Origin of the sequence: Pseudomonas edaphica, assembly GCF_005863185.1 — a bacterium.
Classification (GTDB): Bacteria; Pseudomonadota; Gammaproteobacteria; order Pseudomonadales; family Pseudomonadaceae; genus Aquipseudomonas; species Aquipseudomonas edaphica.
In genome coordinates, this window is record NZ_VBVZ01000002.1 from 1 (window position 1) to 42195 (window position 42195).

The window sequence follows — 42195 nt, forward strand, 5'->3', positions numbered from 1 at the left end:
TTTTCACCCAGCTCGATGCGGAAACCGCGAATCTTCACTTGATGGTCGATACGGCCCAGGTACTCCACCAACCCATCGGCGCGTTGGCGCACCAGGTCGCCGGTGCGGTACAAACGGCCGCCATCGGCAGCAAACGGATCAGCGACAAACCGCTCGGCCGTCATGCCAGGACGTTCGTGATAACCCTGGGCCAGACCGGCCCCGCCGACATACAGCTCACCGGTCGCGCCTTGGGGCACCAGCGCCAGATCGGCGTCGAGAATATAGGCCACGCGAGCGCCGATGATGCTGCCGATCGGCACGCTGGCGGCGCCTTCTTCCAACACGTGCGGCGCCAGGCTGGCCAGCGGCATCACCACGGTTTCGGTCGGGCCATAGGCGTTGAAAAATAGCTCGGGCTGGAACACCGCACGAATCCGCTGCAAGTGTTCGCCGGTCAGCGCCTCGCCGCCGGTGATGCACATGCGCACCGGCAAAGTCTGTTGCCGGGTCGCCAGCCATTGCGCCAATTGGCTGCCGTAGCTTGGCGTGAAGCCGAGGATAGTGATGCCATGGGCACGGATCAGTGCGCAGATTTCTTCGGCATCCCATTGGCCTTGGGCGCGCAACACCACCTGCGCACCGCTGAGCAGCGGCACCAGTAGACGCTCGGTGGCGGCGTCGAAGTTGATGGAGTAGAAGTGCAGCTCGCAATCATCCGCGCGCATGCCAAAGCGCTCGATCACCGCCTGGCAATGCATGGCGATTTCACCGTGGGACACCACCACGCCCTTCGGCTTGCCCGTGGAGCCGGAGGTGTAGATCAGGTACGCCTGATGTTGCGGCAGGCTGATAAAGGGCGGCTCGGCGGCAGGGTAATTGGCCAACACCGGCAAGTCATCTTCCAGGCACCAGCACGCGACCGTCGCCGGCAATTCGCCAAGGGCTTCGAACATCGCCGCATCACTGAGCAGCAGGCCGATGCCACTGTCTTCGATCATGTAGTGCAGGCGGTCGAGCGGGTATTCCGGGTCCAGCGGCACATAAGCGCCGCCAGCCTTGAGGATCGCCAGCAGGCCGATGACCATTTCCAGCGAGCGCGGCAGCGCCAGGCCGACCCGCACCTGCGGGCCAACGCCGCGCTCACGCAGCATCCAGGCCAGGCGGTTGGCGCGCTCATCCAGTTCGCGATAACTGAGCGTGACCCCGGCAAAGGTCAACGCCGCTGCATCGGGGCGGGCCAATGCTTGTTGGCTGAACAGCGGGTGAATGCACTGATCCAGGCGGTGTTCACCCGCCTCGATACCCAGGCTGCTCTGCAAGGCGCGCTGCTCAGTGGCCGTCAGCAAGGGCAACTCGCTCAGACGCTGTTGCGGGTTGGCGATCAACGCTTCCAACAGGTTTTGCCAATGTGCGGCCATCCGCGCAATACGCGGCTCGTCGAACAGATCGGTGCTGTAGGTCAGGCAGCAACCCAGCCGATGGTCGAGGTCGGTGACTTCCAGGTTGAGATCGAACTTGGTCGCCCGCGCATCGTTGACCAGGTATTCGACGGTCATGCCCGCCAGTTGGCGGCTCTGCTGGAATTCCCAGCGCTGCACGTTGCACATCACCTGGAACAGCGGGTTATATGCCGCGCTGCGCGATGGTTGCAGGGCTTCCACCAGATGATCGAATGGCAGGTCCTGGTGAGACTGGCCTTCGATCACGGTATGGCGCACCTGCTCGAACAACTCGGCCACATTCATCTGCCCATTGAGCTGGCAACGCAGCACCTGGGTGTTGAGGAATGCGCCGATCAGCCCTTCGCTTTCCGGGCGAATGCGGTTGGCCACTGGCGCGCCGATGCGCAGGTCGGTCTGGCCGCTGTAGCGGTAGAGCAGAACCGCCAGGGTGGCGGTCATGGTCATGAACAACGTCAGGCCACGTTCGGCGTTAAAGGCGCGCACGCGAGCGGCCAAGTCATCGCTCAGGTCAAAGCGGTACAGCTCGCCCTGATGGCTTTGCACCGGCGGCCGTGGGCGGTCGGCGGGCAGTTCGAGCAAAGGATGCTCATGGCCCAGTTGCGCAGTCCAGTAGTCCAGTTGGCGTTGGCGCTCGCCAGCCTCCAGCCACTGGCGCTGCCACACGCTGTAGTCGAGGTATTGCACCGCCAGCGGCGCCAGCGGCGAGTCGCGTTCGTCGATAAACGCCTCGTACAGCGCGCCGAGCTCACGGGCGAAGATGTCCATGGCCCAGCCTTCGGTGACGATATGGTGCAGGGTCAGCACGAAGTAGTGCTCTTGCTCGCCGGCCTTGACCACGCAGGCCCGCAACAGCGGCCCGGTTTCCAGGTTGAACGGCGTGTGAGCTTCCTGATCGGCGAAATCTTGCAGGCGCTGCTGACGCTCGGTTTCATTGAGCGCGGAGAAATCCTGCCAGCCCATGCGCATACCGGTTTGCGGTGAGACCTTTTGGTACGCCACGCCATCGACGCTCGGGAAGGTGGTGCGCAGGGTTTCGTGACGCATGATCAAGGCTTGCAACGCCGCCTCAAAACGCCCCACATCCAGCACGCCGCGCAGACGCGCCATGCCGCCGACGTTGTAGGCCGGGCTGTCGGGCTCCATCTGCCAGAGGAACCACATGCGCTGCTGGGAATAGGACAGCGGCACCCGCGCGCTGCGGTCGACCCGGGCGATAGCGGTTTGCTGATTGCGTTGGCCCGAAGCCTGGATCGCGCCCACTTGCTCGGCAAACGCACCCAGCTCGCTGGCTTCGAACAAGCTGCGCAACGGCAACTCGACGTCGCAGGCCTGGCGGGTGCGGGAGATGATTTGCGTGGCCAGCAACGAGTGGCCGCCGAGGGCAAAAAAGTCGTCGCGCAGGCCGATACGTGGCAAGCCCAGCACTTCGCGCCAGATCGCGGCAATCTGCTGCTGCAACGGCGTTGCAGGCTCGATGTGCTCGCGGGTTTGCCACACAGGCTCTGGTAATGCGCGGCGGTCGAGTTTGCCGCTGGGGCTCAGGGGCATGGCGTCCAGACGCATCAGCAAGGCGGGCACCATGTACTCCGGCAACTCGGCGGCCAAGGCGGTTTTTACCTCCTGCTCGGTAAGCTTCGCAGGCGCGGTGTAGTAACCGATCAACTGCGCATCACGCACCAGCACCACGGCTTGGGCGATGCCGTCCAGCGCCAGCATCCGGGCTTCGATTTCTTCCGGCTCCACACGGAACCCACGCAGTTTGACCTGTTGATCAAGGCGGCCGAGGTATTCGAGTACACCCTCGGCGCCCCAACGCACACGGTCACCGGTGCGATACAGGCGTGTGCCGGGTGCGCCCAACGGGTCAGCCACAAATCGCTCGGCGGTCAGCCCGGCGCGGCCAAGATAACCGCGCGCCAGGCCGATGCCGCCGATGCACAGTTCGCCCGGCACACCGGCCGGTAATGGGTTGAGTTGCTCATCCAGCACGCGGCAGATCACATTGCCCAGCGGCCGGCCGATGGGCGAGCGTTCGCCATCCGCAACCTGGCAATGCCAGTGGGTCACGTTGATCGCGGTTTCAGTCGGGCCGTACCGGTTGTGCAGTTGCACCGCCGGCAGCTGCGCCAATACGCGGTTACGCAGCTCGGCAGGCAAGGCTTCACCGCCGGAGAACAGACGCCGCAGGCTGGTGCACTCAGTCACCAACGGCTCATCGATAAACAGCTGCAGCAGCGGCGGCACAAAGTGCAGCGTGGTCACGCCGTGTTCCTGTACCAGTTGCGCAATGCGGTGCGGATCGCGATGTTCGCCAGGGCCGGCCAGCACCAGGCGGCAGCCGCTGATCAGTGGCCAGAAGCACTCCCACACCGATACGTCAAAGCTGATCGGCGCCTTTTGCATCAGCACATCGGTGTCGTTGAGTTGATAGGTGGCCTGCATCCACTGCAAGCGCTCGGCCAGGGCCGCATGGGTATTGCCCACGCCTTTGGGCTGGCCGGTGGAGCCGGAGGTGTAGATGACGTAGGCGAGGTTGTCGCCATTCAAGTGCAGGCCCGGCGCCTGGGTCGGCCAGCTGTCCAAGTGCAAGCTGTCCATGGCGATCACGCACACGCCTTCGGTGGCCGGCAGCAGTTCAAGCAGTGAGGTTTGGCTCAGCAGCAGGTGCACGCCGCTGTCCTTGAGCATGTAGGCCAGGCGGTCGGCGGGGTAATCCGGATCGAGCGGCACATAGGCGCCACCGGCCTTGATGATTGCCAGCAGACCGATCAGCAGCTGCGGCGAACGCTCGGCGGCGATGGCCACGCACACATCCGGGCCGACGCCCTTGTCACGCAGGTAGTGGGCCAGGCGGTTGGCCTGGGTGTGCAGTTGGGCGAAGGTCAGGCTGCCGCCTTGCCAGACCAGTGCGGTGTTGTCAGAGATCTGTTGGCTGAGCAGCTCGGGCAGCCACTGCCGGGCCGGGGCACACGGGGCTTCGCTCCATGGCTGCTGCTCGTCTGTGTGCATCAGCTTGAGGTCGCCGATGGCGTGCTCCGGCTGCTCGCACACCGCGTGCAGCAGGTTGATGAAGTGCTCGGCGAGGCGCTGGATGGTCGCGCTGTCGAACAGCTCATCGGCGTAGTCGAACGCCAGGCTCAAACGCCCGTTGCGGTCTTCTTCAGTGTGCAGTTGCAGGTCGAACTTGGCTTCGCGACTGTGCCATGGCAGCTCATCGGCAAGCATGCCCGGCAAACGTCGCAAGGCGCTCAAGTCACGCTGCTGGTGGTTGAACATGACCTGGAACAGGCCTTGCTCGCGGGCCTGGGGGAAGGCTTCCAGCAATTGTTCGAAGGGCAGGTCCTGGTGAGCCTGGGCGCCCAGCGCAGCCTGGCGCGTGGCAGCCAACAGCTGATTGAATGGCAGGCGCCCGTCCAGCTCAACGCGCAGCACCAAGGTATTGATGAAGAAGCCAATCAAGCCTTGGGTTTCCTGGCGCGGACGGTTGGCATTGGGCACGCCGATACGGATATCGCGCTGGCCGCTGTAGCGGTAGAGCAGGCTCTGGAACGCCGCCAGCAACAGCATGAACGGTGTGGACTCATGGGCTTGAGCGGCCTGGCGAATGGCTTCGCTGAGCGCTGCGTTCAAGCGCACGCTATGGCGCGAGGCACTGTGGGTGTGCTGCGCAGAGCGTGGATGGTCGGTGGCCAGGCTCAGGGCCGGGTGCTCATCACCCAATTGCGCCTGCCAATAGGCCAATTGCCGCTGGCCTTCGCCTTCGGCCAGCCATTGACGCTGCCAACTGCCGTAGTCGGCGTATTGCAGGGCCAGTGGCGGCAGTTCCAGGGTTCGGCCTTGAGTTGCGGCGGCATACAAACGCGAGAATTCGTCGATCAGAATGTTCAGCGACCAACCGTCGGCGATGATGTGATGCAAGGTCACCAGCAGTTGGTGATCTTCATCGTCCAGGCGCACCAGCGTCACCCACAGCAACGGGCCTTTTTCCAGGTCGAACTGGGTGCGCGCTTCGTCTTCACGGATCTGCTGCGCGCGGGCTTCGCGTTCGGCGCTTGGCAGGTCGCTGAGGTCGATCACTTGCAGCTCGAAACCGGTGTTTGCCTCGACGCGCTGGAAGGCTTGGCCATCGCGTTCATAGAAGCGCGTGCGCAGGGCTTCGTGGCGCTGGATCAACTGCTGGAAGCTCGTGCGCACCGCATCTTCGTCCAGCTCGCCGCGCAACCGCAGGGCGCCGGGGATGGTGTAGGCGCTGCTGTGCGGGTCCAGTTGCCAGGTGATCCACAGGCGGTTCTGTGCCAGGGATTGCGGCAAGTCTGCCTGGCGTGACAAGGCCTGGATCGCGCCTTGGGCAATGCCGCCGTCTTGCTGCAATTGCGCCACATTGGCGGCGAACGCCGAAAGCGTCGGCGCCTCGAACAGCAGGCGCAGGTTCAGCTCCAGGCCCAGGCTTTCACGCAGGCGCGCGACCACCTGGGTGGCGGTGATGGAGTTGCCGCCGAGCAGGAAGAAGTGGTCATCGGCCGCCACGGTTGCGACCTGCAACTGCTCGCACCAGATCGCTGCAATCTGTTTTTGCAGCTCGGATTCAAGCAGCGCATCACTGGCCTGGGCTTGCAGACTCGGGAACTGCGCATAGCTGTCGAGGCTGCCATCGGCATAACGAAGCGCGCACGCCGAACGCTGCACCTTGCCGCTGGAGGTCTTGGGCAAGCCACCGGGGTTGAGCAACACCACCACGCTCGGGGCTTCTTGATAGGCCTCGGCCACCGCCTGGCGAATCGCCTTGATCAAGGCCTCCGGCGGCAGGATTTTCTGCACGCTGCGGCTGACTTCTGCGGCAATGCCGATGCCTTCCAGGCCTTGGTGATTCACGGCAAACGCCGCGACCCGGCCTTTGCGCACCACTTCGACTTCGCGCTCGACGGTCTGCTCGATGTCCTGCGGATACAGGTTGTGGCCGCGCACGATCAGCAGGTCTTTGAGGCGACCGGTGATGTACACCTCGCCGTCGCGGATAAAGCCCAGGTCGCCGGTGCGCAGCCAGGTGCGACCTGCGTGTTGTACAAAGGTCTTGGCGCTGGCCTCGGGGTTGCGCCAGTAGCCGTGGGCGATGCTGGGGCCGGCGGCCCAGAGTTCGCCGACACGGTTGTCGGGCAATTCGGTGAGTGCGTGCGGATCGGCGATCAGCACCGCGTGTTCCGGCTGGCTCGTGCCGCAACTCATGATCGCGCTGCCCTGCCCCGGTTCAGCGCGGTTGGCGGCCAGCGCCTGTTCATCCACACGCAACGCGGGGATGCCTTGACCACGGGTGCCACCGGCGACAAACAACGTCGCCTCGGCCAGCCCGTAGGAGGCGAAGAAATTATTCGAGGTGAAACCACAAACGGCAAACTTCTCGGCGAAACGTTCCAGGGTGTCGAGGCGGATCGGCTCGGAGCCCGAATACGCCACGCGCCACTTGCTCAAGTCCAGGCGTTCCAGCGCGGTTTCACTGACCCGCTCGCTGCACAGGCGATAGGCGAAATCCGGCCCGCCGCTGATGGTGCCGCCGTATTCGCTGATCGCTTCCAGCCAGCGCAATGGGCGGCCGAGGAAGTACGCCGGCGACATCAACACACAGGGCACGCCACTGAAGATCGGTTGCAGCAAGCCGCCGATCAGGCCCATGTCGTGGTACAGCGGCAGCCAGCTGACGATCACATCATCCGGGTGCAGATCAATGCCGAAGCCGCGACGGATCAGCACTTCGTTGGCCACCAGGTTGCCGTGGCTCACTTGCACGCCCTTGGGTAGCGCGGTGGAGCCGGAGGTGTATTGCAGGAAGGCGATGTCGTCCGCTTGCAGTTCGGGCTCGACCCAATTGCCAGCGGCCTGCAGGGTATCGACGCTCAACACCGGCGGCGCGTTCTCGATCTGCGCCAGGCCGTCGGCGAGGCTGGCGATGGTCAGCAGCAGGCGCGGCTCGGCATCGCTGATGATCGACAGCAGCCGCTCCTGATGACGGCGCTTGGTCGACTCCGGCGGATAGGCCGGCACGGCGATGACCCCGGCGTACAGGCAACCAAAGAACGCCGCGACGTAATCCGGGCCGCTGGGGAACAACAGCACCGCACGGTCGCCCAATGCCGCATTGGCCTGCAAGGCGGCGGCGATGGTGCGGGCGCGTTGGTCGAGGTCGCGGTAACTGAGCACAACGCTGTCGGCGGCGGATTCGGCCAGGAAGCGCAGGGCCACCTGGTCCGGGGTCTGCGCGGCGCGGTGTTGAAGGGACTGGACCAGGGTGCGGGGAAGTTCGAAGGCGTCCATCATGGGGTTCCTGCCTGAAATCGGCTTACGGGAAAATCGGGAATTAGGGCCGTGCTAAACGGCAGCCAGTTGGCGCGCCGCATCATTGCGCCAGCGGGCCAGGTGCTCGTCGGCATAGCGGCGCAGGCAGCGCAGCACCGCGCTTTCGTGCTGCACGAGGAAGAAGTGGTGGCCGTCGAACATATCCAGGGAGAAGCCACTGGCGGCATCCAGTTGCCAGTCGAGCAACTGGTCGGCGCGGACACTGTCCTGCTTGCCGCCAAACACATGGATCGGCATGCCCAGTGGCGCGCGCTCGCCATAGCTGAAGCTGCCGCACAGCACGAAGTCGGCACGTAGAATCGGCAGCATCAACTGCATCAATTCCGGGCTGCACAGCGCCTCTTCGGCGGTGCCCTGCAGTTCGCGCAGGCGGGCGATCAGTTGTTCATCGGTCTTTTCGATGGCGTATTCGCTCACATCGCGGCGCGCCGGGCCGGCGGTACCGGAAGCAAATAACGCCAGCGGCGCAGGCAGATTGCGTGCTTTCAATGCATGCGCCAGTTCAAATGCCAGCAGGCCGCCCAGGCTGTGGCCGAACAAGGCATAGGGGCTGCCCAGGTCACGACCGATCTCGTCGGCAAGCTGCGCGGCCAAGGTTTTGATATCGCGCTGCAACGGCTCATCCATGCGCATGCCGCGGCCCGGCAATTCCAGCGGGCACACCTGCAACCAGTCAGGCAGAGCCCGGCGCCAGCGTGCATAGACCATCGCGCTGGCCCCCGAATAGGGCAGGCAGAACAGGCGCAATCGCGTGGAAACGCTCATTGATCGCGGTCTCCAAACTGAAAAACGCTGCCTGCACGATAAAAACCCATTTCGCCCTCCTGCGGGTGCTGATCCTTGGCCGTTGGCTAACGGGCCTGTCACCCAGAAGAACGGACGGCCCGGGCAAATAATTAGTCGCCGGGAGCGAGGGAGGCGTAGTTCACATCGAACAAGAAAGCATAAGATTAGTTCGTCTTCTCATTTGACAATCATTATCATTAAGCATAATTTGTTGCCCGATGTGTAGGAGGCCTCAGCAAGGACGCCCTCCCCTAACTCTTTCGCGACAAGGTGATTTCCATGACGGAACAAGTATCCACAGGCAGGTGCGACTCACCCCTTTTGCAGGCATTCGTCGACAATCGACTTATTTTGGTGAAGATCGCCGCCCGGATTACCGGTTGCCGCTCGCGCGCCGAAGACGTCGTGCAGGACGCCTACTTTCGGCTGCAATCAGCGCCGACCATCACCTCGTCGTTCAAGGCTCAATTGAGTTATCTGTTCCAGATCGTGCGCAACCTGGCGATCGACCACTACCGCAAGCAGGCCCTGGAACTCAAATATTCGGGGACGGAAGAGGAAGGCTTGAATGTGGTCATTCACGGCGCTTCACCGGAAACTTCGCATATCAACTTCAACACCCTGGAAAACATCGCTGACGCCCTGACGGAGTTGCCCCAGCGCACCCGCTATGCGTTCGAGATGTACCGCCTGCACGGCGTGCCGCAAAAGGACATCGCCAAGGAGCTGGGCGTTTCCCCAACCCTGGTGAACTTCATGATTCGCGATGCGCTGGTGCATTGCCGCAAGGTGTCGGGCAGCCATAGCGATACGTTTGCACGCAGGGTGTGAAGCTGTAGAGATATGTGGCGAGCAGGCTTGCCCCAACAAGCCAGGTGGCCACAACAGGCCTGCTCAACGCAGATAATCAGGGCACCGGCCTCACATCAATGCGATACGGCTCGAAGATCTTCAACATCTCCCCGCTCTCACGCAGGTGCTTGAGCAACTCGGCGAACGCCGCGCCGGTGATCGGCGCTTTGGGCCGTACCAGCGCGTAGTGGTGATACACCTGGTCAATCCGCTCCGAGACCAGGAACTGCCCGGCCATGTCCGCATTACGCACCATGAAGTCGCTCAGGTACGAACGCGTGACCAGCGCAATATCGGCACGCCCGCGCGCCACCATCAGCAGGTTGCTGTCATGGGAGTAGGTCAATGTGGCGTTGAAGTGTTCGGCCATGTTCTTGGGGTCGGGGTTGAAACCGGCAAAGGCGTAGTGATAACCGCTGAACACTGCAAGGCGCTTACCGGCGAGGTCGGTGAAATAGCTTTGGTCGCGGCCGGGCTTACGTTGGGTGACGAAGATTTCTGCATCTTCCAACCCCATGTCGACACTGGTGTGGGGAATATCCTGCCAACCCCAGTCGGGGTTTTCGAAGATGGCCATGTCGACCCGACCTTGCTCGAAATCACGAAAGCGCCGTGGAATCGAAGTCGGCACCAACACAAACTGGTAGTCGGTTTGCGCAGCGTTCAGGGCTTCGACCAGTTGCGGCAACAAACCGGTATCAGCGCCCTGCTCGGGCCGAACGGTGTAGGGCTGGAAGTGCGCGGCGCCGATCCTGACCAATTGCGCGGCCGACGCCGGCAGCCACCACGCAGTGCCCAGTGCCCATATAGTCAGTCCTGCAGCCAGCCGCCATGGCGAAAACATTGAGGCACACACCGTTTAACACTCTGATGGCAATAAGCTAGGCGTTTTTGTCAGGGGAGACAACTTTCCGTCGGCAAATTAATAGCTTGCGCCTCAATCAGCTTTAAGCACCATCAACAGCGCCTCCTCGGCCAACTGCTCGAGGGTCAGGCTGCCTTCGGCGCGAAACCAGGTGGTGGTCCAGGACAAGGCGCCGGTCAGGAAGCGTCGAGTGATAAACACATCGCCCCGGATGTAACCCGCCGCCTTGGCCTCGCCCAGCACCTGCAGCCAGATATCCTCATACACATCGCGCAACGCCAGCACCTGGGCCTGGCCCTCGGCTGACAGCGAACGCCACTCGTAGACCAACACCGCCATCGCCTCACCACTGCCGCCCATGATCGACTGCAACTCGCAGCGGATCAGCGCCAGCACGCGCTCACGCACGTTGCTGGCCTCTTCAAGTGATGCGCGCATCATCGCGGTGTTGTAGTGGATGGTTTCCTCCATCACGGCACGCAGGATCTCGTCCTTGCTCTTGAAGTGATGAAAGATACTGCCGGACTGAATACCCACGGCACTCGCTAGGTCACGCACGGTCGTGCGCTCGAAACCCTTGTTGCGAAACAGGTGAGCCGCGGTTTGCAGCAACTTGCCCCGGGCACTGTCGGGGTCGGTCAACTGGCCGCCGTCGACCATGGTGCGCATCACCCGCAGGGCTTTTTGCTCATCCATGCTGCTCTCCTTCATCTCTACTGACGTCTTGGGCGGCAATTTAGGCCGTGGCCGCCAGCCAAGCAAGCGCTTGGGCAAAACTTATATCAACCGTTTACAAACCAAGCGCTTGCTTGGTAGTCTCGACACCAGCCATCAGAGGAAGGATTTCTCATGAGCAAGACGGTTCGTATCGGCTGCGCCAGCGCCTTCTGGGGCGACACCTGCACGGCTGCCGCCCAATTGGTGCACGGCGGCGCCCTGGATTACCTGGTGTTCGACTACCTGGCGGAAGTCACCATGTCGATCCTTGCCGGTGCGCGGATGAAAGATCCCCAGGCCGGTTACGCCACCGATTTTGTCGAGGTGCTCACGCCGTTGCTGGGGGAGATCCAGCGCCAGGGCATCCGCGTGGTCAGCAACGCCGGCGGCATCCACCCGCACGCCTGCGCCGCCGCCCTGCAAGCGGCCTGCGACAAGGCCAGTGTGCCGCTGAAAATCGCCGTACTGCTGGGCGACGACCTGCAACCTCAACTCAAGCAATTGCACAACATTACCGATATGTTCAACGGCGCGCCCCTGCCGCCGATGTGCGTTTCGGCCAACGCCTACCTCGGCGCACCCGGCATTGCTCAGGCACTGGCGCTGGGCGCCGATATTGTGATTACCGGGCGCGTGGTCGACAGCGCCGTGGTCAGCGCCGCCTTGGTGCATGAATTCAACTGGTCGTGGCAGGACTACGACCGCCTCGCTCAAGCTGCGCTCGCCGGGCATATCATCGAATGCGGCGCGCAGTGCAGCGGCGGTAACTTCACTGATTGGCGTGATGTACCGGACTACGAGCACATCGGTTTTCCCATCGTCGAAGTCAGCGCCGACGGCCAATTTACCGTGAATAAAGTCGCCGGCACCGGTGGGCTGATCAGCGAACTCAGCGTGGCCGAACAGTTGCTGTATGAAATCGGCGACCCGCGCGCGTATTTACTGCCCGATGTGATCTGCGATTTCAGCCAGGTCAAGCTGCAGCAACAAGGCCAAAACTGCGTGCGCCTGCACGGCGCCAAGGGTTTACCGCCCACCGACCAGTACAAGGTCAGCGCCACTTACCCCGACGGTTTCCGTTGCACCGCCAGTTGCCTGATTGCCGGGATCGACGCGGTGGCCAAGGCCGAGCGAGTCAGCCAGGCGATCATCAACAAGACCTCGGAACTGTTCAGCCAACGCGGCTGGGCGCCTTACACCGAGGTAAACATTGAACTGCTCGGCAGCGAAGCCACCTACGGTGCCCACGCCCAGCGCCAGGATTGCCGCGAGGTGGTGGTGAAATTGGCGGTACGCCACCCCAGCAAGCAGGCCTTGGTGCTGTTCGCCCGCGAGATCGCCCAGGCGGCGACCGGCATGGCACCCGGCTTGACCGGCATTGTCGGCGGGCGACCGACCGTGTACCCGCTGATCCGGCTGTTTTCATTCCTGGTCGACAAATCATCCTGCGCACCGCAGGTCGACTTCCAAGGCGCGCGGCACACCGTTGCGTTGCCTTCATCAGCGCCGATGCGCACACCCGCCGCGCCGATTGATCCACCCAAACCCGAAGGCCGCGCGGACGCCAGTGTGCCCCTGGTGAAACTGGCCGTGGCGCGCTCCGGCGACAAGGGCAACCACAGCAATATCGGCGTAATCGCCCGCCACCCCGACTACCTGCCTTGGATCGCCGAAGCGCTGACCCCGGAGGTGATCGTCGACTGGATGAGCCACGTGCTCGACCCACTTCACGGCCGTGTCGAGCGCTGGTACTTGCCCGGCAGCCACAGCTTGAATTTCCTGCTGGAAAACGCCTTGGGCGGCGGCGGCATCGCCAGCCTGCGCATCGACCCGCAAGGCAAGGCCTTCGCCCAACAATTGCTGGAAATCCCCATCGCCGTGCCGCAACACATAGCCGATCAACTCTCCTAAAGGACCGTCGCCGTGGCCTTCGACTCGATCTTCAAAGCCGACCTGTTCCAGGGGCAAACCGTGATAGTCACTGGCGGCGGCAGTGGCATTGGCCGCTGCACTGCCCATGAACTGGCGGCCCTTGGTGCCAGTGTGATACTGGTGGGGCGCAAGCCGCAAAAGCTGCAACAGGTGGCCGCCGAAATCGCCGAAGACGGCGGCACCGCGCACTGGCTGGCCTGCGATATTCGCGATGAAGAAGCAGTGACAGCGCTGGTCACGCAGATCATCCGCGAGCATGGGCCGATCCATGGGTTGGTGAACAACGCCGGCGGTCAATACCCGTCGCCACTGGCTTCGATCAATCAAAAAGGCTTTGAAACCGTACTGCGCACCAACCTGGTGGGCGGTTTCCTGATGGCCCGTGAAGTGTTCAACCAGTCGATGAACAAGCACGGCGGCGCCATCGTCAACATGCTCGCCGACATGTGGGGCGGCATGCCCGGCATGGGCCACTCGGGTGCTGCACGCTCAGGCATGGACAACTTTACCAAGACCGCCGCTTTCGAATGGGGTTACGCCGGTGTACGCGTCAACGCCGTGGCGCCGGGCTGGATTGCGTCCAGCGGCATGGACACCTACGAAGGCGCGTTCAAGGCAGTGATCCCCACCCTGCGTGAGCACGTGCCGCTCAAGCGCATCGGCACCGAATCGGAAGTCAGCGCGGCCATCGTGTTTTTGCTCAGCCCCGCCGCCGCGTTTATCAGCGGTAGCACCTTGCGCATCGACGGCGCTGCCAGCCTGGGCAGCCGCGCCTGGCCGCTGCACAAGGCGCAGCCGCCGAGCGAGCCGTTCAACGGTTTCCACCGCGCCTATTTACCCGATGTGCTGAAGACGGAGCACTGAACCATGCCGGTGATTGAAAGCCTGATCGACGCCCACAGCCCACAGTTCGCGCACAACCGTGAAGCCATGCTGGCAAGCATCCAACAGTTGCGCCAACTGGAGCACAACCTGCTCGCCAAAGCACAGGAAGCCAAACCCAAGTTCGACAAACGCGGCCAGTTGTTGCCCCGCGAGCGCCTCAACCTGCTGCTGGACCCCGGCGCGCCGTTTCTGGAATTGGCCAGCCTGGCCGGCTACAAACTCCACGATGACAAAGACGGCAGCGCGGCCGGAGGCGGCTTGATCGCCGGTATCGGCTACGTCAGCGGCGTACGCATGCTGGTGGTGGCCAACAACAGCGCGATCAAGGGCGGCACCATTTCGCCGTCCGGCCTGAAAAAATCCCTGCGTCTGCAACAGATCGCCATGGAAAACAAACTGCCGGTGGTGACCCTGGCGGAAAGCGGCGGTGCCAACCTCAATTACGCCGCCGAGATTTTCGTCGAAGGCGCACGCAGCTTCGCCAACCAGGCGCGCATGTCGGCCATGGGCTTGCCGCAGATCACCGTGGTACACGGCTCGGCCACGGCGGGCGGCGCGTATCAACCGGGGCTGTCGGATTACGTGGTGGTGGTGCGCGGCAAGGCCAAGCTGTTTTTGGCCGGGCCGCCGCTGCTCAAGGCCGCCACCGGCGAAGTCGCGACTGATGAAGAGCTGGGCGGCGCCGAGATGCACGCGCAAACCGCCGGCACGGCCGAGTACCTGGCGGAAAACGATGCCGATGGCGTGCGCATCGTGCGCGAAATCGTCAGCCTGCTGCCGTGGGATGATCGCCTGCCACCCGCTCCACAACGGGCTTACAAGGAGCCGCTGTATCCTATCGACGAGTTGCTGGGGTTGATCCCCGATGACCCGAAAAAGCCCTACGACGTGCGCGAAATCCTCGCACGCCTGGCCGACGGCTCGCACTTTCTGGAGTTCAAAGGCGAGTTCGACGCCCACACCGTCTGCGGCCACTTGCATATCCAGGGCCGCGCCGTCGGTGTGATCGGCAACAACGGCCCCATCACCCCCAAGGGTGCGAGCAAGGCGGCGCAATTTATCCAACTGTGCGACCAGAGCCGCACGCCGCTGCTGTTCCTGCACAACACCACCGGCTTTATGGTAGGCACCGAGTCGGAGCAACAAGGCGTGATCAAGCACGGCGCGAAGATGATTCAGGCGGTGGCCAATGCGCGGGTGCCTAAACTCACGGTGGTGGTCGGCGGCTCTTATGGCGCGGGCAACTATGCAATGTGCGGCCGTGGCCTGGACCCGCGTTTTATCTTCGCCTGGCCCAACAGCCGCACGGCGGTGATGGGCGGCGCGCAAGCGGGCAAGGTGCTGCGCATCGTGACTGAGGCCAAGCAATTGAAGGACGGTCTGGTGCCCGACCCCAAGGTGCTGGACATGCTCGAACAGGTCACCGCGCAGAAACTCGACAGCCAGTCCACCGCCCTCTATGGCAGCGCCAACCTGTGGGACGACGGGCTGATAGATCCACGCGATACCCGCACGCTATTGGGGTTCTTGCTGGATATCTGCCACGAGGCCGAGGTGCGCCAACTGCAGCCCAACAGCTTTGGTGTAGCGCGCTGATCGTGCCCACGCTCCGCGTGGTAACGCAGCCAAGGACGCTCCGCGTCCCAACAAGGAGAACAACAACAATGATCTTCACCCAGGAACACCAGGAACTGCGCCGCACCGTGCGTGCCTTCGTCGACCGCGAGATCAACCCGCACGTGGACGAGTGGGAAAAAGCCGGGCGCTTCCCCATTCACGAAATCTTCCGCAAGGCCGGCGACCTCGGCCTGCTGGGCATTTCCAAGCCGGAACAATTCGGCGGCATGGGCCTGGACTACAGCTACTCCATTGTCGCCGCCGAAGAATTCGGCACCATCCGCTGCGGCGGCATCCCCATGTCCATCGGCGTGCAAACCGATATGTGCACGCCCGCCCTCGCCCGCTTCGGCTCCGATGAACTGCGCGACGAATTCCTGCGCCCGGCCATCAGCGGCGAGCAAGTGGGTTGCATCGGCGTCTCGGAAACCGGCGCCGGCTCCGACGTGGCGGGGCTTAAAACCCACGCGCGCAAGGACGGCGGCGACTACGTGATCAACGGCAGCAAAATGTGGATCACCAACTCGCCCAGCGCCGACTTTATCTGCCTGCTGGCCAACACCTCCGACGACAAGCCGCATATCAACAAATCACTGATCATGGTGCCAATGACCACCCCAGGCATCAGCGTCAGCCCGCCGCTGGAAAAGCTCGGCATGCACAGCTCCGAGACCGCCCAGGTGTTTTTCGACGGTGTGCGCGTGCCGCAACGCAACCGCATCGGCCACGAAGGCGCGGGGTTCATGATGCAAATGCTGCAGTTCCAGGAAGAACGCCTGTTCGGCGCAGCCAATATGATCAAGGGCCTGGAGCATTGCATCGACAGCACCATCGAATACTGCAAAGAGCGCCAGACCTTCGGCAAGGCGCTGATCGACAACCAGGTCATCCACTTTCGCCTGGCCGAGCTGTCCACCGAAATCGAATGCCTGCGCGCGCTGGTCTACCAGGCCACCGAGCAATACATCAAAGGCCAGGATGTGACGCGACTGGCCTCCATGGCCAAACTCAAGGCCGGGCGCCTGGGCCGTGAGGTCAGCGACAGCTGCCTGCAATACTGGGGCGGCATGGGCTTTATGTGGGACAACCCGGTGGCCCGCGCCTACCGTGATGTGCGGCTGGTGTCGATTGGCGGCGGCGCCGACGAAATCATGCTGGGCATCATCTGCAAATTGATGGGCACCCTGCCCGGGAAAAAATCATGAACACCCTGCTGCTCGAGCCGCACAACGGCGTGCTGCACATCACCCTTAACCGCCCCGCCAGCCGCAATGCGATGAGCCTGGAGATGGTCAACGAACTGCGGTCGGTATTGGCACAATTGGACAGCCAGGTGCGCGCCGTGGTGATCAGCGGCGCCGGTGGGCACTTCTGTGCCGGGGCGGATGTGAAAGACATGGTCATGGCGGGCGGGCAGTTGCCGGCGCTGAACCGCGCCTTCGGCACCCTGCTGCAAGCCGTCGAAGCCGTGCCGCAAGTGGTGATCGTGGTGCTGCAAGGCGCGGTGCTGGGCGGCGGCTTTGGGCTGGCGTGCGTGAGTGATATCGCGATTGCCGACCACCAGGCGCAGTTCGGGCTACCTGAGACCAGCCTGGGCTTGTTGCCGGCGCAGATTGCGCCGTTTGTGGTCAAGCGCATTGGCTTGACCCAGGCACGCCGACTGGCGCTGACGGCGGCGCGGTTTGATGGGGTTGAGGCTGAGCGGTTGGGCGTGGTGCATTACGTCGAGCGCGATGCACAAGCATTGGCGGAACGATTGGATGAGGTGCTGGGGCAGGTGTTGCGCTGTGCGCCGGGGGCGAATGCGCGGACTAAAGCGCTGTTGCTCGCCAGTGTGGAACAACCGGTGGGCCCGCTGTTGGATCAGGCCGCAGAATGGTTTGCCGAGGCGGTGACGAGTGAAGAAGGGATTGAGGGGACGCAGGCGTTTGTGCAGAAGCGTAAGCCTGGGTGGTCTCGATGACGCCATCGCAGGCAAGCCAGCTCCCACAAGGGGAATGCATTTCAAACTGTGGGAGCTGGCTTGTCGGGTCGCCGCATCGCTGCGATAGGGGCCGAACATTCACCCAATGTGCCAAGGGATAAACCCATGCCTGCATTCACCAAAATCCTGATCGCCAACCGCGGCGAAATCGCCTGCCGCATCCAACGCACCGCCCAAGCCCTGGGCTACCGCACCGTCGCCGTCTACAGCGACGCCGACGCCCAGGCCCTGCACGTGCAAATGGCCGACGAAGCCGTCCACATCGGCCCCGCGCCGGTTAACCAGTCGTACCTCAACATCCCGGCCATCCTCGACGCCGCCAGACGCACAGGCGCCGACGCCATCCACCCCGGCTACGGCTTCCTCTCCGAAAACGCTGGATTCGCCCAAGCCTGCCTGGACGCCCGCCTCACCTTCATCGGCCCCAGCGTTGCCGCCATCGAGCTGATGGGCAGCAAACGCCAGTCCAAACTCGCCATGCTCGACGCGGGTGTGCCGTGCATCGCCGGTTACCAAGGCAATGCCCAGGATGACGCGACCTTGCAGCAAGAAGCCAACCGTATCGGCTACCCGCTGATGATCAAAGCCAGTGCCGGCGGTGGCGGGCGTGGCATGCGCCTGGTCCACGACGGCAGCCAACTGCTCGATCAACTGCGTACCGCACGCTCCGAAGCCCTCAACGCGTTTGGCAGCGACGAACTGATCCTCGAACAAGCTTTGATCGACCCGCGCCACGTTGAAATCCAACTGTTCGGCGACAGCCACAACAACCTCATTTACCTGGGCGAACGCGACTGCTCGATCCAGCGCCGCCACCAGAAAGTCATCGAAGAAGCGCCCTGCCCGGTGATGACACCTGCGCTGCGCCAAGCCATGGGCGAAGCTGCGCTGAAGGCTGGGCGTGCGGTCAATTACGTCGGCGCCGGCACCGTCGAATTTCTGCTCGACCGCAACGGCCACTTCTACTTCCTGGAGATGAACACCCGCCTGCAAGTGGAGCACCCGGTCACCGAACTGATCACGGGGTTGGACTTGGTTGAGTTGCAACTGAACATCGCCGCTGGCGAACCGCTGCCCTTGCAACAGGCCGACGTGACCCTGACCGGCCACGCCATGGAAGTGCGCCTGTACGCCGAAGACCCGGCCCAGGGCTTTTTGCCGCAAACCGGCGACGTGCTGCGCTGGGAGCCGGCTGCCCGGGTACGCATCGACCACGGCGTGCTTGAGGGCCAGCGCATCAGCCCGTTCTATGACGCCATGCTGGGCAAAATCATCGCCCACGGCGCCACCCGCGAAGAGGCCCGGCGCAAATTGCTGCGCGCAGTGCAAGACACCGTGTTACTGGGCGTCACCACCAACCAGGGTTTGCTGGTGGACCTGCTCGGGCAAGCGGACTTTATCGCAGGCGAGTTCAGTACCGGGTTTATCGCCAAACACTTCAATGACATCCCACGTCACGCCGCGACAAAGGAGCAGGTCGCGCTGGCCGCCGCACTGTTTTACCAACACAGCGCCAACACCCACCGCCAAGGCTTGTCGGGATGGCGCAACAAGGCCGCCTGGCGCTATCGCCTGGCGGTGAACGACGAGGTGCAGGACCTCGACGTCAACGTATTGGACGGCAACCATCTGCAAGCCAACGGCATCGAGATCCATGACCTGACCACCGACGGCCGCTGGGCCACACTGGTGATCGACGGCATTCGCCGTCGCCTGCCCTACCATCTGGACGACACTCAGCTCTGGCTGCCGGGCGTGAAGATCATCAACCGCACCCAACACGTCGCCAGCCGCCAGGCCGACGCCAGCACCGGCATCGTCAAGGCACCGATGGACGGCGCGATTGTCGATATCCGCGTGAGCACCGGTGAAAGCGTCAGCAAAGGCCAACTGCTGCTGGTGCTCGAAGCCATGAAAATGGAACATCCTCTGACGGCCGGCATCGACGGTGTGATCAAGGGTGTGCAGGTCGTCGCAGGTGATCAAGTGCGCAATCGCCAGGTTTTGCTGGAGATCGAATAACACCCTAGGCGGAACTACACGGCCCAGCTACGCTCTATCCCCATCAGGAAAGGACGAGTACGGGAACCTGCACGATGCCCCATTGGCTGATTATTGACCTTGAAGCCACAACGGATGAAGGCGGCTGGCCCGTGACGGAGATGGAAGTCATCGAGATCGGCGCCAGCCTCGTGAACCGCCAGGGCCGCGAATTGGATCACTTCCAGCGCTTTGTGCGGCCGCTGCGTCGCCCCTTGCTGACGCCGTTCTGTCGCCAACTCACGCATATCACCCAGGCCAACATCGACGCGGCGGCGCCGATCACCGAGGTGTGGCCCTTGTTTGAGCGTTGGCTGGGCCAACATCAAGCGCGCCTGGAAGGCTGGGCCAGCTGGGGCGACTACGACCGCGCGCAGCTTGAACTTGAATGGCAACGCCATGGCCTGACCAGCGCGCTCGCCCAGACCGCGCATGTGAACCTCAAGCAGCGTTTCGCCAAGGCCCGGCGGCTGGACAAGCCCTTGGGGCTCAACGGTGCGCTGCAATTGGCGGGGATGCAGTTCCATGGCCAGCAACATCGGGCACTCGAAGACGCGCGCAACACCGCACGCCTGCTGCCGTTGATTTTGCCGGTCTAGGCAGCACCCCCGGCCTTGGGCATACTGGCCGACCTTTCCAGACCCTTTTCCGAGGATTCACCCATGTTCAAAGTCAACGAGTACTTCGACGGCACCGTCAAGTCGATCGCTTTCGGCACCGCAGAGGGCCCTGCGACCATCGGCGTGATGGCACCGGGTGAATACGAATTCGGCACCGCCCAGCGTGAAATCATGCACGTGGTGTCCGGCGCCCTGTCCGTCAAGCTGCCAGACGCCAACGCCTGGGAAACCTTCGCCGCCGGCAGCCAGTTCAACGTGCCGGCCAACAGCAAGTTCCAACTGAAGGTTGCCGTAGACACCGCTTACCTGTGCGAATACCGCGGCTAAGGGTTACAGCGCAAAAAAAATGCCCGTCTCGCAGGAGACGGGCATTTTTTATTCCAGGATCGTCACGGGCATTCCGACGGCTAATTCGCCGCTGCCATCGTTGACCAGGTTCTGGCCGAACATCACGTCACCGCCCTGCTCACGGTAGGTCTTGAGTGTCGCCAGCGGCTCACGGTCGGCGCTGCGCTCGCCGCTGGCCGGGTCGATGGTGGTGAGGATGCAGCGCGAGCACGACTTGACCACGCGAAACTCCACGTCGCCGATACGCACGCGTTTCCAACCGTCTTCGGCGAAGGCCTCGCTGCCTTCAATCACTAGATTGGGACGGAAACGCAGCATTTCCATCGGCCGGCCGATGCGCTGGGACAAGTCGTCCAACGAGGCCTGGCCGATCAGCAGCAAGGGGAAACCATCGGCAAAACCGACCTGATCGTCGTCCTTGCCATAACCGGCCTCGGTAGTACGTGCACGTGCCAGCGGCACCTGCACCAGCCGCGTGGGCTTGCCGATAAAGTCGCTGACCCAGGCCGCCGCCGCATCGCCGGCATCCGGCACACGCAAGGTGTCGCGCCAAATAGTTACACCGCGCAACTCGGCATCGCTGCCCGGCAGCGCCACGTCCAGCGTGGCAAAGCCAGGCGAATTGAGGGTCAGGCCACCGGCGCTGTTCCACAACGCCGACAACTGGCTCATCTTCGCCACCGCCCGCTGGGTCAGGAATCGGCCACTGGCTTCGTCCACCAGCATCCAGCGTCGATCCCCATCCAGCCCGAGTTTATCCAGGCCGATGTGCTGCAAGGCTTCGGCCTTGCCGGACTTCAAGGGGTAACGGTACAGCGCGCTGAGACGAAGCATGGGCCTGCATTCCTGAGGGGGACAAAGCGCCACCCTATAGGACGGGACTTCCAGAATCAAAGGTCGCTGGAGCTCTTGTGACCGGTAAGCTTACTGTGGCGAGCCTGCTCGCCACAACAAGCCTGCCTGCCATCACGAGACTGCCTGCCACAAAAGGCCGCCTGCTCAGGCGGGCACTTCGTCCAACATCAAGCGTTGGCGCACCACATCCACCAGCTTGTCGGGCTGGAATTTGGACAGGAAGTTGTCGCAACCGACCTTCTTGACCATTGAGTCATTGAAGCTGCCCGACAGCGAGGTGTGCAGCACCACATAAAGGCCACGCAGGCGCGGGTCGTTGCGGATTTCGGTGGTCAGGCGGTAGCCGTCCATCTCGGGCATTTCGGCGTCGGTGAAGATCATCAGCAATTTGTCGGTCATGACCTGGCCGCTGTCGGCCCAGGCCTTGAGCATGTTCAGCGCCTTGAGGCCGTCGCTGGCAATGTGCATCTTCACGCCGAGTTGCCCCAGGGTGTCGCGCAGTTGCGAGAGGGCCACGTTGGAATCGTCCACCAGCAGCACTTCGCGGCCACGGGCACGTTCCAGCACCGGGTCTTCAAGTTTTTCCCGCGAGACTTTGGCGTTGTACGGCACGATTTCGGCGAGGACTTTTTCCACGTCGATGATTTCCACCAACTGGTCATCGACCTTGCTGATGGCCGTGAGGTAATGCTGGCGCCCGGCGCTGGCCGGTGGCGGCAGGATGGCTTCCCAGTTCATGTTGACGATGCGATCCACACCGCCCACCAGGAAGGCCTGCACCGAACGGTTGTACTCGGTGACGATAATCGTGCTGTTCGGCCCCGGCACCAGCGGGCGCATGCCGATGGCCTGTGACAGGTCGATGACCGGAAGGGTCTGGCCACGCAGGTTGACCACGCCGCATACAAACGGGTGACGCTGGGGCATCAGGGTCAACTTGGGCAGTTGCAGGACTTCCTGAACCTTGAACACGTTGATCGCAAACAATTGCCGCCCGGCCAGGCGAAACATGAGGATCTCCAGGCGATTCTCACCCACCAGTTGCGTGCGTTGATCTACCGTGTCGAGAATGCCGGCCATTAAAAGCTCCTGATGTGGGATTGTGCAGCTCACTTAAGGGTGGTTATCGGCGGCAAGCGCCAGACCTTGACCCCGGTAAAATGCCATGTAAATACATTGATGTCACACTGACATCATGGTTTACTGCAATCCGCTCTCCAGACGGCAGTACAGCGACCTTGCGCGACATTCAAATCGACGTAGGGTTCCGCTGTGTAAGGGATTCCCCTATGCACAATCAGGCCCGACCTGATATTCGCGATATCTAATAGCCATTAATGTGACGCCATTCTCATTGCATGAATGGAGTCAGGCTTTTGTTTGCCATCCCAAGCCCTCGGCCCACGGGTCTTCCAGACTTATACGTGGCGGCAACCAAAGTTGTGCAAATGACCCGAATGACCAGGGCCTTCCACGGCTACTCTGATCATTCAAGTAACGGTCCTACTGAAATTTCAGAAGCAGGCTACAGATCTCAGTCATATTTCAGCGGTAGTTTTACGCCATTCACCCGGTGCGACATCTCATCACCCGACCTTATGTTGCGGAGACTTGCATGATGAATAGCGCAAACGAATGGCAGACTGCACTTCCCGAGTTTCTGCTGGAAGCCGAAAAGCTTTTGGCCAAGTCAGAAGAGTGCCTGCACCATTTACATCTGATTCGCAACGACAGCGATGCCATCGACTGCATGAAAACCAGCCTGGCCAAGCTGGCGGAAAAAGCCGAAGGCCTGGCCCTGCAGGCGATCAGCGAGTTTTCCCGGCATATCCAATACCTGATCGCCAATGCCGCAAGCCCCATGGAGCTGCACGACCAGGCGCTGAGTGCCCTGCATGACTGCCTGACGCTGCTGGCCTGGCAATTGGAGCTGATCGACATCCGCACCGGCGAACTGACGCTGGATGACAGCGAACAAACCACACTGATCGCGACCGTCACTTTGCAGATCCCGCAGAAAGACTTCACGCATAAACCACAACAGCGCGTACATCACGCGTCCTGAGTACTGACAGGTCGTATTTGATCGTCGAGTTATCTAAAAACGACCGTACATTAAACGGTCGACAATGATGCGTGGGCGATATATATCAATTAGCCATCAACGCAATATCGATACAAACAAACCAAATTAATATAACTATGCTGAGTAAACCGCTGGCTCTTTGAACTACGGAGTCAGGTTCCTCGGCGTTTGGCGCAGATTAGGCGGCACCGGGTAAGGCGCCAGGCGACCGACGGTAATAGTGGTGGTACTATGCCCCGTTCGAAGTGACTCAACTTCATCATGTATAAAAAAACGTTCCAGCACCGTATTCCACACAGAGCCCTGTCAGCCGCAGTGACCGGTCTTCCCGCAGCGAACCTTCATTGGCTCCATCCGCTATGTACGCCAGCCTAAAGTCACTCATCGCAAGGTCCGTGTCCCGCAGCAATGCTCGCCGCCTGGCCCTCGCCCTGTGCCTTTGCTCGCTGTTCGTCAGTCTGTGGGCCTACACACGCTCAGCTCCCCTGCCTTTGTTGATAGTGCTGCTCAACCTGGCCACCCTGATGGTGGTGGGGCTGCAGCAGTGGCGCTCGCGCAAGTCGATAAAATTCCAGCCGCAGGAACTGGCCGACCGCCTGCTACAGGTCCAGGAAAACGAACGCCACCGCCTCAGCCGCGAACTGCATGACGATATCGGCCAACTGCTGACCGCCGCCAAACTGCAAAGCGAATGGCTCAAGCGTCGCCTGCCCGACGACCTGCAAAGCCAATGCACGGTGTTATGCAATACCTTGAACGAAACCCTGGCCAAAGTGCGCGACGTGTCCGCCATCCTCAACCCCCGCCAGTTGGCCAGCCTGGGCCTTGAGGCGAGCCTGCGCGCGCACTTGCTCAAGACCCTGGAAAACACCTCGGTGCACTGGAGCCTGGAATGCCAGCAGCGCCTGACCGGCATCCCGGAAGAAATGGCCGTGGCCGCCTTTCGCATCACCCAGGAAGCGGTGACCAATATGTTGCGCCATGCCCAGGCGCAGAATTTGCTGGTACGCCTGCAACGCCTGCCCGAAGGCCTGTCGCTGATGATCTGCGATGACGGCCTGGGCTTTTCACCGGCGACCAACCCAGGCCTTGAAGGCCAACGAGGCATGGCCGGCATGACCGAGCGCATCGACCAACTGGGCGGTGCATTGTCTGTCAGCAGCCAGCCAGGCAAAGGCACACGCATCGACGCGCTTTTTCCCTGGGCGCCCCGCGCCCTCGAACGGGCCAATTCCCCTAAGGTTCTCGAGTGACTTGCAACTTACTCCTGGTGGATGACCACGCACTAATCCGGGCCGGCGTACGCGCGCTGATCCAGGATATCCAAGGCTACAGCGTGATCGGCGAGGCCAGCGATGGCGCGCAATTGCTGGAGACATTCAGCGCGCTGCAGCCAGATATCGTGCTGCTCGACCTGTCGATGAAATACACCGGCGGCCTCGACGCCCTTCAGCAACTCAAGGCGGCCTACCCCAAAAGCAAGGTGCTGATCCTGTCGATGCACACCGACCCGGAGCTGATCATGCGCGCGCTGGAGTCCGGCGCCCATGGCTACCTGCTCAAGGACACCACCGCCAGCGAGCTGGAACATGCCCTGCTGGCCTTGCGTAACAACGAGCGCTACCTGAGCCCTGCGATTGCCCACACGGTGATCAACCAGGCGCTGATCCGCAGCCAGGGGCCTGTCTCCTCCGCCGCCGACAGCCATAACCTTACGGCGCGCCAGCTGGAGATCCTGCGTTTGATCGTGCGCGGCAAGTCCACCCGGGAAATCGCCCATGGCCTGGGCTTGAGTATCAAGACAGTGGAAGCGCATCGCTCGCAGATCATGAAACGCCTGCAGATCTTCGACGTGGCGGGCCTGGTGTTATTCGCCGTTCGCGAGCAGATCATCAGCCTGGACGACTAACGGCGAGCCCAGCGGCAAGTGCACGCGCAGGGCCTTGGGCAGCGCGGAAAAACGCAGGTCATCGCCTTTCAATGGCTCGCCATCAAGGTTGATATACAGCCCTTCGGCCACTTTGATCTCGACCCATGGCAGGCGCGCGCGGACAAACATATTGTCCAGGCCCCAGCCGTCACTCATCAGGGTCATCAGCGTGCCGACCACTTCCTGGGGCGCCGGCAAAATACTGATATCAAGCAAGCCATCATCGGCCAGCGCGCCAGGGCACAGCACATGCCCACCGCCCGCCTGGCGGCCGTTGCCGATGCCCAGTGCAAGCAAATCGCCCTTCCAGTGAAAGCCCGGCCCTTCCAGCTCGCCATACGCCGCCTTCAACTCGCTGAAACGCGACAGCCCGGTGAACAGATACGCCGCGCCGCCCAGCACTTTTTTCAGGTCTTCAGAGGTATTGGCGGTGACCTGGCTGCCAAAGCCGCCGGTGGCCATATTGAGGAACATCTGCCCACCGGCCTGACCGAGGTCGATGGCCCTGGGCGGCACATCCAGCAGCGCCAGCGCGCGTTCAGGCTCCAGCGGCACACCGGCGGCGCGGGCAAAGTCGTTGGCGGTGCCCAACGGCATCAACACCAGGCTGGCGTCGGTCTTGGCCAAGGCCATGGCCTCGGCTACATCACGCAACGTGCCGTCGCCACCACCGGCGATCAAGTGGGTATAACCGTCGGCCAAGGCTTCATTGACCAGGCGCTGGGCATCGCCGCCCTCCCACGTCACCCGTACCGCCAGCTCCCAACCCTGCTCGCGCCGGGCCTGCACGGCAGCGCGCACGTCCTCATTGAGGGCTTGCTTGCCGTGCAGGATCAACAGTGCTTTGGGGGTGGTCATGGGGGCATTCTCCTGGGTTCAAGGGTTCCTGAAGGATGTGGACCTTTGAGGAGAAGAAAAAAGCCATCCGCTTGAAAATTAATTCGTCGCCGGGTTACATCAATTTCAAAGCCTGCGATTAAAAACCGACTACATTAAAACCAATGGTGCAGCGTTAACCGCTGGCGAGTCGCCAAAATTTTTGCTCAGGAGAGCCAGAATGAAAGACGACTCAACAGACGATAAACCCGCAATCGCCGCGCCCCTGGCTCGCCGGGACTTCCTCGGCAAAACCAGCCTGCTGGTTGGCAGCGCCGCGCTCGGGGTTGCTTTTGGCCCGTTGGCGCGCGCGGCACAATCTCCCGGATCAGCCGATGAACAACTGGAAGTGCCGGCCTGGACAAAAACCTTGGGCGGTCCCACCGGTGTGCCCTACGGTAAACCGTCCAGCTTTGAGACGGATGCGGTGCGCAATCTCTACCCCGGGCTTACCGAGCGCATGTCGGCTTACAGTACTTCGCCCCTGCAGGAACTGGACGGCATCATTACGCCCAACGGGCTGTTTTTTGAACGCCATCACGCCGGCGTGCCAGCGATTGATCCGGCCAGGCACTTCCTGGTGATTCATGGGCTGACCGACACAGCCTTGCTGTTCACCCTCGATGAGCTACGCCAGTTTCCCGCCGTCTCGCGCATCCACTTCATCGAATGCTCGGGCAACCCTTCATTCCTGCCGCCCTGGGGCAAAACCGCCGCTGAAGTCGCGGGCCTGGTCAGCTGTGCCGAGTGGATCGGCGTGCCGCTGAAAACCTTGCTGCACGCGTCTGGCCTTAAGCCAGGGGCGAAATGGGTTGTGGCTGAAGGCGCCGATGGCGCTGCCATGACCCGCAGCCTGCCGCTCGAAAAATGCCTGGATGACGTGTTGGTCGCCTACAGCCAAAACGGCGAAAGGCTGCGCCCCGAGCAAGGTTACCCCCTGCGTCTTATCGTTCCGGGTTATGAAGGCAATACCCACATCAAGTGGCTGCGCCGCCTGCATGTCACCGATGCCCCGGCGTACAGCCGTGAAGAAACGGCCAAATACACCGACTTGATGCCAGATGGGCGAGCCAGGAAGTTCTCCTTCGTGATGGAGTGCAAGTCACTCATCACGGCCCCGTCCGGCACCCAGACACTCACCCGCAAAGGCCCGCATGAAATACGCGGGATCGCCTGGAGCGGCAACGGAAAAATCACCCGCGTGGACGTGTCCGTCGACGGCGGGAACAACTGGTATGCGGCCACGCTGCAGGAGCCGGTGCTGAACAAATGCCTGACGGTGTTTCGCGCGCCCTTCCAATGGCTGGGCAAAGAAATGCTCATCATGAGCCGCGCCATCGACGAGACCGGCTACGTGCAACCCAGCCTGGAACAATTGAAAGCCGTGCGCGGGGACTTCTCGTTCTACCACAACAATGCAATCCAGCCCTGGCGCATCAACGCCAATGGGGAGGTGAGCAATGGCCGTGCATAACCTTACCGCCATGGCATTGGGGCTACTGAGCATGGGCGTGGTCGCATGCGCATCGACGGCTGCGCAATCCGGCTTGGGGCAGCCGGTGACAGAGCACTACATCGCCCGCTGGAACATCGACGTCGCTCCCGATGGCAAGAGCCTGCCCGCCGGACAAGGCACGGTCATGGAAGGCGAAAAGGTCTATCAAACCAGCTGCCTTGGCTGCCACGGCGCCAACCTGGAGGGCGGCACTGGCCCGGCACTAATGGGCGGCGCAGGCTCGCTCCCCACATCCAAACCGGTCAAAACTGTCGGCAGTTATTGGCCCTACGCAACCACCCTGTTCGACTATGTCAGGCGCACCATGCCCTTCCAGCAACCACAGTCGTTGAGCAATGATCAGGTGTACGCAGTGGTGGGTTATATCCTGAACAAAAACGAGATAGTGGAAGCGAACGCCACGGTGGATGCTGCCACCCTCACTCATCTGAAGATGCCCAATCGCGACGGCTTCTACGTCGACGACAGGCCGGATGTGCGTGTGGAGCCTTGCTATAAGGATTGTATCGGTAGCCCGAAAGCACATTGATGCGCTTTTGATCCAACCACTCCGGTCGGCTTTCGATCTCAAGCGCAGATCAAAAGACCGCTGATTTCGCCATCGAAAAGGATGTAATGGCCAGAGCAACAGAACAATACTCGGCCAGCTCCCACATTTCGACCGCGGTGTCTCAGAGGATCGCCGCAATCAGCTCTTGTGCAACTTGCTCATCAACTGCGCCTCAGCCTGGGTCAACCCACACGACTGCGTCAGCTCATCCACCGTCGCCCCCATGCCGACCAATTTGGCCGCCTGGGCAAACGACAGGCTTGAAGGATCACGCTGCTCAATCTGCGCCAACTTATCCGGCAACGGCCCAAGAATCGCGCGCAGTTCATGCACTTCATCCCCGACCTTCACCGCACTCTGCTGGAAGTGATCCACACGCTTGACCAAATCCAGAATCCGTCGGTCACGCACAGCATCGCGCTCGGCCTGCTGCACGGCCAGTTCCCGTTGCTGGCGCATATAGCGCAGCAGGAATGCCAACGTCCCGGCCCACAACAGGGCCAGGACAATCACCGCCGCATCAAGGAACAATCAGATGCTCTCCAGTTCCGACCATTCTTCTTCGCTCATCATCTTGTCCAGCTCAACCAGAATCAACAGCTCGTTGTTCTTGTTGCACACGCCCTGGATGAACTTGGCCGACTCTTCGTTACCGACGTTCGGCGCGGTTTCCACTTCCGATTGGCGCAGGTAAACCACTTCAGCCACGCTGTCGACCATGATACCGACCACTTGCTTGTCGGCTTCGATGATCACGATACGCGTGTTGTCGTTGACTTCAGTAGGCATCAGGCCAAAACGCTGGCGGGTGTCGATCACCGTCACCACGTTGCCACGCAGGTTGATGATGCCCAGCACGTAGCTCGGCGCGCCTGGAACCGGGGCGATTTCGGTGTAGCGCAGCACTTCCTGCACGCGCATCACGTTAATGCCGTAGGTTTCATTGTCCAGTTTGAAGGTAACCCATTGCAGGATCGGATCATCCAAACCTTGTGCGGATGCTGACTTGTTCATACCCCTGACCCCTTCAGTGTGTGCTTCTTCGACCGCGCAACCGCACGGCCCTTATTGTTCAATCAACTGCGTTTGTTCTGTGGCATCGTCTTGACCGCCCCACTGGCGATCAACTCGGCCAGTTCGGCGACGTCGAGCAACGCGCACATATGTTCAATCACGGTGCCCGCCAGCCAAGGCCGCTGGCCCCGGTGGCTGCGCCACTTGATTTCATTCGGGTCCAGGCGCAACGAGCGGCTGACTTGATGCACCGCCAGCCCCCACTCGTAGCCCTGCACCGAGATCACGTATTGCAAGCCCTGGCGAAAATCATCGCGGTAGCGGTCGGGCATCACCCAGCGCGCCGTATCCAGCACCTTGAGGTTGCCGGCCTGGCTGGGCAGGATGCCGAGGAACCACTCCGGTTGCCCGAACAGCGGCGTCAGCTCCTGGCCTTCCAGCGAGTAGATCGACCCCAGGCACACCAGCGGCACCGCCAGGGTCAACCCGGCGACGTCGAACAGCAGGCACTCGAACGGCTCGGCCGCCCACGATGGGCGACCGTCACCCGTGACCGGCGGCGGCGTGATGCTCGGCGGCAGGTGCACATCGACCACCGGTTCAACCACCACGGGCGTGACCACCACGGGCGCAGGCACAATCGGCACCACCACGTGGGCATCACGAGCCTGTTCTTCCAGCACCGCTAACTGAAATTCATCCAGGGTGCTTTCGGGTTCGACTACGGCCGGTTCAAGGACCAGAATCGGCTCGGGCAATTCTTCTGCCGTCGCATCCTGCAACAAGGCATCCAGGTAGGATTCCAGTGCCAGTTGCGGCCGGGTCTTAAGCTCAACGGGACGGTTCATCACGCCACCTGCGCCACAAGTTGCTGGGACAGCAGATGTTTAAGCAACGCACGGTAAGCCAGTACGCCACGGCTCTTGCCGTCGAACTGCGACGGCGTGAGCCCGGCGCGGCTGGCGTCACGCAAGCGCGTGTCCACCGGAATGTAGCCGTTCCAGATCGTTTCCGGGTAAGCATCGCGCAACACCCGCAAGGTGCCCAGCGACGCTTGGGTACGACGGTCGAACAGTGTAGGCACGATGCTGAACGGCAGCGCCTGTTTGCGCGAACGGTTGATCATCGCCAAGGTGCTGACCATACGCTCCAGGCCTTTGACCGCCAGGTGTTCGGTCTGTACCGGGATCACCAACTGCTGGCTGGCCGCCAAGGCATTGACCATCAGCACGCCCAGCAACGGTGGGCTGTCGATGATCGCGTAGTCGAAGTCCTGCCACAGTTGCGCCAGGGTCTTGGCGATCACCAGGCCCAGGCCGCTCTGCCCCGGCGACTGGCGCTCAAGGGTCGCCAGCGCGGTACTCGACGGCAACAGCGAAATGCTCTCGTTGCTGGTGGGCAGCAGCAATTGCCCGGGCAAATCTGCCGGTACGCTGCCCTTGTGCAGGAACAGGTCGTAACAGCTGTGCTCCAGCGCATCCGGGTCATAGCCGAAATAACTGGTCATCGAGCCGTGCGGGTCCAGGTCGACCACGACCACACGCTTGCCCGCCTCGGCCAGCAAGCCGGCCAAGGCGATGGACGTGGTGGTCTTGCCGACTCCACCCTTTTGATTGGCAACTGCCCAGACTCTCATTCAGTTGGTTCCTCCCGGTAGGCTAAGGCGCGACCGAGACATTACATAACATTATTGAGCCGGTGACGGAGAATTGACGGCGCTCTGACGAACCGGCGGCTTAACGGTTGGCGGTGCAGTTTGTGTGCCAGCCCGCTTCAAGGCTGCATCCGGTGTTGCGTTGGCAGTACCGGTGCCGGTCAGGCTGCGGCGCACATCCAGGTTACGTGACACCACCAGCACCACACGGCGGTTGCGCGCGCGGCCTTCGGCAGTGGCGTTATTGGCCACCGGTTGGAACTCACCGTAACCCACCGACGCCAGGCGCCCAGGGTTCACGCCCTGCATCGCGAGCATGCGCACGATGCTTGAGGCCCGTGCCGATGACAGCTCCCAATTGGTCGGGTATTGCGCGGTGCTGATCGGGAAATTATCGGTAAAGCCTTCGACGTGGATCGGGTTCTCAAACGGTTTGAGAATCGCCGCCACCTTGTCGATGATGGTAAACGCCTGATCGCTCGGCAACGCATCGGCGCTTGCGAACAGCAGGCTCGAATTAAGCTCGATCTCCACCCACAACTCATTACCGCGCACGGTCATCTGGTTGGATTTGATCAAGTCGCCAAACGCGGCACTGATGTCATCGGCGATGCTTTTGAGCGGGTCGCTGGTGCCACCGATGCCGGCGGCGGTTTCGTCACTGTCATTGACCAGCGGCTTGGCCGGCGTCACGGTCTTGGGCCGCTCCTCGCCAATCGGGATCGGCTTGAGCGAGCGGTCGGTGTCGTTGAACACGCCCACCAGCGCCTGGGAAATAATCTTGTACTTGCCTTCGTTGATCGACGAAATGGAGTACATCACCACAAAAAACGCGAACAGCAAGGTGATGAAGTCGGCGTAGGACACCAGCCAGCGTTCATGGTTGACGTGCTCTTCAGGCTCGCGGCGACGACGGCTCACAGGCAGATACCTCCCTGACCCCTATTGAGCGCTTCACTGTGGGCCACTTCACGGGTGCCCGCTTCACTGTGGCGAGCGAGCTTGCTCGCGCTGGGGCGCGAAGCGGCCTCACTCCAGGCAATGCGTTTGTTCAGGCAGGTTGCGGTGTATGGTTTTGGGGCTGCTTCGCAGCCCAGCGTGAGCAAGCTCACTCGCCACAACAAGTTCGCTCGCCACATAACGCTCACTGGCCACAGGTCGATGTGCATGGGCATTAATCCATGAAGCCCTGGAGCTTCAATTCGATGGAGCGCGGGTTCTCGCCCTCGGCAATCGACAAGATGCCTTCCAGCAGCATTTCGCGGTAACGCGATTGGCGCATGGCGATCGACTTGAGTTTGCTTGCCACCGGCAACAACACCAGGTTGGCACTCGCCACGCCGTAAATGGTGGCGACAAACGCCACGGCAATGCCGCTGCCCAGCTGCGACGGGTCGGCCAGGTTGCCCATCACGTGGATCAGGCCCATCACGGCACCGATGATGCCGATGGTCGGCGCGTAGCCGCCCATGCTTTCAAAGACTTTGGCGGCGTTGATGTCGCGGCTTTCCTGGGTGTAGAAATCCACCTCAAGGATGCTGCGAATCGCCTCGGGTTCGGCGCCATCGACCAGCAATTGCAGGCCTTTGCGTGCATAGCTGTCGGGCTCGGCATCGGCCACGCCTTCCAGGCCCAGCAGGCCTTCCTTGCGCGCGGTGAGGCTCCAGTTGACCACACGGTCGATGCCGCCGGGCAGGTCCACGCGCGGCGGGAAGATAATCCACACCAGAATCTGCATGGCGCGCTTGAACGAACTCAGCGGCGACTGCAACAGCGCCGCGCCCACAGTACCGCCAATCACGATCAGCGCCGCCGGGCCATTGGCCAAGGCGCCGAGGTGGCCGCCTTCCAGGTAGTTGCCGCCGATAATCGCGACAAACGCCATGGTGATGCCAATCAGGCTCAAGACATCCATCAGAGGCAGGCCTCCACCAGATGTTTGCCAATGTCGTCCAGGCTATAAACCGCGTCAGCCAGGTCCGCCTTGACGATGGCCATGGGCATGCCATAAATCACGCAGCTGGCTTCGTCCTGGGCCCAGATCGCGCTGCCGCCCTGCTTGAGCAGGCGTGCGCCTTCACGGCCATCGGCGCCCATGCCGGTGAGTACCACCGCCAGAACTTTGTCGCCGTAGGACTTGGCCGCCGAGCCGAAGGTGATATCCACGCACGGCTTGTAGTTCAAGCGCTCGTCGCCCGGCAGGATTTTGATCGCGCCACGGCCGTCGACCATCATCTGCTTGCCGCCCGGTGCCAGCAGCGCCAGGCCAGGTCGCAGGATGTCACCATCCTCGGCCTCCTTGACGCTGATGCGGCACAGCTTGTCCAGGCGCTCGGCAAAGGCCTTGGTGAAGGCGGCGGGCATGTGCTGGATCAACACGATCGGCGCAGGGAAGTTGGCCGGCAGTTGAGTCAACACGCGTTGCAAGGCCACCGGGCCGCCAGTGGATGTACCAATGGCGACCAGCTTGTAGGCTTTGCGCTTGGGCGCAGGCGAATGCGCGCTCGGTGCCGGGGCCCGCACCGGCGCCACTGCAGGCCGGGCGATCGGTGCCGGTGCCGGGCGCGCAAACGTCGAGGTGGTCGGCGTCGGCGCGGCTACCGGCGCGGGCGCAGGCGCACTGAACAGGCTGCGACGATTACTGCGCGAAATGCTGTGCACCTTCTCGCACAGCATCTGCTTGACCTTGTCGGGGTTGCGCGAGATGTCTTCGAAATTCTTCGGCAGGAAGTCCACCGCACCCGCGTCCAACGCATCCAGGGTCACCCGGGCGCCTTCGTGGGTCAGCGAGGAGAACATCAACACCGGGGTCGGGCAGCGCTGCATGATGTGCCGGACTGCGGTGATGCCATCCATCATCGGCATCTCGTAGTCCATGGTGATCACGTCCGGTTTCAACGCAATGGCTTGATCAATCGCCTCTTTACCGTTGGTGGCCGTGCCGACCACCTGGATGGTTGGATCGGCGGAAAGAATTTCCGAGACGCGGCGGCGGAAGAAACCCGAATCGTCCACCACCAGGACCTTGACTGCCATAAACACTCCGTTAGGCGGGGCGGGCACTACCGCCCTGCCCCACCAGAATCAAATACGCCGAGCGGCGTAACGCTTGAGCATGCTCGGAACATCAAGAATCAGCGCGATCCGACCGTCACCGGTGATGGTCGCACCCGACATGCCTGGGGTTCCCTGCAGCATTTTGCCCAAAGGCTTGATGACCACTTCTTCCTGGCCCACCAGTTGATCGACCACAAAGCCAATGCGCTGGGTGCCCACGGACAGAATCACCACATGGCCCTCGCGCTGCTCTTCATGCTTGGCCGAAGCCACCAGCCAGCGCTTGAGGTAGAACAGTGGCAACGCCTTGTCGCGCACGATCACCACTTCCTGGCCGTCCACCACGTTGGTGCGTGACAGGTCGAGGTGGAAGATCTCGTTGACGTTGACCAGCGGGAAGGCGAACGCCTGGTTGCCCAGCATCACCATCAGGGTCGGCATGATCGCCAAGGTCAACGGCACCTTGATCACGATCTTGGAGCCCTGGCCCTTGGTCGAGTAGATGTTGATCGAGCCGTTGAGCTGGCTGATCTTGGTCTTCACCACGTCCATGCCCACGCCACGGCCGGACACATCGGAAATCTCGGTCTTGGTCGAGAAGCCCGGCGCGAAGATCAGGTTGTAGCATTCGGTGTCGGTCAGGCGGTCGGCGGCGTCCTTGTCCATCACGCCGCGCTTGACCGCGATATTACGCAGAATCGCCGGGTCCATGCCTTTGCCGTCATCGGTGATCGACAGCAGGATATGGTCGCCTTCCTGCTCGGCCGCCAGAATCACCTTGCCGTTACGCGACTTGCCCGAGGCTTCGCGTTCTTCCGGGGTTTCGACGCCATGGTCGACGGCGTTGCGCACCAAGTGGACCAGCGGGTCGGCCAGGGCCTCGACAAGGTTTTTGTCGAGGTCGGTTTCTTCACCCACCAGTTCCAGGTTGATTTCTTTCTTGAGCTGGCGCGCGAGGTCGCGAACCAGGCGCGGGAAACGGCCGAAGACTTTCTTGATCGGCTGCATGCGCGTTTTCATTACGGCGGTCTGCAAGTCTGCGGTGACCACGTCGAGGTTCGACACGGCCTTTTGCATGGCTTCGTCGCCGCTGTTCAGGCCCAGGCGCACCAGGCGGTTACGCACCAGCACCAGTTCGCCGACCATGTTCATGATGTCGTCCAGGCGCGCGGTATCAACCCGCACGGTGGTTTCGGCTTCACTGGCAGGCTTTTCGGCTACCGGCGCCGCTGCGGCACGCGCAGGTGCGGCAGCCGGTGCCGGTGCGGGCTTGGCAGCCACAGGCGCGGCGGCTTTGGCTGGCGCAGGTTTGGCAGCCACAGGCGTTGCAGTCGCTGCTGCGGCCGGGGCCACTTCAGAGAACTTGCCTTTGCCATGCAACTCGTCGAGCAGCGCTTCGAATTCGTGATCGGAGATCAGGCCGTCAGCGGCAGGCTCAACGCTGGCAGGCGCAGCGCTGGCGGCAGGTGCGGCCGCGATGGCGGCGACTTCCGGCAAGGCTTCGGCAGCAAACGTGCCCTTGCCATGCAGTTGGTCGAGCAGTGCTTCGAATTCGTCGTCGGTAATGTCGGTGGCGCTTGTAGATGTGGCAGACGCAGCAGGCGCTGCCGACTCAGCAGCAGGTGCCACGGCGTCCGGCGCAAACTGGCCTTTACCGTGCAACTGGTCGAGCAGGGATTCGAATTCTGCGTCGGTAATGTCTTCGCTGGTCGGCACGGCAGGCGTAGCCACCGCTTGCGGTGCTTCAGCTTCGGCTTTCACCGCGCTCAGGGAGTTGAGCAGCTGTTCGAACTCGCTGTCGGTCACATCCGGCTCGGCTTCAACTTCAGGCTCAGGCGCGGCGACCGGCGCAACCGAGGTATCGGCAGGTTCGGCCAGGCGTGCCAGCGCAGCCAGCAGCTCCGGCGTGGCAGCAGTGATCGGCGCACGCTCGCGCACCTCGCTGAACATGCCGTTGACCGCATCCAATGCTTCGAGAATCACGTCCATCAGTTCCGAGTCGACGTGACGCTCACCCTTGCGCAGGATGTCGAACACGTTCTCGGCGATGTGACAGCACTCCACCAGCTCATGGAGCTGGAGGAAGCCGGCGCCCCCTTTTACAGTGTGAAAACCGCGAAAAATTGCATTGAGCAGGTTCGCATCATCCGGTCGGCTTTCCAGCTCGACCAGTTGTTCGGACAGTTGCTCTAAAATTTCGCCGGCCTCTACAAGGAAATCCTGAAGGATTTCTTCATCGGCGCCGAAGCTCATGTGGGTGCTCCTTAGAAGCCTAAACTGGATAACAGGTCATCTACGTCATCCTGACCTGACACAACGTCTTCACGTTTATCGGCATGAATCTGCGGACCTTCACCCTTGGCGAGATGTTTTTGTGGATCTTTTTCCGAGAGGATCGCTGCGCGGTCATGTTCGATGCCGGCAAAACGGTCGACCTGGCCGGCCATCAGTACCAATTTGAGCAAGTTGCTTTCCACTTCGGTGACCAGTTGGGTCACGCGCTTGATCACTTGACCGGTGAGGTCCTGGTAATCCTGGGCCAGCAGAATGTCATTGAGGTTGCTGGCCACCGTGCGGTTTTCCTGTTCGGTGCGCGACAGAAAGCCCTCGACCCGACGCGCCAACTCACGAAACTCCTCAGCCCCCACTTCCCGGCGCATGAAGCGGCCCCAGTCAACGCTGAGCGCCTGAGCTTCGGTGGCCATGCCATTGACCAAGGGCGTGGCGTTTTCCACCAGGTCCATGGTGCGGTTGGCCGCCGCCTCAGTCAGCCGGACCACATAGGACAGGCGTTCGGTGGCATCGGTGATCTGCGAGATTTCTTCGGCCTGGGGCATGTGCGGGTCAATCTGAAAATTGACGATTGCACTGTGCAGCTCGCGTGTGAGCTTGCCCACTTCCTGATACAGGCCGCGGTCACGGGTCTGGTTAAGCTCATGGATCAACTGCACCGCGTCGCCGAACTGGCCTTTTTCAAGGCTGTCGACCAACTGGTGAGCATGCTTTTTCAGGGTCGATTCAAAATCGCCCTGTGACGTTTCTTTATGCTCCATAGCTCCCCCGTGGTGACATCAGCCGTGGATGCGTTCGAAGATTTTTTCGATCTTCTCTTTCAAGGCCAATGCAGTGAATGGCTTGACCACGTAACCGTTAACCCCGGCTTGGGCGGCTTCGATGATCTGTTCACGCTTGGCTTCGGCGGTCACCATCAACACAGGCAAGCTGCGCAGTTTTTCATCGGCGCGCACGTGACGCAGCAAGTCGATACCGGTCATGCCCGGCATGTTCCAGTCGGTTACCAGAAAGTCGATGCTCCCGCTGTTGAGGATCGGAATCGCCGTCAGGCCGTCATCCGCCTCGACCGTGTTGGTGAACCCAAGGTCACGCAACAGGTTTTTTATGATCCGCCGCATCGTTGAGAAGTCATCAACGATGAGGATTTTCATGTTCTTGTCCAATTCGACCTCCAAGCAGTCTTAAACGCGCCCAGCACCTGGACGCGCCATTTCAATCAACAGGCGTTACACAAAAAGGACTGCCCAGGGCACCACGGCACGAACCCGCAAAAGCGTAGAGCCTTTGCGGTAGCGTCTGCAGTGTCCCCACACTGCCTGTCAGCGCGCGCGCCACTCTCCCAATCGCCCCCGCAAGCGGGCGGCGCACTGGCTATGCAGCTGGCTGACACGCGATTCGCTGACCCCCAGGACCTCACCGATTTCCTTGAGGTTCAGCTCTTCGTCGTAGTACAGCGCCAACACCAGTCGCTCACGCTCCGGCAAATTGGCAATCGCCTCCGCCAACGCGCTCTGGAAACGTTCGTCTTCCAGGTCGCGCGACGGTTCCAGATGTGCACTCGCGCCGTCCTCGTGCAGCCCTTCGTGTTCGCCGTCCTGCAAAAGGTCGTCGAAACTGAACAGGCGGCTGCCCAAGGTATCGTTCAAAATCCCGTAGTAATCGTCGAGACTCAATTGGAGTTCGGCCGCAACTTCATGATCTTTAGCGTCACGACCGGTTTTTGCTTCAATTGCACGAATTGCGTCACTGACCATACGCGTATTGCGGTGTACCGAACGCGGCGCCCAATCCCCTTTACGCACTTCATCGAGCATCGCACCGCGTATGCGAATACCCGCATACGTCTCGAAACTCGCGCCCTTGCTCGCGTCGTATTTGGTCGACACTTCGAGCAGGCCGATCATGCCGGCCTGGATCAAGTCCTCAACCTGCACACTGGCAGGCAGGCGTGCCAGTAAGTGATAGGCAATGCGCTTGACCAAGGGCGCATAGCGCTCGATCAGTTCGCCCTGACTGTCACGTGCCGACTTTTTGTAAAGGTTGTAGCCGCTGGATGTCATAGCACAGGTCCCGCGCTCGTCTGATGCACCAATCGCTCGACGAAAAACTCCAGATGCCCCCGAGGGTTGGCAGGCAACGGCCAAGTATCGACCTTCTGAGCAATAGCCTTGAACGCCAATGCGCACTTCGAACGAGGGAACGCTTCATAGACTGCACGCTGCTTTTGCACAGCCTTGCGCACACACTCGTCATAAGGAACTGCGCCCACGTATTGTAAGGCGACATCGAGGAAGCGATCCGTGACCTTGGTCAACTTGGCAAACAGATTTCGCCCTTCCTGCGGGCTTTGGGCCATGTTGGCCAGCACGCGGAAGCGGTTCATGCCGTAGTCACGGTTAAGCAGTTTGATCAGGGCATAGGCGTCGGTGATCGACGTGGGTTCGTCGCACACCACCAGCAGCACTTCTTGCGCGGCGCGCACGAAGCTGACCACGGACTCGCCGATCCCGGCGGCGGTGTCGATCACCAGCACATCGAGGTTGTCGCCGATGTCGCTGAACGCCTGAATCAGGCCGGCATGCTGCGCCGGGCTCAGGTGCACCATGCTCTGGGTGCCTGAGGCAGCCGGCACGATGCGAATGCCACCGGGGCCTTGCAGCAGCACATCGCGCAGCTCACAACGGCCTTCGATCACATCGGCAAGGGTGTGTTTGGGTGTCAGCCCCAGCAGAACGTCCACGTTCGCCAGGCCCAGGTCAGCATCCAGCAGCATGACGCGACGGCCAAGCTCTGCCAGGGCCAGGGACAAATTCACTGACACGTTAGTTTTCCCGACGCCACCTTTGCCGCCGGTCACCGCGATCACCTGTACGGGATGCATGCTGCCCATTTTATTTCTTTACCTTGTCTTGCTTAGACGCAGGCTACATGGCTTGGCCGCGTGAATCGCTTGCAGACCATCGATGTAGATACATTTCACGGTGTTCATCCTGCCTCACCCCACCCGCTTAGCCGGGTTGTGGTAAAGGTCGGCGAACATATCGGCCATCGCTTCCTCGCTAGGCTCTTCTTGCATTTGCACGCTGACAGCACGGCTGACCAACTGATGACGGCGCGGCAGATGCAAATCATCCGGGATCCGCGGCCCGTCGGTCAGGTAGGCAACCGGTAACTCATGACTGATAGCCAGGCTCAACACCTCGCCCAGGCTCGCAGTTTCGTCGAGCTTGGTGAGAATGCAACCGGCCAGGCCACAGCGTTTGTAGCTGTGGTAGGCAGCGGTAAGAACCTGTTTCTGGCTGGTGGTTGCAAGCACCAGGTAATTTTTCGATTTGATGCCACGCCCGGCCAGGCTTTCAAGCTGCATGCGCAGTGCCGGGTCGCTGGCTTGCAGGCCGGCCGTGTCGATCAACACCACGCGCTTGCGCAGCAGTGGGTCGAGCGCATTAGCCAGCGACTGGCCAGGGTCGACGTGGGTCACTGTCACATTGAGGATGCGGCCCAAGGTCTTGAGCTGCTCCTGGGCGCCGATGCGATAGCTGTCCATGCTCACCAGCGCGATGTTCTGCGCGCCGTACTTGAGCACATAACGCGCGGCCAGCTTGGCCAGGGTGGTGGTCTTGCCCATGCCGGCGGGGCCGACCATGGCAATCACACCGCCCTCTTCCAGCGGTTCGATTTCCGGCGTGGCGATCATGCGCGCCAGGTGCGCCAGCAACATGCGCCAGGCTTGGCGCGGCTCTTCGACTTCAGCCGTCAGTGCAAGCAAATCGCGCGACAACGGGCCGGACAGGCCGATGCGTTGCAGGCGACGCCACAGGTTGGCCTGGTGCGGTTTGCTGCCTTGCAGTTGCGTCCACGCCAGCGAGCCCAGCTGTACTTCGAGCAGCTCACGCAGGCCATTGAGTTCAAAACGCATCGAGTCGAGCGCGCGCTGGTCGACAGCGGCGGCCGGGGCTGGCGCTGCAGGACGCGGCGGTTCTTTGAAGGTCGGTTCTACCAACGGCTCGGCGGCGGTCAGCGGCAGGCCGGCGAACAATTGGCGATTGGTGCTGGCATCGCTGTCGCCACGCATGCTCAATTCAGCCTGGGCCGAGACAATGCGCGAAGCGGTCTTGCGCAGTTCGTCTTCGAGTTCCATGTTCGGCACGCGCGGCGCCAGCGCCGACGGGGTGTAATCCAGGGCAGCCGTCAGCTCGACACCGCCGGCAATGCGACGGTTTCCAATAATCGCGGCATCGGCGCCCAGCTCATCACGTACCAGTTTCATGGCCTGACGCATATCGGCGGCGAAAAAACGCTTAACTTGCATAACCCACTACCTCAGCCGTTGGGCCCTACTGTCGCGACGATAGTCACTTGCTTATTGTCAGGAATTTCCTGATAAGCCAAAACGTGCAAATTCGGAACTGCCAGGCGACCAAACCGCGACAACATCGCTCGAACCGGGCCTGCCACCAGCAGAATCACCGGGTGGCCCGCCATTTCCTGACGCTGGGCGGCTTCGATCAACGAACGCTGCAGTTTCTCAGCCATGCTTGGCTCCAGCAGAACGCCCTCTTCCTGGCCAAGTCCGGCCTTCTGAATACTATTGAGCAATATTTGTTCCAACCTTGGTTCCAAGGTGATCACAGGCAGCTCAGACTCAATGCCTACAATGCTTTGCACGATGGCGCGGGACAACCCGACACGCACCGCGGCCACCAAAGCGGCAGTATCTTGACTCTTGGCGGCATTGTTGGCGATGGCCTCGGCAATGCTGCGAATGTCGCGCACCGGCACCTGTTCGGCGAGCAAGGCTTGCAGCACCTTGAGCAACTGCGACAGTGACAGCACGCCGGGTACCAGTTCTTCGGCCAGTTTCGGCGAGGCTTTGGCCAGCAAACCCATCAATTGCTGGACTTCCTCGTGGCCGATCAGCTCATGGGAGTGCTTGTAGAGGATCTGGTTGAGGTGGGTAGCGACCACGGTGCTGGCGTCGACCACGGTGTAACCGAGCGATTGTGCCTGGCTGCGCTGGCTGACTTCGATCCATACCGCTTCCAGGCCAAAAGCCGGATCTTTGGCGGTAATGCCATTAAGCGTGCCGAACACCTGGCCAGGGTTGATCGCCAACTCACGATCCGGGTAGATCTCGGCTTCGGCCAGGATCACGCCCATCAGGGTCAGGCGGTAGGCGCTGGGGGCCAAATCAAGGTTGTCGCGGATGTGCACGGTGGGCATCAAGAAGCCCAGGTCCTGGGACAGCTTCTTGCGCACACCCTTGATCCGCGCGAGCAGTTGGCCACCCTGGTTGCGGTCCACCAGCGGAATCAGGCGGTAGCCGACTTCCAGGCCGATCATGTCGATCGGGGTCACGTCATCCCAGCCCAGCTCCTTGGTTTCCTGGGCGCGGGCCGGGGATGGCAGCAAGTCTTGCTGGCGGGCGATTTCCTGCTGGGCCTGGACCTTGACGGCATTTTGCTTGCGCCAGAACAGGTAGGCACCACCGGCGGCCATGGCCGCCATGCTCAGGAACGATACGTGCGGCATGCCCGGCACGATGCCCATGATCGCCATGATGCCGGCGGCCACGGCCAGCGCCTTGGGCGAGGCGAACATCTGGCGGCTGATCTGCTTGCCCATGTCTTCGGAGCCCGAAGCACGGGTGACCATGATGGCTGCAGCTGTGGATAACAACAGTGATGGCAATTGCGCCACTAAACCGTCACCAATGGTCAGCAAGGCGTAGACCTTGCCCGCATCGCCGAAGGTCATGCCGTGCTGGAAGATCCCGACCGCGATGCCACCGATCAGGTTGATAAACAGGATCAACAGGCCGGCGATGGCGTCGCCGCGCACGAATTTACTCGCGCCGTCCATGGAGCCATAGAATTCGGCTTCCTGGGCGACTTCCAAGCGGCGGGATTTGGCTTGGTTCTGG

35 protein-coding genes are annotated in these 42195 nt (G+C 61.7%); 14 read left to right on the top strand and 21 right to left on the bottom strand.

What is annotated here, in order from left to right:
- Together FEM54_RS00215 and FEM54_RS00220 are read right to left on the bottom strand one after the other, a co-directional pair.
- Positions 1–7754: non-ribosomal peptide synthase/polyketide synthase (locus FEM54_RS00215; RefSeq protein ID WP_138448956.1), on the bottom strand; the 7754-nt coding region annotated here is incomplete at its 3' end.
- A 51-nt stretch (positions 7755–7805) separates the two neighbouring features.
- Positions 7806–8558, bottom strand: coding sequence for a thioesterase II family protein (locus tag FEM54_RS00220; RefSeq protein ID WP_138448958.1), 753 nt, complete (start codon positions 8556–8558; stop codon positions 7806–7808).
- A 300-nt stretch (positions 8559–8858) separates the two neighbouring features.
- Between FEM54_RS00220 and FEM54_RS00225 the strand changes: the two genes are divergently transcribed.
- Entirely contained in the window at positions 8859–9410 is a 552-nt protein-coding gene (locus tag FEM54_RS00225; RefSeq protein ID WP_005789991.1) for an RNA polymerase factor sigma-70, read from the top strand.
- Positions 9411–9486: 76 nt separating this feature from the next.
- Here the strand turns inward: FEM54_RS00225 and FEM54_RS00230 are convergent, their stop codons facing one another.
- Together FEM54_RS00230 and FEM54_RS00235 are read right to left on the bottom strand one after the other, a co-directional pair.
- Positions 9487–10275, bottom strand: a complete 789-nt coding sequence (locus FEM54_RS00230; RefSeq protein ID WP_138448960.1) for a substrate-binding periplasmic protein — start codon at positions 10273–10275, stop codon at positions 9487–9489.
- A 93-nt stretch (positions 10276–10368) separates the two neighbouring features.
- On the bottom strand, positions 10369–10992 hold the full coding sequence (locus tag FEM54_RS00235; protein ID WP_017134980.1) for a TetR/AcrR family transcriptional regulator: 624 nt from the start codon (positions 10990–10992) through the stop codon (positions 10369–10371).
- Positions 10993–11145: 153 nt separating this feature from the next.
- Between FEM54_RS00235 and FEM54_RS00240 the strand changes: the two genes are divergently transcribed.
- From FEM54_RS00240 to ppnP, 8 genes are all read left to right on the top strand, one after another.
- Positions 11146–12924, top strand: a complete 1779-nt coding sequence (locus FEM54_RS00240; protein WP_138448962.1) for an acyclic terpene utilization AtuA family protein — start codon at positions 11146–11148, stop codon at positions 12922–12924.
- 12 nt (positions 12925–12936) lie between these two features.
- A complete protein-coding gene (locus FEM54_RS00245) occupies positions 12937–13809 on the top strand; it encodes an SDR family oxidoreductase (protein ID WP_138448964.1) in 873 nt (290 codons plus the stop codon).
- A gap of 3 nt (positions 13810–13812) precedes the next feature.
- Positions 13813–15426: a geranyl-CoA carboxylase subunit beta gene (gene atuC / locus FEM54_RS00250; protein WP_017134977.1), complete on the top strand. Its 1614-nt coding sequence runs from the start codon at positions 13813–13815 to the stop codon at positions 15424–15426.
- Between the two features lie 68 nt (positions 15427–15494).
- Positions 15495–16652 (top strand): citronellyl-CoA dehydrogenase, encoded by a 1158-nt coding sequence (gene atuD / locus FEM54_RS00255; RefSeq protein ID WP_017134976.1) that lies wholly within the window; start codon positions 15495–15497, stop codon positions 16650–16652.
- Positions 16649–17410 carry an enoyl-CoA hydratase/isomerase family protein gene (locus FEM54_RS00260; protein ID WP_138448967.1) on the top strand — a complete coding sequence of 254 codons (762 nt, stop codon included), beginning with the start codon at positions 16649–16651 and terminating at the stop codon, positions 17408–17410. The genes atuD and FEM54_RS00260 overlap by 4 nt, the downstream gene beginning before the upstream one ends.
- A gap of 126 nt (positions 17411–17536) precedes the next feature.
- Entirely contained in the window at positions 17537–19453 is a 1917-nt protein-coding gene (locus FEM54_RS00265) for an acetyl/propionyl/methylcrotonyl-CoA carboxylase subunit alpha (RefSeq protein ID WP_138448968.1), read from the top strand.
- Between the two features lie 74 nt (positions 19454–19527).
- Complete coding sequence (locus tag FEM54_RS00270) at positions 19528–20070, top strand: 3'-5' exonuclease (protein WP_017134973.1); 543 nt, start codon at positions 19528–19530, stop codon at positions 20068–20070.
- Positions 20071–20133: 63 nt separating this feature from the next.
- Positions 20134–20418 (top strand): pyrimidine/purine nucleoside phosphorylase, encoded by a 285-nt coding sequence (gene ppnP, locus FEM54_RS00275; protein WP_010566373.1) that lies wholly within the window; start codon positions 20134–20136, stop codon positions 20416–20418.
- Positions 20419–20466: 48 nt separating this feature from the next.
- On the opposite strand, the gene FEM54_RS00280 is transcribed toward ppnP, so the two are convergent.
- Together FEM54_RS00280 and FEM54_RS00285 are read right to left on the bottom strand one after the other, a co-directional pair.
- On the bottom strand, positions 20467–21273 hold the full coding sequence (locus FEM54_RS00280) for an MOSC domain-containing protein (RefSeq protein ID WP_017134972.1): 807 nt from the start codon (positions 21271–21273) through the stop codon (positions 20467–20469).
- Between the two features lie 165 nt (positions 21274–21438).
- A complete protein-coding gene (locus FEM54_RS00285; RefSeq protein ID WP_017134971.1) occupies positions 21439–22374 on the bottom strand; it encodes a chemotaxis protein CheV in 936 nt (311 codons plus the stop codon).
- Between the two features lie 535 nt (positions 22375–22909).
- Here FEM54_RS00285 and FEM54_RS00290 point away from each other — a divergent pair.
- The 3 genes from FEM54_RS00290 (at position 22910) to FEM54_RS00300 (ending at position 25289) form a co-directional block, all read left to right on the top strand.
- Entirely contained in the window at positions 22910–23359 is a 450-nt protein-coding gene (locus FEM54_RS00290; RefSeq protein ID WP_169984806.1) for a hypothetical protein, read from the top strand.
- 380 nt (positions 23360–23739) lie between these two features.
- Positions 23740–24633, top strand: a complete 894-nt coding sequence (locus FEM54_RS00295) for a sensor histidine kinase (RefSeq protein ID WP_138448970.1) — start codon at positions 23740–23742, stop codon at positions 24631–24633.
- A complete protein-coding gene (locus FEM54_RS00300; RefSeq protein WP_017134968.1) occupies positions 24630–25289 on the top strand; it encodes a response regulator transcription factor in 660 nt (219 codons plus the stop codon). The genes FEM54_RS00295 and FEM54_RS00300 overlap by 4 nt, the downstream gene beginning before the upstream one ends.
- On the opposite strand, the gene yegS is transcribed toward FEM54_RS00300, so the two are convergent.
- Positions 25248–26168, bottom strand: a complete 921-nt coding sequence (yegS, locus tag FEM54_RS00305) for a lipid kinase YegS (protein WP_056861072.1) — start codon at positions 26166–26168, stop codon at positions 25248–25250. The two genes, FEM54_RS00300 and yegS, sit on opposite strands and share 42 nt — an antisense overlap.
- A 199-nt stretch (positions 26169–26367) precedes the next feature.
- On the opposite strand from yegS, the gene soxC reads away from it, so the two are divergent.
- The gene (gene soxC / locus FEM54_RS00310) at positions 26368–27660 is read left to right on the top strand and encodes a sulfite dehydrogenase (RefSeq protein WP_138448972.1); all 1293 of its coding nucleotides are present in this window, start codon (positions 26368–26370) and stop codon (positions 27658–27660) included.
- A complete protein-coding gene (locus tag FEM54_RS00315) occupies positions 27647–28231 on the top strand; it encodes a c-type cytochrome (RefSeq protein ID WP_138448975.1) in 585 nt (194 codons plus the stop codon). Before soxC ends, FEM54_RS00315 begins: the two co-directional genes overlap by 14 nt.
- Before the next feature lie 159 nt (positions 28232–28390).
- Here FEM54_RS00315 and FEM54_RS00320 read toward each other — a convergent pair whose 3' ends face one another.
- From FEM54_RS00320 to FEM54_RS00390, 14 genes are all read right to left on the bottom strand, one after another.
- Positions 28391–28783 (bottom strand): DUF2802 domain-containing protein, encoded by a 393-nt coding sequence (locus FEM54_RS00320; RefSeq protein WP_017134964.1) that lies wholly within the window; start codon positions 28781–28783, stop codon positions 28391–28393.
- Positions 28784–29266 (bottom strand): chemotaxis protein CheW, encoded by a 483-nt coding sequence (locus tag FEM54_RS00325; RefSeq protein WP_017134963.1) that lies wholly within the window; start codon positions 29264–29266, stop codon positions 28784–28786.
- Positions 29267–29328: 62 nt separating this feature from the next.
- Complete coding sequence (locus FEM54_RS00330) at positions 29329–30114, bottom strand: CheW domain-containing protein (RefSeq protein WP_099548890.1); 786 nt, start codon at positions 30112–30114, stop codon at positions 29329–29331.
- Positions 30114–30902, bottom strand: a complete 789-nt coding sequence (locus tag FEM54_RS00335) for a ParA family protein (protein WP_017134961.1) — start codon at positions 30900–30902, stop codon at positions 30114–30116. The genes FEM54_RS00330 and FEM54_RS00335 overlap by 1 nt, the downstream gene beginning before the upstream one ends.
- Before the next feature lie 51 nt (positions 30903–30953).
- A complete protein-coding gene (gene motD, locus FEM54_RS00340) occupies positions 30954–31841 on the bottom strand; it encodes a flagellar motor protein MotD (RefSeq protein WP_017134960.1) in 888 nt (295 codons plus the stop codon).
- Positions 31842–32094: 253 nt separating this feature from the next.
- Positions 32095–32835 carry a flagellar motor protein gene (locus tag FEM54_RS00350; RefSeq protein ID WP_005790033.1) on the bottom strand — a complete coding sequence of 247 codons (741 nt, stop codon included), beginning with the start codon at positions 32833–32835 and terminating at the stop codon, positions 32095–32097.
- Entirely contained in the window at positions 32835–33956 is a 1122-nt protein-coding gene (locus tag FEM54_RS00355; RefSeq protein ID WP_138448977.1) for a protein-glutamate methylesterase/protein-glutamine glutaminase, read from the bottom strand. The genes FEM54_RS00350 and FEM54_RS00355 overlap by 1 nt, the downstream gene beginning before the upstream one ends.
- A gap of 48 nt (positions 33957–34004) precedes the next feature.
- Entirely contained in the window at positions 34005–36230 is a 2226-nt protein-coding gene (locus tag FEM54_RS00360; RefSeq protein ID WP_138448979.1) for a chemotaxis protein CheA, read from the bottom strand.
- An 11-nt stretch (positions 36231–36241) separates the two neighbouring features.
- Positions 36242–37030: a protein phosphatase CheZ gene (locus FEM54_RS00365; protein ID WP_099548887.1), complete on the bottom strand. Its 789-nt coding sequence runs from the start codon at positions 37028–37030 to the stop codon at positions 36242–36244.
- An 18-nt stretch (positions 37031–37048) separates the two neighbouring features.
- Complete coding sequence (locus tag FEM54_RS00370) at positions 37049–37423, bottom strand: chemotaxis response regulator CheY (RefSeq protein WP_003192908.1); 375 nt, start codon at positions 37421–37423, stop codon at positions 37049–37051.
- Between the two features lie 168 nt (positions 37424–37591).
- Positions 37592–38332 (bottom strand): RNA polymerase sigma factor FliA, encoded by a 741-nt coding sequence (gene fliA, locus FEM54_RS00375; protein WP_017134957.1) that lies wholly within the window; start codon positions 38330–38332, stop codon positions 37592–37594.
- Positions 38329–39162 (bottom strand): flagellar synthesis regulator FleN, encoded by an 834-nt coding sequence (gene fleN, locus FEM54_RS00380; RefSeq protein WP_003192912.1) that lies wholly within the window; start codon positions 39160–39162, stop codon positions 38329–38331. Before fleN ends, fliA begins: the two co-directional genes overlap by 4 nt.
- A 105-nt stretch (positions 39163–39267) precedes the next feature.
- Complete coding sequence (gene flhF / locus FEM54_RS00385; protein ID WP_017134956.1) at positions 39268–40584, bottom strand: flagellar biosynthesis GTPase FlhF; 1317 nt, start codon at positions 40582–40584, stop codon at positions 39268–39270.
- An 11-nt stretch (positions 40585–40595) separates the two neighbouring features.
- Positions 40596–42195, bottom strand: a 1600-nt coding sequence (locus tag FEM54_RS00390) for a flagellar biosynthesis protein FlhA (protein ID WP_138448981.1), incomplete at its 5' end; no start/stop codon positions are given.

Excerpts from the sequence above, each read along its gene's own strand:
- flhF (WP_017134956.1), bottom strand. The coding sequence starts at position 40,584 with ATGCAAGTTAAGCGTTTTTTCGCCGCCGATATGCGTCAGGCCATGAAA.
- FEM54_RS00315 (WP_138448975.1), top strand. The coding sequence starts at position 27,647 with ATGGCCGTGCATAACCTTACCGCCATGGCATTGGGGCTACTGAGCATG.
- yegS (WP_056861072.1), bottom strand. The coding sequence starts at position 26,168 with ATGACCACCCCCAAAGCACTGTTGATCCTGCACGGCAAGCAAGCCCTC.
- FEM54_RS00355 (WP_138448977.1), bottom strand. The coding sequence starts at position 33,956 with ATGGCAGTCAAGGTCCTGGTGGTGGACGATTCGGGTTTCTTCCGCCGC.
- FEM54_RS00335 (WP_017134961.1), bottom strand. The coding sequence starts at position 30,902 with ATGAGAGTCTGGGCAGTTGCCAATCAAAAGGGTGGAGTCGGCAAGACC.
- FEM54_RS00260 (WP_138448967.1), top strand. The coding sequence starts at position 16,649 with ATGAACACCCTGCTGCTCGAGCCGCACAACGGCGTGCTGCACATCACC.
- FEM54_RS00235 (WP_017134980.1), bottom strand. The coding sequence starts at position 10,992 with ATGGATGAGCAAAAAGCCCTGCGGGTGATGCGCACCATGGTCGACGGC.
- atuD (WP_017134976.1), top strand. The coding sequence starts at position 15,495 with ATGATCTTCACCCAGGAACACCAGGAACTGCGCCGCACCGTGCGTGCC.
- FEM54_RS00330 (WP_099548890.1), bottom strand. The coding sequence starts at position 30,114 with ATGAACCGTCCCGTTGAGCTTAAGACCCGGCCGCAACTGGCACTGGAA.
- atuC (WP_017134977.1), top strand. The coding sequence starts at position 13,813 with ATGCCGGTGATTGAAAGCCTGATCGACGCCCACAGCCCACAGTTCGCG.
- FEM54_RS00370 (WP_003192908.1), bottom strand. The coding sequence starts at position 37,423 with ATGAAAATCCTCATCGTTGATGACTTCTCAACGATGCGGCGGATCATA.
- fliA (WP_017134957.1), bottom strand. The coding sequence starts at position 38,332 with ATGACATCCAGCGGCTACAACCTTTACAAAAAGTCGGCACGTGACAGT.
- FEM54_RS00350 (WP_005790033.1), bottom strand. The coding sequence starts at position 32,835 with ATGGATGTCTTGAGCCTGATTGGCATCACCATGGCGTTTGTCGCGATT.
- FEM54_RS00290 (WP_169984806.1), top strand. The coding sequence starts at position 22,910 with ATGATGAATAGCGCAAACGAATGGCAGACTGCACTTCCCGAGTTTCTG.
- FEM54_RS00285 (WP_017134971.1), bottom strand. The coding sequence starts at position 22,374 with ATGGCCGGCATTCTCGACACGGTAGATCAACGCACGCAACTGGTGGGT.
- FEM54_RS00365 (WP_099548887.1), bottom strand. The coding sequence starts at position 37,030 with ATGGAGCATAAAGAAACGTCACAGGGCGATTTTGAATCGACCCTGAAA.
- fleN (WP_003192912.1), bottom strand. The coding sequence starts at position 39,162 with ATGGGCAGCATGCATCCCGTACAGGTGATCGCGGTGACCGGCGGCAAA.
- FEM54_RS00265 (WP_138448968.1), top strand. The coding sequence starts at position 17,537 with ATGCCTGCATTCACCAAAATCCTGATCGCCAACCGCGGCGAAATCGCC.
- FEM54_RS00240 (WP_138448962.1), top strand. The coding sequence starts at position 11,146 with ATGAGCAAGACGGTTCGTATCGGCTGCGCCAGCGCCTTCTGGGGCGAC.
- FEM54_RS00230 (WP_138448960.1), bottom strand. The coding sequence starts at position 10,275 with ATGTTTTCGCCATGGCGGCTGGCTGCAGGACTGACTATATGGGCACTG.
- FEM54_RS00220 (WP_138448958.1), bottom strand. The coding sequence starts at position 8,558 with ATGAGCGTTTCCACGCGATTGCGCCTGTTCTGCCTGCCCTATTCGGGG.
- FEM54_RS00360 (WP_138448979.1), bottom strand. The coding sequence starts at position 36,230 with ATGAGCTTCGGCGCCGATGAAGAAATCCTTCAGGATTTCCTTGTAGAG.
- FEM54_RS00225 (WP_005789991.1), top strand. The coding sequence starts at position 8,859 with ATGACGGAACAAGTATCCACAGGCAGGTGCGACTCACCCCTTTTGCAG.
- soxC (WP_138448972.1), top strand. The coding sequence starts at position 26,368 with ATGAAAGACGACTCAACAGACGATAAACCCGCAATCGCCGCGCCCCTG.
- FEM54_RS00270 (WP_017134973.1), top strand. The coding sequence starts at position 19,528 with ATGCCCCATTGGCTGATTATTGACCTTGAAGCCACAACGGATGAAGGC.
- FEM54_RS00295 (WP_138448970.1), top strand. The coding sequence starts at position 23,740 with ATGTACGCCAGCCTAAAGTCACTCATCGCAAGGTCCGTGTCCCGCAGC.
- FEM54_RS00325 (WP_017134963.1), bottom strand. The coding sequence starts at position 29,266 with ATGAACAAGTCAGCATCCGCACAAGGTTTGGATGATCCGATCCTGCAA.
- ppnP (WP_010566373.1), top strand. The coding sequence starts at position 20,134 with ATGTTCAAAGTCAACGAGTACTTCGACGGCACCGTCAAGTCGATCGCT.
- FEM54_RS00280 (WP_017134972.1), bottom strand. The coding sequence starts at position 21,273 with ATGCTTCGTCTCAGCGCGCTGTACCGTTACCCCTTGAAGTCCGGCAAG.